At 54.5% G+C, this 44,384-nt stretch carries 40 protein-coding genes; 31 read left to right on the plus strand and 9 right to left on the minus strand.

Annotated elements, in window-relative coordinates:
* Positions 1-208: 208 nt before the first annotated feature.
* The 10 genes from HMPREF2756_RS03800 to HMPREF2756_RS03845 all read left to right on the plus strand — a co-directional run bounded on the left by HMPREF2756_RS03800 (position 209) and on the right by HMPREF2756_RS03845 (position 11,634).
* Complete coding sequence (locus tag HMPREF2756_RS03800; RefSeq protein WP_070522519.1) at positions 209-535, plus strand: heavy-metal-associated domain-containing protein; 327 nt, start codon at positions 209-211, stop codon at positions 533-535.
* Positions 536-586: 51 nt separating this feature from the next.
* The gene (locus HMPREF2756_RS03805; RefSeq protein WP_070618484.1) at positions 587-2,821 is read left to right on the plus strand and encodes a copper-translocating P-type ATPase; all 2,235 of its coding nucleotides are present in this window, start codon (positions 587-589) and stop codon (positions 2,819-2,821) included.
* Positions 2,822-2,869: 48 nt separating this feature from the next.
* Entirely contained in the window at positions 2,870-3,556 is a 687-nt protein-coding gene (locus HMPREF2756_RS03810) for a DUF305 domain-containing protein (protein WP_070618487.1), read from the plus strand.
* A gap of 114 nt (positions 3,557-3,670) precedes the next feature.
* Entirely contained in the window at positions 3,671-4,030 is a 360-nt protein-coding gene (locus HMPREF2756_RS03815; RefSeq protein WP_013397574.1) for a DUF5655 domain-containing protein, read from the plus strand.
* 185 nt (positions 4,031-4,215) lie between these two features.
* On the plus strand, positions 4,216-5,187 hold the full coding sequence (locus HMPREF2756_RS03820) for an SURF1 family protein (RefSeq protein WP_070618491.1): 972 nt from the start codon (positions 4,216-4,218) through the stop codon (positions 5,185-5,187).
* An 89-nt stretch (positions 5,188-5,276) separates the two neighbouring features.
* Positions 5,277-5,861, plus strand: coding sequence for a DUF3817 domain-containing protein (locus HMPREF2756_RS03825; protein ID WP_070618494.1), 585 nt, complete (start codon positions 5,277-5,279; stop codon positions 5,859-5,861).
* A gap of 124 nt (positions 5,862-5,985) precedes the next feature.
* On the plus strand, positions 5,986-7,578 hold the full coding sequence (gene guaA / locus HMPREF2756_RS03830; RefSeq protein ID WP_070618497.1) for a glutamine-hydrolyzing GMP synthase: 1,593 nt from the start codon (positions 5,986-5,988) through the stop codon (positions 7,576-7,578).
* A 103-nt stretch (positions 7,579-7,681) separates the two neighbouring features.
* Positions 7,682-8,179: a hypothetical protein gene (locus tag HMPREF2756_RS03835; RefSeq protein ID WP_070618499.1), complete on the plus strand. Its 498-nt coding sequence runs from the start codon at positions 7,682-7,684 to the stop codon at positions 8,177-8,179.
* A gap of 332 nt (positions 8,180-8,511) precedes the next feature.
* On the plus strand, positions 8,512-10,152 hold the full coding sequence (merA, locus tag HMPREF2756_RS03840; RefSeq protein ID WP_001031935.1) for a mercury(II) reductase: 1,641 nt from the start codon (positions 8,512-8,514) through the stop codon (positions 10,150-10,152).
* A 159-nt stretch (positions 10,153-10,311) separates the two neighbouring features.
* Entirely contained in the window at positions 10,312-11,634 is a 1,323-nt protein-coding gene (locus tag HMPREF2756_RS03845; protein WP_070618501.1) for an ISL3 family transposase, read from the plus strand.
* 325 nt (positions 11,635-11,959) lie between these two features.
* On the opposite strand, the gene HMPREF2756_RS03850 is transcribed toward HMPREF2756_RS03845, so the two are convergent.
* Positions 11,960-12,682: a hypothetical protein gene (locus HMPREF2756_RS03850; protein ID WP_070618503.1), complete on the minus strand. Its 723-nt coding sequence runs from the start codon at positions 12,680-12,682 to the stop codon at positions 11,960-11,962.
* A 342-nt stretch (positions 12,683-13,024) separates the two neighbouring features.
* Between HMPREF2756_RS03850 and HMPREF2756_RS03855 the strand changes: the two genes are divergently transcribed.
* From HMPREF2756_RS03855 to HMPREF2756_RS03865, 3 genes are all read left to right on the plus strand, one after another.
* The gene (locus HMPREF2756_RS03855) at positions 13,025-13,456 is read left to right on the plus strand and encodes a MarR family winged helix-turn-helix transcriptional regulator (protein ID WP_070618507.1); all 432 of its coding nucleotides are present in this window, start codon (positions 13,025-13,027) and stop codon (positions 13,454-13,456) included.
* A gap of 35 nt (positions 13,457-13,491) precedes the next feature.
* Positions 13,492-13,845 carry a hypothetical protein gene (locus tag HMPREF2756_RS03860; protein WP_070618510.1) on the plus strand — a complete coding sequence of 118 codons (354 nt, stop codon included), beginning with the start codon at positions 13,492-13,494 and terminating at the stop codon, positions 13,843-13,845.
* Positions 13,846-14,101: 256 nt separating this feature from the next.
* Positions 14,102-14,842: an SDR family NAD(P)-dependent oxidoreductase gene (locus HMPREF2756_RS03865; RefSeq protein ID WP_070618513.1), complete on the plus strand. Its 741-nt coding sequence runs from the start codon at positions 14,102-14,104 to the stop codon at positions 14,840-14,842.
* A 230-nt stretch (positions 14,843-15,072) separates the two neighbouring features.
* Here HMPREF2756_RS03865 and HMPREF2756_RS03870 read toward each other — a convergent pair whose 3' ends face one another.
* On the minus strand, positions 15,073-15,336 hold the full coding sequence (locus HMPREF2756_RS03870; RefSeq protein WP_070618516.1) for a winged helix-turn-helix transcriptional regulator: 264 nt from the start codon (positions 15,334-15,336) through the stop codon (positions 15,073-15,075).
* A 175-nt stretch (positions 15,337-15,511) separates the two neighbouring features.
* Between HMPREF2756_RS03870 and HMPREF2756_RS03875 the strand changes: the two genes are divergently transcribed.
* The 4 genes from HMPREF2756_RS03875 to HMPREF2756_RS03890 all read left to right on the plus strand — a co-directional run bounded on the left by HMPREF2756_RS03875 (position 15,512) and on the right by HMPREF2756_RS03890 (position 17,766).
* Complete coding sequence (locus tag HMPREF2756_RS03875) at positions 15,512-16,129, plus strand: nitroreductase family protein (protein WP_246825828.1); 618 nt, start codon at positions 15,512-15,514, stop codon at positions 16,127-16,129.
* 168 nt (positions 16,130-16,297) lie between these two features.
* Entirely contained in the window at positions 16,298-17,002 is a 705-nt protein-coding gene (locus HMPREF2756_RS03880) for an aspartate/glutamate racemase family protein (RefSeq protein ID WP_070618519.1), read from the plus strand.
* Positions 17,003-17,039: 37 nt separating this feature from the next.
* Positions 17,040-17,510 (plus strand): methyltransferase family protein, encoded by a 471-nt coding sequence (locus HMPREF2756_RS03885; RefSeq protein WP_048751895.1) that lies wholly within the window; start codon positions 17,040-17,042, stop codon positions 17,508-17,510.
* Positions 17,511-17,604: 94 nt separating this feature from the next.
* Positions 17,605-17,766, plus strand: a complete 162-nt coding sequence (locus tag HMPREF2756_RS03890) for an alpha/beta fold hydrolase (RefSeq protein WP_246825829.1) — start codon at positions 17,605-17,607, stop codon at positions 17,764-17,766.
* Positions 17,767-17,980: 214 nt separating this feature from the next.
* On the opposite strand, the gene HMPREF2756_RS03895 is transcribed toward HMPREF2756_RS03890, so the two are convergent.
* From HMPREF2756_RS03895 to HMPREF2756_RS03905, 3 genes are all read right to left on the minus strand, one after another.
* Positions 17,981-19,813 carry an alpha-glucosidase gene (locus tag HMPREF2756_RS03895; protein ID WP_070618525.1) on the minus strand — a complete coding sequence of 611 codons (1,833 nt, stop codon included), beginning with the start codon at positions 19,811-19,813 and terminating at the stop codon, positions 17,981-17,983.
* 130 nt (positions 19,814-19,943) lie between these two features.
* Positions 19,944-21,749 (minus strand): glycoside hydrolase family 13 protein, encoded by a 1,806-nt coding sequence (locus HMPREF2756_RS03900; protein WP_070618527.1) that lies wholly within the window; start codon positions 21,747-21,749, stop codon positions 19,944-19,946.
* A gap of 84 nt (positions 21,750-21,833) precedes the next feature.
* Positions 21,834-22,724 carry an endonuclease/exonuclease/phosphatase family protein gene (locus HMPREF2756_RS03905; RefSeq protein WP_070618530.1) on the minus strand — a complete coding sequence of 297 codons (891 nt, stop codon included), beginning with the start codon at positions 22,722-22,724 and terminating at the stop codon, positions 21,834-21,836.
* Between the two features lie 356 nt (positions 22,725-23,080).
* Between HMPREF2756_RS03905 and HMPREF2756_RS03910 the strand changes: the two genes are divergently transcribed.
* From HMPREF2756_RS03910 to HMPREF2756_RS03930, 5 genes are all read left to right on the plus strand, one after another.
* A complete protein-coding gene (locus HMPREF2756_RS03910; protein ID WP_004005202.1) occupies positions 23,081-24,724 on the plus strand; it encodes an alpha-glucoside-specific PTS transporter subunit IIBC in 1,644 nt (547 codons plus the stop codon).
* Between the two features lie 95 nt (positions 24,725-24,819).
* Positions 24,820-25,719, plus strand: coding sequence for a MurR/RpiR family transcriptional regulator (locus tag HMPREF2756_RS03915; protein WP_004005201.1), 900 nt, complete (start codon positions 24,820-24,822; stop codon positions 25,717-25,719).
* A 3-nt stretch (positions 25,720-25,722) separates the two neighbouring features.
* Entirely contained in the window at positions 25,723-26,178 is a 456-nt protein-coding gene (locus tag HMPREF2756_RS03920; RefSeq protein WP_004005199.1) for a hypothetical protein, read from the plus strand.
* Positions 26,179-26,321: 143 nt separating this feature from the next.
* Positions 26,322-30,149: a DEAD/DEAH box helicase gene (locus HMPREF2756_RS03925; RefSeq protein WP_070618533.1), complete on the plus strand. Its 3,828-nt coding sequence runs from the start codon at positions 26,322-26,324 to the stop codon at positions 30,147-30,149.
* Positions 30,150-30,195: 46 nt separating this feature from the next.
* Positions 30,196-30,471, plus strand: a complete 276-nt coding sequence (locus tag HMPREF2756_RS03930; protein WP_070618536.1) for an ATP-binding protein — start codon at positions 30,196-30,198, stop codon at positions 30,469-30,471.
* Between the two features lie 36 nt (positions 30,472-30,507).
* On the opposite strand, the gene HMPREF2756_RS03935 is transcribed toward HMPREF2756_RS03930, so the two are convergent.
* Together HMPREF2756_RS03935 and HMPREF2756_RS03940 are read right to left on the minus strand one after the other, a co-directional pair.
* The gene (locus tag HMPREF2756_RS03935) at positions 30,508-30,714 is read right to left on the minus strand and encodes an FmdB family zinc ribbon protein (RefSeq protein ID WP_004005195.1); all 207 of its coding nucleotides are present in this window, start codon (positions 30,712-30,714) and stop codon (positions 30,508-30,510) included.
* A 151-nt stretch (positions 30,715-30,865) separates the two neighbouring features.
* On the minus strand, positions 30,866-31,549 hold the full coding sequence (locus tag HMPREF2756_RS03940) for a 5-formyltetrahydrofolate cyclo-ligase (protein ID WP_070618539.1): 684 nt from the start codon (positions 31,547-31,549) through the stop codon (positions 30,866-30,868).
* 187 nt (positions 31,550-31,736) lie between these two features.
* On the opposite strand from HMPREF2756_RS03940, the gene galU reads away from it, so the two are divergent.
* The 7 genes from galU (at position 31,737) to HMPREF2756_RS03975 (ending at position 40,102) form a co-directional block, all read left to right on the plus strand.
* The gene (galU, locus tag HMPREF2756_RS03945) at positions 31,737-32,642 is read left to right on the plus strand and encodes a UTP--glucose-1-phosphate uridylyltransferase GalU (RefSeq protein ID WP_070618628.1); all 906 of its coding nucleotides are present in this window, start codon (positions 31,737-31,739) and stop codon (positions 32,640-32,642) included.
* A 282-nt stretch (positions 32,643-32,924) separates the two neighbouring features.
* Entirely contained in the window at positions 32,925-35,222 is a 2,298-nt protein-coding gene (locus HMPREF2756_RS03950; protein ID WP_070618542.1) for a hypothetical protein, read from the plus strand.
* A gap of 489 nt (positions 35,223-35,711) precedes the next feature.
* Complete coding sequence (locus tag HMPREF2756_RS03955; protein WP_070618545.1) at positions 35,712-36,182, plus strand: DedA family protein; 471 nt, start codon at positions 35,712-35,714, stop codon at positions 36,180-36,182.
* 65 nt (positions 36,183-36,247) lie between these two features.
* Positions 36,248-37,237 (plus strand): LysR substrate-binding domain-containing protein, encoded by a 990-nt coding sequence (locus HMPREF2756_RS03960; protein ID WP_070618548.1) that lies wholly within the window; start codon positions 36,248-36,250, stop codon positions 37,235-37,237.
* 30 nt (positions 37,238-37,267) lie between these two features.
* Positions 37,268-37,759 (plus strand): NUDIX hydrolase, encoded by a 492-nt coding sequence (locus HMPREF2756_RS03965; protein ID WP_070618551.1) that lies wholly within the window; start codon positions 37,268-37,270, stop codon positions 37,757-37,759.
* Positions 37,759-38,871, plus strand: coding sequence for a glycine betaine ABC transporter substrate-binding protein (locus HMPREF2756_RS03970; protein ID WP_239652910.1), 1,113 nt, complete (start codon positions 37,759-37,761; stop codon positions 38,869-38,871). Before HMPREF2756_RS03965 ends, HMPREF2756_RS03970 begins: the two co-directional genes overlap by 1 nt.
* A 7-nt stretch (positions 38,872-38,878) precedes the next feature.
* Positions 38,879-40,102, plus strand: a complete 1,224-nt coding sequence (locus HMPREF2756_RS03975) for a pyridoxal phosphate-dependent aminotransferase (RefSeq protein WP_070618554.1) — start codon at positions 38,879-38,881, stop codon at positions 40,100-40,102.
* Between the two features lie 112 nt (positions 40,103-40,214).
* Here HMPREF2756_RS03975 and HMPREF2756_RS03980 read toward each other — a convergent pair whose 3' ends face one another.
* Both HMPREF2756_RS03980 and xseA read right to left on the minus strand, forming a co-directional pair.
* Entirely contained in the window at positions 40,215-40,496 is a 282-nt protein-coding gene (locus tag HMPREF2756_RS03980) for an exodeoxyribonuclease VII small subunit (RefSeq protein WP_048751915.1), read from the minus strand.
* 22 nt (positions 40,497-40,518) lie between these two features.
* Positions 40,519-41,829, minus strand: a complete 1,311-nt coding sequence (gene xseA / locus HMPREF2756_RS03985) for an exodeoxyribonuclease VII large subunit (RefSeq protein ID WP_070618631.1) — start codon at positions 41,827-41,829, stop codon at positions 40,519-40,521.
* A 128-nt stretch (positions 41,830-41,957) separates the two neighbouring features.
* On the opposite strand from xseA, the gene HMPREF2756_RS03990 reads away from it, so the two are divergent.
* Together HMPREF2756_RS03990 and HMPREF2756_RS03995 are read left to right on the plus strand one after the other, a co-directional pair.
* On the plus strand, positions 41,958-43,202 hold the full coding sequence (locus tag HMPREF2756_RS03990) for an MFS transporter (RefSeq protein WP_070618557.1): 1,245 nt from the start codon (positions 41,958-41,960) through the stop codon (positions 43,200-43,202).
* A 27-nt stretch (positions 43,203-43,229) separates the two neighbouring features.
* Positions 43,230-44,315: a 4-hydroxy-3-methylbut-2-enyl diphosphate reductase gene (locus HMPREF2756_RS03995; RefSeq protein WP_013397544.1), complete on the plus strand. Its 1,086-nt coding sequence runs from the start codon at positions 43,230-43,232 to the stop codon at positions 44,313-44,315.
* Positions 44,316-44,384 lie beyond the last annotated feature (69 nt).

The raw sequence follows: 44,384 nt of genomic DNA on the forward strand, positions 1-44,384 counted from the left end.
TGCCGTGATGATCTCCCATTCCCATCCTCCCGTTGCGGTGTTTACCCTCCGCCTCCCGCTGTCCCCTCCCGACAGTGAGGAGGCTGCTCGGTGACCACACCCTGCCCCGCGTGAGGGCCGTGCCCTCCACCCCTTGAAAATATACCCCATGGGGGTATATGCTGGAGAGTAGCGTCGCCGCATCCCACCGACCCGTAGGAGCTTTCCCATGATCACCTCCCCGCCCCGCCTCTTGCCGATGGCCTCCCACGGCTGCAGCTGTTGCGGACCTGCCTCACGTGCCGACACCGCCTCCATCCCTGCCGCCAGCGACTCGTCAGCAGGAGGGTCCTCCCCTAGCTACCAGGTCACCGGCCTGACCTGCGGGCACTGCGCGAAAAGCGTGACCCAGGCCCTTCAGGCCCTCCCCCAGGTCGACGACGTCCAGGTTGATCTCGCTGCTGGTGGTGTTTCCACCGTCACGGTCACCGGTGTCGTACCTCCGGAGATGGTTCGCCGGGCTATCGAGGCGACCGGCTACACCGTCTTATCCTGATCGATTTTACCCATCATCTCGACCCCGACCGGGTTGAGCGAAAGGAACGTCATGAGCACTCCCCGCCATTCCGGCGATCACCATGGTGATCACCCCGCTCCGGAAACAGACCACACCCACCACCCGGATCATGCCAGCCACGAACACCACGCAGATGCCGACACCCACGGCCAGGCGATGCCCCACGGTCACCCGCACTCCGTCCTAGACGAAGACCACCACGTTCATGGTCACGGCGAACACGCCGGGCACAGCACCGCAATGTTTCGGGACCGCTTCTGGTGGTCGCTGATTCTGTCCATTCCCGTCGTTATTTTCAGCCCCATGGTCGCCCACCTGCTCGGCTACCACCTCCCGGCATTCCCCGGATCCACCTGGGTTCCCCCGGTACTGGGCACGATCATCTTCGTCTACGGCGGAACGCCTTTCCTCAAGGGCGGATGGACGGAACTGAAATCCCGCCAACCCGGGATGATGCTCCTGATTGCCATGGCCATCACCGTGGCGTTTGTCGCCTCCTGGGTCACCACTCTGGGGCTGGGCGGTTTTGACCTGGACTTCTGGTGGGAGCTGTCCCTGCTGGTGACCATCATGCTGCTGGGCCACTGGCTGGAGATGCGTGCTCTCGGGGCCGCGTCCTCCGCGCTTGACGCGCTGGCTGCCCTGCTGCCGGACGAGGCCGAGAAAGTCATCGACGGGACCACCCGCACCGTGGCCATCTCCGAGCTGGTCGTCGACGACGTCGTGCTGGTGAGGGCCGGTGCCCGGGTGCCGGCCGACGGAACCATCCTCGACGGAGCCGCCGAATTCGATGAGGCGATGATCACCGGCGAATCCCGTCCCGTCTTCCGCGACACCGGTGACAAGGTGGTCGCCGGTACCGTGGCCACCGACAACACCGTCCGCATCCGGGTGGAGGCTACCGGCGGGGACACCGCCCTGGCCGGGATCCAACGCATGGTTGCCGACGCCCAGGAGTCCTCCTCCCGGGCCCAGGCCCTGGCGGATCGGGCGGCGGCGTTGTTGTTCTGGTTCGCGCTGATCTCCGCTCTGATCACCGCGGTGGTGTGGACCATTATCGGCAGCCCGGACGATGCCGTGGTGCGCACGGTCACGGTGCTGGTCATCGCCTGTCCGCACGCCCTGGGCCTGGCGATTCCGCTGGTCATTGCGATCTCCAGCGAGCGGGCCGCGAAATCCGGGGTGCTCATCAAGGACCGGATGGCGCTCGAGCGGATGCGCACCATCGACGTGGTGCTCTTCGACAAAACCGGCACTCTCACCGAGGGGGCGCACGCGGTCACCGGTGTCGCGGCAGCTGTCGGCGTCACCGAGGGCGAGCTGCTGGCCCTGGCCGCCGCCGCGGAGGCCGACAGCGAGCACCCCGTGGCCCGCGCCATCGTGGCGGCCGCGGCCGCCCATCCCGAGGCCTCCCGTCGGCAAATCCGTGCAACTGGTTTCAGCGCCGCCTCCGGCCGGGGGGTCCGGGCCACTGTCGATGGCGCTGAGATCCTCGTGGGCGGGCCGAACATGCTGCGCGAGTTCAACCTCACCACCCCGGCCGAGCTCACCGACACCACCAGCGCCTGGACCGGGCGTGGGGCCGGTGTGCTCCATATTGTCCGCGACGGTCAGATCATCGGTGCGGTGGCCGTCGAGGACAAGATCCGCCCCGAATCCCGCGCCGCCGTGAAAGCCCTGCAGGACCGCGGGGTGAAGGTCGCGATGATCACCGGTGACGCGCAGCAGGTCGCCCAGGCGGTTGGCCAGGACCTGGGGATTAATGAGGTCTTCGCCGAGGTCCTGCCCCAGGACAAGGACACCAAGGTCACCCAGTTACAGGAGCGTGGCCTGAGCGTGGCCATGGTCGGCGACGGTGTCAACGACGCCCCCGCTCTGACCCGCGCGGAGGTCGGTATCGCCATCGGGGCCGGCACGGATGTGGCCATGGAATCCGCCGGAGTGGTCCTGGCCAGTGATGACCCGCGTGCAGTGCTGTCGATGATTGAGCTCTCGCAGGCCAGCTACCGCAAGATGATCCAGAACCTCATCTGGGCCTCTGGCTACAACATCCTCGCCGTGCCGCTGGCCGCCGGCGTGCTCGCCTCGATCGGGTTCGTGCTGTCCCCGGCCGTGGGCGCGATCTTGATGTCTGCCTCGACCATCGTGGTGGCCCTGAACGCCCAGCTGCTGCGCCGGATTGATCTGGACCCGGACCACCTGGCTCCCACCAGTCCGAAGGAGGAACACACCACGCCTACTCCGGCATCCACCGCCGTCCACTGATCCACCACTTCTCTCCACTGCCCCCATATGACCCTGAAAGGCTCCACCATGAAGCGCACCCTTGTTCTTTCCGCTCTCGCCGTGGCCTCCACCCTGGCGCTGGCCGCCTGCGGTAAGGCCACCGAGTCAGGCAACACCGACGCCACCACCTCGGTCACCAGCACTGCGACGACTACCGCTGAGACGACCGAGACCACCACGGCGACGACTGAGGCGGACGGGGAGATCTCCGCCGATTACAACGACGCGGACATCATGTTTGCCCAGATGATGATCCCCCATCACCAGCAGGCCGTGGAGATGAGTGAGATGCTCCTGGCCAAGGAGGGTATCCCCGCCCAGGTCGTGGAGTTTGCCCAGGGGGTTATTGACGCCCAGGGACCGGAGATTGACCGGATGAACGCCATGCTCGAGGCCTGGGGCCAGCAGCCGGTCACCGACTCTGGGGGCATGGGGACCATGGACGAGATGGGTGGAATGGATCACGGCGAGATGGGTGGCATGAGCGGGATGATGAGCCAGGAGGACATGACAGCCCTTGAGGAAGCCCAGGGCACCGAGGCTGCCCGCCTCTACCTGGAGCAGATGACCGCCCACCACGAAGGTGCGGTCGACATGGCCCGTGACGAGGTTGCTGACGGCCAGAATCCCCATGCGATCACCCTGGCCGAACAAATTATCAACGACCAGGAGGCCGAGATCGCCCAGATGCAGCAGATGCTCACTGACCTATGACAGGTCCCCGTCTTTTTCTGATCCCGAGGACAGGAATCTGAAAAAGAGGGATACCTGCGTGTCGTCCAGACGACCCTATAAACTCTCAGATGGTTACCACAGAAAGGAACGACTATGCCGAGCAACAAGATGATCAGTGATTTCTCGGACAAGCCGAAGACTGATTCCTTTTATCAGGCGATCGATGGGTATGTCATGAGCCTGGGTAAAGTCAAGAGGGAGTTTCGCGCGCAGGTCAGCTACTCTGTTAACCGGAAGTTTCTCTGGATGTGGGCATACGAGAAAACCAAGGATGGTACGTTGTACTTCAACGTGACCCTAGATCGCCAAGAGGAGAACAAGAATATCCACAGGGTCACTCAGGTCAGCCCTAATCGATGGAACCATCACGTTGAGGTCAAGTCACTGCAGACGGCGAAGAGCCAATGGCTACGTACCTTGATCGACATGGGTTTCGAATTCTCCACCCAGTGATCATCGGGGAGATACAGACCACGGTCTGCTGGGGACATGTCCACGATGAATGCGATATATCATCTGTTCTTAAACGGCATGTGGTGAAATCTCGTCGAAAGTGTTGTCTGCCTACCAACGAGTTCTTCCTGTTATATTTTTCTTATCGTTAGGGGTGTACAACGCGGACGCGTTACCCTAGATACGTGTGGAAATTGGCGTTTACTCCCCGCTGGCTGGGCGGGCTTTTGCTGGCTCTCGTCTTTGTGACGGGGTTTGTTGCGCTCTCCAGCTGGCAGTTCAATGCCTCCACCTCACAGCAGGTACATTCTGATCCTGCGAAAGATCGAGTGCGACCCTATACCGAGATTCTGCAGGCGCATCAGCCCGTGACGAACTTGACGGTTGATACCGTAGTGCAGGCGAAGGGGGAGTACGTTCCAGGATCCTCCATGCTGGTAGCAGGCCGCCTGAATGAGGGGCAGCACGGATACTGGGTTCTGAGTGAATTCATTCCCGAAGGAACCGATAAAGCCGCCGCTTTGGGAAGCACCAAGCCCCGCGCTATCACAGTGGCACGAGCCTGGATAGCGGGTGAAGATGATCATGCCCCGAGCATACCCGCCGAACCGACAGGGACAGTTGAGGTTGCCGGTCGCGTAGTAAATGCCCAGGGCGCCGCCCCGTACACGCGCACGGCTGAGAAGGTGCTAGAAAGCGCATCCCCGGCACAGCTAACAAACCTGTGGGATGCGCCCCTCTATGACGGCGTGCTCACGCTTTCTGCCGAAGTACCCGAGAACCAAAAAATACCCCTCACCGAACAGCACACAATCGCAGAAAATGCCACTATTATTGGACAGTCCGAGAATCTGCGCCCCATTCGCGCAGCTCAGGCGACCAATGATGCCAACATCAACTGGCTCAACATCTTCTACTCGCTCGAATGGCTGATTTTCGCGGCGTTCGCCCTCTACCTGTGGGGACGCATGCTTAAGGATGCGGCGCATCGTGCCGCCGAACCCGCCGAATACACCCAGTATTTCGAGTACGAGGGCGAATACTTTGTGGACGAAGCCACCGGACGCCCCTACTATTGGGACCCCGCCGACGAGCAGTACTATTTCTTTGATGAAGCTCCCGAAGAAGCATCCGTGCGTATGGAAGATACACCATGAAACGCTCCGGAGAGCGTTAATCCTCAGAAACCTGCAGATACAAAAGACTAACGCAAGCTAAACTCATCAGCACACACGAGAGGCACAGCATGTCAGAGAATTCCGAGAAGAACACAAAAATTACCCCGGTAGAACGTACCGACGGGCGCAAAGTCACCCTATCGCAGAATGCCTCGAAAGCATCAGCAGACGGGGCAGAACACGCGCCCCAGGGCGGATTTACGGTGCGCAAAAAATTTGGCGGTACCGAAACGCAGATTCGTTCCGCACTCACCTTCTATAAATGGTGCGCATGGATATCCGGTACCTTCCTGTTGCTGCTGGTGGTTGAGATGATCACTCATCACGGGATGGGTTATGACCTGGTGGCGGGTGCAAAAGACGCCGCAACCGGTTCCGATGTATCGTTCGGCATCCTTAACCGCGAAACCGGAAACCTTACCGGCGGAGTAAACATTTCCACGTGGGTGCTCATTATTCACGGCTGGTTCTACATTATTTATCTGTTCTCCTGCATTCGTATTTGGCTGCTCATGCGCTGGGGCATCGCCCAGCTCATCGTCATGGCGCTCGGCGGCGTGGTGCCGTTCCTCTCATTCATTGTTGAGAAACGCATCCACGCAGAAACCTTGGCGCAGCTTGAGGCAAACCCGCAGGCAACCAAACGATACTAGCCCCAGCATCGGCGAAAGCACCCCTGAATGGGTGCCACATAAAACTTTTGTCTCTCCCGTAGAATAGAAATACAAGACTTCGCGCGCTCGCGCGGAATTTCGACCTGACACGTGAGGAAAATCCGTGACCGACTCTGTACACCCGGATCAGCTCGAAGAGCGTCCGGTTCTGGTGGTAGATTACGGTGCCCAGTATGCGCAGCTTATTGCTCGTCGCGTGCGTGAGGCGGGTATCTACTCTGAAATCGTTCCCCACTCTATGAGCACCGAAAAGATGCTCGCTAAAAACCCCGCCGCGATTGTGCTTTCGGGTGGACCTTCATCGGTATATGCCGATGGTGCCCCCCGCGGCGATAGGGCATTATTTGAGGCTGGTGTGCCGGTCTTTGGCATCTGCTACGGTTTTCAGGTGATGGCGCAAACCTTGGGCGGTACCGTGGCGCAGACCGGTTCCCGCGAATACGGCGCAACCGATGCGACCCTGTGCGCAGTAGAGTCTTCGTTCCTCACCGGCACCCCGCAGACGCAAAACGTGTGGATGTCGCATGGCGATTCCGTGACCGAAGCCCCCGCCGGGTTTGAGGTTCTGGCGCAGACCCCGGGTGCGTCCGTGGCGGCATTCGTGGATGAGCACCGCAAGCTGGGCGGCGTGCAGTGGCACCCCGAGGTGAAGCACTCCGACTACGGTCAGGTTGCGCTTGAGAACTTCCTGTATAACATTGCTGGGCTTAAACCCACCTGGTCAACCGACAATATTATTGAGGAACAGGTTGCGAAGATTCGTGAGCAGGTTGGCAAAGACCGTGTGATTTGTGCGCTCTCTGGTGGCGTGGATTCTTCTGTTGCTGCGGCTCTCGTGCATAAGGCTGTAGGCGATCAGTTGACTTGCTTCTTTATCGACCACGGGTTGCTGCGTGCGGGTGAGCGTGAACAGGTTGAGCAGGATTACGCCGCGTCAATGGGTATCCGCGTGATTACCATTGATGAGTCAGAGCGTTTCCTCACCGCGCTGGCTGGCGTGAGCGACCCTGAGCAGAAGCGTAAGATTATTGGTCGCGAGTTCATCCGTTCCTTTGAACAGGCCGAGCGCAAGCTCATTGAGGAAGCGGGCGAAGAGGGCGCACAGATCAAGTTCCTGGTGCAGGGTACCCTGTACCCGGATGTGGTTGAATCCGGTGGCGGCGAGGGTGCGGCGAATATTAAATCGCATCACAATGTGGGCGGTCTGCCTGAGGACTTGGCGTTTGAGCTGGTCGAGCCGCTGCGTACCCTGTTTAAGGATGAGGTTCGTGCGATCGGCCGTCAGCTGGGTGTTCCCGAGAAGATCGTGGCGCGTCAGCCGTTCCCCGGCCCGGGTCTGGGTATTCGTATTGTGGGTGAGGTGACCCGCGAGAACCTTGAGACCCTGCGCGCGGCGGATGCGATTGTGCGTGAAGAGCTGACCGCCGCCGGTCAGGACGAGCATATTTGGCAGTGCCCAGTGGTTCTTCTCTCTGGCGTGCGTTCTGTGGGCGTGCAGGGCGATGGCCGCACTTACGGGCATCCAATTGTGCTGCGCCCGGTTTCTTCGGAGGATGCGATGACCGCCGACTGGTCGCGCCTGCCTTATGATCTGCTGGCAAAAATCTCGAACCGGATTACGAACGAAGTCAAAGACGTGAACCGTGTGGTGCTGGATGTAACCTCCAAACCCCCGGGAACCATCGAGTGGGAGTAGACCCCTAAAATTCGGGGTGTTGCTCTATTTATGTAGGGAAGCTATCTGCTAGCATTACAGATAGCTTCCCTACTACTTTAAGGATTCGTATTTAGGAGGGGTAATGTTGTCAAGTTTCTTAAGTTCCACGCCCCAACCCGTGGAGGAACTACATTGGGGAAATTGGATAATAATTGTTATTGCATTTATCCTATATTGTGCTTCTTTAACTTTAGTAACATATTTTTTTGCTGTATATGATAAGTACAAAGATTATGATAGATGGCGCCACATAACCCACGCAAGTATAGCAGTTATATTCTTACTGGTTCCTGCGTGGTATTTGTTTCGAGGGTACCCAGGGCAATGGGGAGGTTTGTATTTATTTATTCCTCTTGTCTGTGGGATGATTTCCAGTTATTGCGTTTTAAATATTTATAGAAATATTAATGTTTCTATTGAAGACATTCCTTGGTCTTCATTGCTGGGTTGTGGTCTCGTTGCAATGGTGTGTGGGGTGTTGGATTATATATCTGAGAAGTTAGCTTCAATTCCTATGAGCTGGGGCGCTTTTGTGGTTATAGTTATTGGCGTTTTTGCCTGGGGCGCTAGTAAGGACTAGCTTAATGTGGAATAAAAGAAATATAATTATCATATTGGTTGTTCTCTGTATTGCGCTTTCGACTATATATTTATGGTCAGGTGTCATCGGGCCAGAAATCCACAAGTTAAAAGAGCATCGTGGTGAAGATGAAGTTTGGAATATTCTTGGAACTGTCATAAGGAACGTTTCTGGAATTCTAACTTTTGTAACTGCTGTGTTTACAGCATGTGTTTTAATATATACAAATAACACACGCGCTAGGGAAGCGGTAAATTCTGAATATCGCGATCAGATGCAGTGGGCCTGCGAAACATTAACATGAGAGATTAATTAACGAAAGGAGCTTTTTTATGAATAAATTTAAGGTAAACATTTCAGGAATGACTTGTACGGGTTGTGAAAAACACGTAGAATCAGCACTTGAAAAGATAGGTGCTAAAAATATTGAGTCTAGTTATCGTCGTGGTGAAGCAGTATTTGAACTGCCCGATGATATTGAGGTTGAAAGTGCAATAAAGGCGATTGATGAAGCAAATTACCAAGCCGGAGAAATTGAAGAAGTATCATCACTAGAAAACGTGGCGTTAATTAATGAAGACAATTATGACCTTCTTATTATTGGTTCTGGTGCTGCTGCCTTTTCTTCGGCAATTAAAGCTATAGAATACGGTGCAAAAGTTGGAATGATTGAGCGTGGAACGGTTGGGGGAACCTGTGTGAATATTGGCTGTGTTCCGTCAAAAACTCTTCTTAGGGCAGGGGAAATCAATCATTTATCAAAAGACAATCCGTTTATAGGTTTACAAACATCCGCTGGAGAAGTGGATTTAGCTAGTTTAATCACGCAAAAGGATAAATTGGTGAGCGAACTTCGGAATCAAAAATATATGGATTTAATTGATGAATATAATTTTGATTTAATTAAAGGTGAAGCAAAATTCGTTGATGCTAGTACGGTTGAGGTCAATGGGGCAAAGTTATCTGCAAAACGCTTTTTAATTGCAACAGGTGCATCGCCTTCGTTGCCCCAAATTTCAGGACTTGAAAAAATGGACTATTTAACTAGTACAACACTTCTTGAGTTAAAGAAAATACCAAAACGATTAACTGTAATTGGTTCAGGATACATTGGAATGGAGCTTGGACAACTATTTCATCATTTAGGTTCAGAAATAACGCTTATGCAAAGAAGTGAGCGACTTTTAAAGGAGTATGATCCTGAGATTTCAGAGTCAGTTGAAAAAGCGTTAATTGAACAGGGTATAAACCTTGTCAAAGGGGCAACTTTTGAGCGTGTTGAACAAAGTGGAGAGATAAAAAGGGTTTACGTAACAGTAAATGGCAGTAGAGAAGTCATTGAATCAGATCAGTTACTTGTTGCCACTGGAAGAAAACCAAATACGGATTCTTTAAATTTAAGTGCAGCAGGTGTTGAAACTGGAAAAAATAATGAAATCCTGATCAATGATTTTGGTCAAACAAGTAATGAAAAGATTTATGCAGCAGGAGATGTGACTTTAGGACCACAATTTGTATATGTAGCAGCCTATGAAGGTGGAATTATTACTGATAATGCTATTGGTGGATTAAACAAAAAAATAGATTTATCGGTAGTTCCTGCTGTTACGTTTACGAATCCGACGGTTGCAACGGTTGGTTTAACAGAAGAACAAGCAAAAGAGAAAGGGTATGATGTGAAGACATCTGTATTACCTTTAGATGCTGTTCCAAGAGCAATTGTAAACCGTGAAACAACCGGTGTATTTAAACTAGTAGCAGATGCAGAAACACTAAAAGTATTAGGGGTTCATATTGTATCTGAAAATGCAGGAGATGTCATCTATGCAGCATCATTAGCTGTTAAATTTGGCTTAACGATAGAAGATTTAACAGAAACCCTAGCACCATATTTAACAATGGCTGAAGGGCTAAAATTAGTTGCACTTACGTTCGATAAAGATATTTCGAAATTATCTTGTTGTGCAGGCTAAGGGAACTTTTTTACAACTCCCTATTCAAGTGAACCAGCTAATGCTTTAAGGGATTTTCTAAGTGAATTTGTGGTCACAAAAATAATTTAACACTGATGATTTCGACATCAAATCTATAATTGATACCTTAACACCGCAGAGTAATAAAGGATGAATAATATGTCAGACTTATTATCCCTACCAGACATTAAAACAATAGAACCGCCACAAGAAAATGAAACCGATATGATGTTTAAAGTTGAAGCAGTCGGACCACCTGAACGTTGTCCTGAATGTGGTTTTGACAAGTTGTACAAACACAGTTCAAGAAATCAACTAATTATGGATTTGCCCATTCGTTTAAAGCGAGTGGGCTTACAATTGAACCGTAGACGATACAAGTGTCGTGAATGCGGATCTACCTTCTGGGAACGCCTAATATCTGTAGATGAAAAGCGTAGTATGACCAAAAGGCTTTTAAAGTCCATTCAAGAGCAATCCATGTCTAAGACCTTTGTAGAAGTCGCAGAAAGCGTTGGTGTTGACGAGAAAACCATTAGGAACGTTTTTAAGGACTATGTGGCACTCAAAGAACGTGAATACCAGTTTGAAACTCCTAAGTGGCTTGGGATAGACGAGATACATATTATCCGTAGACCTCGGCTTGTATTGACTAATATTGAACGCAGGACTATTTATGACATCAAGCCTAACCGTAACAAGGAAACAGTCATCCAACGTCTTTCAGAAATCAGTGACAGGACTTACATTGAGTACGTCACAATGGATATGTGGAAGCCCTACAAAGACGCAGTGAACACTATCCTTCCACACGCTAAAGTTGTCGTAGATAAGTTTCATGTAGTTAGAATGGCTAATCAAGCCTTAGATAACGTCAGAAAGTCTTTGAAAGCCCATATGAGCCAAAAAGAAAGACGTACCCTTATGCGTGAAAGGTTTATCCTTCTAAAGCGTAAACACGATCTAAATGAACGTGAATCATTCCTCTTAGATACTTGGTTAGGTAATCTTCCTGCTTTAAAAGAAGCCTATGAACTCAAAGAAGAGTTTTACTGGATATGGGATACTCCTGATCCAGATGAAGGTCATCTTCGTTATAGTCAATGGAGACACCGTTGTATGTCCAGCAACTCTAAAGACGCATATAAAGACCTCGTGAGAGCCGTAGACAACTGGCATGTTGAAATATTCAACTACTTTGATAAAAGGCTCACTAATGCTTATACGGAGTCAATTAACAGCATTATTAGGCAGGTAGAGCGAATGGGTAGAGGTTACTCGTTTGATGCCTTACGAGCCAAAATCCTTTTCAATGAGAAGCTCCATAAAAAGCGTAAGCCACGATTTAATTCAAGTGCTTTCAATAAAGCTATGTTATACGATACTTTCAATTGGTATGAAGTGAATGATCACGACATTACAGACAACTTAGGTGTCGATTTTTCCACACTTATTAAGAATTTGGAGAAGGGTGATTTATAAGCCCTTTTCCACCATAAAATCCGAATACCCATAATTAGAATATTCTTGATAGCCTGTGCTATGAGAAGACTTTTGTGGGTTTTGGGGTCTATATCGAACTGTTTTGATATGCGTTTATGAGGCTCTTCCTTTCCCTTAGCGCCCTGAAACTCCGGGGACGCCTGGGGATCCAAGGACATCTTACCGTCGGCGCCTTCTAAGCCATACAGCTGGGTATATTTAGGCTCTTGACGTGCATTCTCCGTATTATTGCCCGATATACCAGACTCTTCTGTGAGAGGCCGCGGGTCATTGTTGTCAGCGGTTGAAAAATTCTTATCGGTGCTCATTGCTGTTCACCCTGATCTTTCTTCTGCGACCTAACGTTAACGTGCTGCCAAGGAATTTCTACAATCGGATCTTCATGGTGCTTCTTCAGGGTTTTTAAATCATCCGTTTCGTATATTGCATTCTTGAAACCAGATAAAGTATTATCTGGCATTGGGTGTTTATCAGTATCCATATTTTTATTATGAGAGGATAGTTTTTTCTTTTTCCAGTTATATATACTCACTACAATAATCGTGAAGATACTCATGATCGCTTCAAGAACGCAGGCACCTAGCATCCACTGTAATGGTCGGATATCGACATTTGAAGCCGTCACCTCTATAACGAACGATGTATAAAAAGCAGCAAGGGGCGCAATGATGAGCAGACTATAGATGTTTGTCCCCAAAACCCATGCGGTTTTGGTTCCCCGAATCATCTTTATACATGCCACAGTTTGCAGCAGAATATATACGATAAAGGGCGAAAAAAGGATGAGCGTAAGAAGAAGTACTCGAAAATCAACATAACCAGAACCATTGGGAAGGGCGGAAATCATCACGCCCTGGAGAAGCGTGGTTTCGAGCATTAGCCTAATAATCTGCACAGTTATAAAGATAGAAAGAAACAAGTTCCGATTCCCAGCTGAATCTGCCTCAGATTCTTTCTTTATCTCATGAGCATCTTGAGCTTGGATCGTTCCATGCTCAGGTTTTAGAAGGTCTTTATTAGTAGTCATGGCTTCACCCTAAGCTTATAGCCTGGGTATTCAGTGGAAGCTCCCTGAATATTCTCAAAAAACATTTTTGAATTTATTTAATGCTAAAAAGGAATTTTATTTAAATAGAAAAATATTTCTAAGGATTTTTGAAGGTTATTCATTAGTGGCATCTAAGTATTAGTAAATCGGGAGTAAAGATCTTCTTCGGGAACGGGGTAGTCGCCTCCGCCCCAAACTTCTACCCCCATTATGCATATTCGTCCTCTATGGTGTTCTGTCTCAATGAGTCCTCGCATCAGTAATTGACAACCAGTTGTCATTATTCGTAAACTGGTTGTCAAAATTGCTGCTGGAGGAAAAATGGATGCTTCATTACTGAGTGAACTCGTGGTGCAGATCTTCCGTGTGAACGGAACACTCACCGCATGGGGAGACCGGTTCGCCGCCGAAAGTGGTCTCACGACTGCGCGCTGGCAAGTATTAGGTGCAATCTCGATGGTGAAAGAACCGAGTACTTCTCCTCAAATCGCCGAACGTATGGGAATAACCCGGCAGGGTGTGCAAAAGCAGCTCAACCTCCTGCGGGACGAAGGGTTGGTTATGTCCGTCGAAAATCCCGCGCATAAACGTTCCCCGTGGTATTCCTTGACCGAACACGGCGAGCAGAAATTAGCGGAAATCCGAAAACGTTGGCGCCAACAGGTCGAACAATGGAGTGGGTCATATCAGCATGAATCTGTTATTGCCGCTCTTGAAGTTCTCGATGTTTTATCTGAACAATTTAATGAATAAAACAAATACAAAAAGCTACCGACGGAGGTTTAGATATGAATCCCATTTTGCTAACTATAAATACTATTTCTGCGCTCATAACGATCGCCAGTGCGGTATTGGCAATGTATCGCCCAGGGCTTATGGTTCACGCTTCTTCCGTTGACGCTAATACTCGTTTCTACGTATACATGTATGCTGTGCGCGCCATACCGGTCGGATTAGCCGTTCTTATTGCACCCTTCTATTTTCGAGGCGGTGCCGTCGCCCTGCTTCTTGCGACTTTTGCGGTCATACAGGCGGGCGATGCCTTCATCGGTTGGACACGCAAAGAATGGGGCATGGTGTTCTTTCCCTCGCTCAGTGCGGCAGTACACACGGTCGTCGCGCTTTCGGTTCCGGGCGTATAGAGGTAGCTCTCAATAAAGGGAAGGATTGCCCGCAGGATATGTGCCTCCGTGTGCACCGGCTCAGCCAGCGGTACTGGGACGCGGAGCTGTGTATCACAGAGAAAACCTGCTTCGGATGTACGCTGACCACTCGGTTCTTCTAAGCAAAACTCTAGGTAATTCTGCGCTGGAACTGTAGTGTTAAAAAGAGCGTTGTATTCCCAAGTACTTCGTGGATTTAGTCATCGAGTAAACATAAAGAACGAGGAGGAAACCCATGAAACGCTTTGAAAACAAGACCATTCTGGTTACTGGCGCGAGCAGCGGTATTGGTTTGGCGGGCGCAAAACGCCTGATCGAAGAGGGCGCGCACGTTATCTTTACGGGTCGTACCGAAAGTCATGTGCAGGCTGCAGCAGCCGAGCTGGGCGATCATGCTACCGCCGTTCTGGATGATGTTTCGGATGGCAACACTCTGGAGCGCATCATGCCTGTGGTGGAGCGTGCCGGTGCGTTGGATGGTGTGTGGCTCAACGCCGCATACGCAGCCGGAGGTCCTTTGGAAGAGATGGACCAGGCGACTCTCGATCAGATATTTAAGGTGAATGTGGTGGCACCGATGATCCAAATGGGCGCGCTTTCTCCGTATGTGAAAGACGGCGGGTCGGTGTTGGTGACGTCTTCGACGGCGGCTTATGAGGGAGCGCCTATAGTCTCTGCCTATGCCGCAACAAAAGCTGCTATTCTGGCGGCGGCGCGCGGGTGGGCCTCCGAGCTTGCACCGCGCAATATTCGGGTGAATAGCCTGGTTCCCGGGCCGATTACGAGCAACCTGAGGTCGGTTCTTCCCGATGAGATGCGCGCCCAATTCGAGGAACGGCTTGCCGAAGCCGTGCTCCTCAAACGTGTGGGCGATGCGCGTGAAGCCGCCGCGGTCGCGCTATTCCTGCTCTCTGATGAGGCTAGCTATGTGACGGGTAGCTCGTATACGGTAGACGGCGGTCTGATCATGCAGTAGCGCTCTGTTGCTAGGCGGTGCGTGAATACGTGCATAGCTATTTAGCCCTCGGTAAGCGCTAAAAAGTGCCTTTATGTGAATAAAACATTTTCTAACGCATTATTCACATAAAGGCATTTTTTGATCGAAAAGTGTGACGAAGATTTTTAGCTATATGAATATCTATATTTTTACTCAATTATGCGTGATGTACAAGGTTTCACAATACCTTGATGCCTAGAGTCGTATTCTCATCCCCAATCACACATGAGTTGTAGCACCGGTAGAAATGTTTGCCCTTCCGTGCTTAGCGTGTATTCCACTCTTGGCGGTACTTCCGCATATACGGTGCGTTCGATGAGTTTATCCTCTTCAAGCTGACGGAGCTGCTCAGTTAGTACTTTGGAACTGATCCCTTCAAGTAGCAGAAGCAGATCGCGGGTGCGTTTTGCCCCACCGCTCAAGTGGTAGAGAATGAGGCACTTATATTTGCCTCCCACCAGATTCATTGCCATCTCTATTGCAGAAATTTTTTTTCATTAAAAACCTACCGTAAATACTTAAAACTTACCTAAAAGTATGTATAGAACCTATAAGTAAGTTATGTTTTAATGCATTTTTGTACATTATACTGAATTTTGGAATCACCCGAAGAGAAAATGTTACCCATGACTTTGCAAGACCTTATACGTGACCGTCGCTCTACTCGATATTTTGACCCGGGGCTGCCTAATAAGCCAAGAGGAAATGTACCGTCTTATTAATCGTGCTAACCAGGCTCCCAGCAGTAATAATTCGCAGCCGTGGCAGGTTGTGATCGTAACCAAGCAGCATTTACGCGAAAAGCTGTTGCCTATTGCGTATAACCAGCAGCAGATTATGACTGCATCGGCCGTGTTGATTCTGCTGGGTGATCGGCAAGCATACTATGCGGATAATTTGAGTCGAATACATCATGAAGAATATATTGCTGGATGCTTCTCCCAAGAAATCTGTGAGGCTCTGACCCAAGCCGCTATTGAATTTTATGAGCCGCGTAGCGAGCAGGAAATACAGAAATTTTTAGGTTTAGACTGCGGGCTCTGGGCGATGACTTTTATGTTGGCGGCGCAGGAAGCCGGGTGGAATACGGTACCTATGACGGGATATCAGCGTGCAGAATTGCGTGAGATGCTGCGCCTGCCAAGCCGATATCTTGACATTATGATGATCGCTGTAGGCTCCGGAACACGAGAAGGACATCGCACTTTACGGCATGAGGCGGAGCGCGTAACGGTGTGGAATGCTCCTCCCTCAGAGCAACCTTAAGATCTCCGATTTGCCGCCCCGTATATGGTGGGATGCCGCTTTTCTATTCAGAAGTATCTTGCACATTCTATATGCATTTTGAATGTAAAACCTTCTCTATAGACGGGGTTACAGGGCTCACCCTACAATGAGGAATACCCGCCAGAAGACACAAAAGGAGCGTGCACCGTGAAAACCCTAGGCATTATCGGCGGCATGAGCCCTGAGAGCACCACCCTGTACTATCGGATCATTAACCGTGAAGTCAACCGCCGCCTCGGAGGCAACCACAGTGCCGATATCGTGATGCACAGTGTAGATTTTGAGGAAGTCGTGCGCCTGCAAAAAAGCGGTGACTGGGAAGCCGCCGGGGCTCTACTGACGGCAAGCGCCACAAAACTTGAGGGTGCGGGTGCGCAGCTGCTGCTGGTGGCCACGAACACCATGCACAAGGTTGCCCCCGCGATAGAGCGCGCCACCACCGTACCGCTACTGCACGTAGTTGACGCCACCGCCACCGCCATCCAAAGGCAGGGGCTGCAGAGGGTGGGGCTGCTGGGCACAACCTTCACCATGAGCGACGGGTTCTACACCGAGCGCATGGCGGCGCAAGGAATCCAGACGATCGTGCCGGCCGAACCGGAACAGGCAGAGATTGACCGCATCATCTTTGAGCAGCTGTGTTTGGGGTGCGTCGAGCCTGAAGCCGTGCAGTATCTTCAGCAGGTCATTACAGGGCTGAAGGAGCAGGGCGCCCAAGGCGTGATCCTGGGGTGCACCGAACTCTGCCTGGCAGTAGAAGCGGACAAGACCCCGCTGCCGGTCTTTGACAGCACCACCATTCACGCGCTCGCGGCAGTAGAGGCAGTGTTAACGCCGCCGCCTCCCGCATAAACCCCGCTTCTTGACCGAAATAAATAACTTGCTCCTCATGAAAAGACTAGCTGCAGCCCTTGAATATAAAGTTCCACCGCCACTTATTGGGGCACTGTGCGCCTCACTGATGTGGCTCATCTGCGGGATGCCGCCGCTGACAGGCAGACCACCGCTGCTGCTGGTCCCTGCCCTTGCACTGGTTGTACTCGGCCTAACGGTGGACGCGGTGGGGGTGCTGTCATTTAGACGTGCCCGCACCACAGTGAACCCGTTCGCCCCCGAACGCACCGTAAACATTGTCTCCTCCGGAATATACCGTTTAAGCCGCAACCCCATGTACTTGGGTATGGCCTGCATACTTACCGGGTGGGCGGTGTGGCTGTGGCAGGTGCAGGCTGTGCTCGGGGTGGTGCTTTTCGTCGCCTGGATAACGCGTTTCCAGATTATTCCCGAAGAGCGGGTTCTCACCCAGAAGTTCGGTACAGAATACCGGCAGTACCGCCAGCGGGTGCGGCGCTGGGTATAGCCCAGCACCTGCCAAAACTTGTGTATGGCTAGCTTACGTACATACATCCTGCCAACCGAAACCCTGAATGGTTCGGGGACTCACTATCGTATGTGTGTCTTTTCAGGACCCCGGCGTCAAAGTCGGGGATGCGAAGCAGGCAGCCGCTTCTATGCCGAATACACGGGTCGAAATTTTTGAGCATCATAAACATTGGGTCCAGAAAGAGAGCCCCGAACGGTTTGTGGATATAGTGCGCAACTTTGTCGAAACGTAACTCTTGTCATACTGAACGAACAGCATAAACATGAACCCCGAAAAGCGCTTTGAGAACAATACTTTCCGGTAATCGGCGGGAACAGCAGTATCGGCTGCACATGCGCAAAACGTCTTTGAACTCTGAATAATGCAGCTTTGGGCGTATTACAAAACCCTAGAGGGTAGGTAATACGCCCAAAGCTGCATTATTCGGATTGGGAACAGAGAAGAACCTATTTCACGATGCGGTAGACCTTCGCTTCGTAGGGGCGCAGGGTGGTGCCCGCATCGGTCAGTGCGCCGGTGTTATCCCGGTAGTTGGAGTGCACCAGTTCGACGGACGCTCCGGCTGCACGCGCATCATCCAGCAGAGAGAAGGTGCGCTCTACCGAATCAGACGTGAAGTTAGAAACCACGAGCAGAGACTGGTTCGCGTCGGTGCCGTCCGGGCCGCCGGTACGGGTGTAGGCGTACACTGCCTCATCCTCGGCATGAGGAACCTCAACCGAATCTACGGGTGCGAATGACCCGTATACCATCAAATCTTTGAGCTCACCGCGGCGCAGCTTCGCTAATTCCTGGTAGTGGTAGAACACCGAATCCTGATCGTCCAGGGCAGCCTGCGCATTAATTTGCGGGTAGTTCGGGTTCACCTTCAGCCACGGCTCGACTCCCGCGTTCGTGAACCCACCGTTCGCTGAGTCATCCCACTGCATGGGGGTGCGGGCGTTATCACGACCTTTGATGTAGATGGCGCGCATAGCATCCTCATGGCTGAGCCGTTGATGATCCACATGCATATCCTCGTAGAAACGAATCGAATCGCCGTCGCGGTAGTCCTCGATGGACTCGAACCGCACATTGGTCATCCCTAGTTCCTCACCCTGATAAATATAGGGTGTACCCTGCATAAAATGTAAGGTGGTTCCCAACTGCTTCGCTGAAAGTACCCGAAATTCGGGGGAATCGTTGCCGAATCGCGAGACCACGCGTGGCTGATCGTGGTTATTCCAGTACAGCGAACCCCACGCCTTGCCCTCAAGTTTCGTCTGCCACTCGTTCAGAATGCGCTTAAGCTCGGTCAGCTTGTACGGCGCATACGACCACTTGCCGCCCAGCGAACCTTCGGGGTCGTTATCGACGCCCATGTGGTCGAAGTGGAAGAGCATCTGCAGTTCGCCCGCATCGTAGCCCGCCCACAGCTTCGCTTCCTCGGGGCTGGTCGCGCTCGTTTCGCCCACGGTCATCACATCGTACTTCGAGAACGCCTCACGGTTGAGCTCTTTCATCCACGGATGCACCATCGTGCCGTTCGCAATCACAAACGGGATCGACGACGTATGCTTCTCAAAATCGGTGGAAGGGTCATCCGGGAAGCCTTCGGGCTTAGAAATAATGTTGATGGCGTCCAGCCGGAAACCATCCACGCCCTTATCGAGCCACCAGCGCACCATCGCATACAGGTCTTCGCGCACCTTCGGGTTCGCCCAGTTCAGATCGGGCTGTTCCTTGAAGAAAATGTGCAGGTAGAACTGTTGCGTGGCTTCATCCCACTCCCAAGCGGAGCCACCGAATTCGGAAGCCCAGTTATTCGGAGGAATCGGGGCGCCATTCTCGTCAAACCCGTTGGGGTCTTTCCAAATGTAGTAGTCGCGGTACGGGTTATCTTTTGAGGAACGAGACTGCACAAACCACGGATGCTGATCCGAAGTATGGTTCGCCACCAAATCCATCAGAATTTTAATGCCGTGCTCATGTGCGGTCGCCAGCAGCTCATCGAAATCTTCCATTGTTCCGAAATCGCTCATAATGTCGAAGTAGTCGGAAATATCGTAGCCGTTATCCACATTCGGCGAATCAAACACGGGGGAGAGCCAGATAACGTTAATGCCCAGTTTCGCCAGGTACGGGATTTTTTCGGTAATACCGGGCAGATCGCCGATACCGTCGCCATTGGAGTCGTTGAAGGAGCGCGGGTACACCTGGTAGACCACCGCTTCCTTCCACCACTGCCGCCCGGCGTAGGAAGGAACCGCACGCTCTTCAGTCGTGGTTTCACTACTCATCAGAAGCCTTTCGTTAAGGGTTGCGTCGTGTGGCTTAGTGGGGAACTCCGTAAGCCGCATTGCCGCAGGTATGTCTGTAAAATTTTTAGTCAGGGTGTGCCAGCGCGCCACTCGCCGCGCACTCTACGCCCTACCGGTACAGATACACTTTTGCCTCATAGGGTCGCAGAGTGGTGCCTTCGTCCGTGAACTCGCCGTGCTCATTCCGGTAGTTTGAGCTGATCAGCTCGGGCGCTTCTCCCATGGCCGCAAGCTCCTCAATTTTCAGCACACCCGGGTTCTTGAGCGCCAAAGAAGCGAGCTGACCGTCTGCATAGGGCAAAGACAGTGTTTCTTGGGTGAAATTAGCAACCACCAGCAGGGCGCGCTCGCCGGATGCGGCGGCATCCTCCGCTGAATTCACACGCAGGTAGGCGTACACCTGCTCATCCTCGAGGTTGAGCACACGGTATTCGCCGGTGAGCACGATGGGGTGCTCTTTGCGCAGGTGAATGAGGTCGCTGTAGTGATAGAAAATAGAATCATCGTTCGCCAATTCTTCGGCGGCGTTAATGTCGGTGTACCGTGGGTTCACCTTCAGCCACGGGGTACCGGTCGTGAAGCCCGCGTTTTCGCTCGCATCCCACTGCATGGGGGTTCGCGCATTATCCCGACCCGAAGCACTGATGTACCGCAGCATATCCTCGGGGCTAACCCGCTGGGACTCCACCACGTATTTACGCCAAGAATCATGGATTTCAAGGTCGTTGTAGTCATCTACCGAGTCGAAGAAAACATTGGTCATACCCAGCTCTTCACCCTGATAGATGTACGGCGTTCCCTGCATCATATGCAGAACCGTGCCGAGCATCTTACCGCTGACCTCACGGAACTCGGGGGAGTCATTGCCGAAACGTGAAACCGTGCGCGGCTGGTCATGGTTATTCCAGTACAGCGAATTCCATCCGCGACCATGCAGCCCCGCCTGCCAGTGGGTAAGAACCTTCTTCAAATCCACCAGGTTAAAACGAGTATCCGACCATTTGCCGGTGGCGCCGCCTGCGCTGGCATCCACATCCATATGCTCAAACTGGAACACCATCTGCAGTTCGTGGCGGTCAAAACCTGTGTACAGGGCGGCATCTTCCACGCTCACGCAGGGAGTCTCACCCACTGTCATCACCGGGTACTTGCTGAGCACCTCGCGGTTCATTTCGCGCAGGAACTCGTGCACGCGCGGACCGTTCGCGGCCACCGCCAGAGAATTATCTAGCCCTCCAGCGGTGACGGCGGGGTCATCCGGGAAGGAAAGATCCTTAGAGATCAGGTTGATAACATCCATGCGGAAACCGTCGACACCCTTATCAAGCCAGAACCGCATAATGTCGTAGACCTCTTCACGTACTTTCGGGTTTTCCCAGTTGAGGTCGGGCTGCTTCACCGAAAAATAGTGCAGATAGAACTGCTGCGTACCCTCGTCCCATTCCCAGACCGATGGTGAGAAACAGGAAATCCAGTTATTCGGCGGAATCGGGGTGCCGTCTTCGGAGAACCCGGCAGGGTCACGCCACACATAGTAGTCGCGGTACGGGTTATCCTTCGCAGAACGTGCCTGACGGAACCATTCGTGCTCATCCGAAGTGTGGTTCACCACCAAATCCATCATGAGTTTGATGCCGTGCTCATGTGCGGTCGCTAGCAGCTCGTCGAAGTCAGCCATTGTGCCGAACTCGGTCATAATCGCCCGATAATCCGAAATATCGTAGCCATTATCGTCATTCGGCGAAGCATAGATCGGGGAAAGCCAGATAACATCTATACCCAGCTTCGCCAGATACGGAATTTTTTCGGTGATACCGGGCAGATCGCCGATGCCGTCGCCATTGGAGTCATTGAAGGAACGCGGGTAAATCTGGTACACAACGGGCTGTTGCCACCACTGAATTTCAGTTTTCATGAGCTGTCCTTCCACGGAATACATATCAATTTAAAATCTGAAGGCAGAAACGCGCTAAGCTGCGAAACCCCTAAGGTCGCCGCACTATCCGGGCTGTACCTGCGGCGGCGGCACGGGGTGCATCCTGGCAGTGGGCTCGAAACTCGACTCGTCAAGCTCTACCAGCACGCCGCTGTGATCGGAAATCGCCTCAGGAGAATTATCGCGGAATACCACTGTATGCGAAAGTACCTTCACCGCGCGGTCGGCAAACACGAAGTCAATGCGTTTGGCTTCCTCTTGCCCTTCCCACCCGGCAATACCACGATGTACGGTGAACTCACCATCGGTACGGTCGGCAATCTCACGGGTATCCACCAGGCCGGAAGAAAGCACAAGATCGTACCCTTCGCCACGCGCCTGCGCCGCCGTGTTGAAATCGCCGCCCAGCAGAACGGGCGCATCCTGGCCGCGCTCGGTGAGAGCCTGCGAAAGCCGCGCAAACTCCTGTGCGAAAAGTGGTTCGCCCTGAAAATCCCACCACGACATATGGGTGCTTGCACACCACACGGAACCCGCATCAGTACCAACCCGAACCGCTAGAGAAGACCTGCGCTCAACCCAATCGTAGTCATACTGCGGGCTCATCACAATAGGCTCGACGCGCTCGATAGGCATACGAGAGAGTACAGCTACGCATTCGTCATACCGTTCCCATCCAATATGGGTTTCGGTTAGCGCCCATTCGTACTGAACCCCTAAATCAGCCAGGAACCGCACGAGCAGAAGTGCGTAATTATCCTCGCGGATAGGAATACTGGTCCCGCCTTGGTACCCCAGTGGCGTATCCACAATAGGGGAGTGCAGGTACTGATTCACCTCCTGCAACGCAATAACATCAACCCGATGGTGGGCAATGAAACGGGCAAGCTCGTGAATTTTAACGATCTGGTGAGGCTCGCACCAGCTGTGAGTGTTAAGAGTAAGAAAACGCATCGTCTCTAGAAATATAAAGGTGAGGGGACAACACGCGGTTCTCGCCCTCTGCACTTCGTGAAAATGTCGGTGGAAAACTACTTTTATATGCTAACCATTTGCATGGTCAATAACGCAGCAAAATACTCACCGGAAACACCAATACTTTTACCCGGTACTGGGACATGTTTCGGGTTCTGAAAAACTATGCCAAAAAACCCGATCAAGGAGGTTTTAGTCCGTAAAAGATGACATGATATTGCTATTAAATAAAACATTGCACCACACGCGCGGGCGCATCGCGCGGTAATTCCTGGCCAACACACGGCAGACACCTAGGCGCCCGCTCACTCTCAACCAGAAAGGGCGTCAGCCTTATGATGGAAAAAATTCAGAGGTTCGGGTCCGCCATGTTGGCGCCCGTGCTTCTTTTCGCCTTCGCTGGCCTAGCGGTCGGTATCGGCACCGTTGCCACCCTCCCAAATATTGTTGGCGATCTCGCGAACGAAGATACCTTCTGGTACCAAGCGTGGACTGTTTGGCTTGACGGCGCATGGACCGTTTTCCGGCAAATAGAGCTCCTTTTCGTGCTGGGTCTGCCGATTGCGCTCGCAAAGACCGCAAACGCTCGTGCCGTCCTCGAAGCCGGAATGGTCTATCTGACCTTCAACTATTTGGTGGCCGGTATGCTGAATTTCTGGGGCCAAGGCGGTTCGGGATTCTTCCAGCTGGATTACAACACCTCTATTTCGCTAGATAACTCGGATTCTTACGGTACCGGCCTGAAAATTATCGCCGGTATTAAGACGATCGATACCGGTATTTTCGGCGCTATCATCATTTCCGCGATCGTGGTGTGGGTCCATAACCGATACTTCGATAAGAAGCTGCCCGACTTCCTCGGTATTTTCCAGGGCACCCAGTTCGTCTACGCGATCTGCTTCTTCCTGATGATGCCCATCGCCTTTATCTTCGCGTGGCTGTGGCCTTACGCTCAGCATGGTATCGCAAGCATGCAGGGCTTCTTCATCGCCTCAGGTGCGTTAGGCGTGTGGATCTACACTTTCTTGGAGCGCATCCTGATTCCAACCGGCCTGCACCACTTCATCTACTCGCCGTTCATGTTCGGTAACGCTGTGACCCCGAACGGTATCGTGAAGGATTGGCCGACCCACATCAGCGAATTTGCCAAGAGCGACAAGCCTCTGCGCGAGCTCTTCCCCGGCGGCGGTTTCGCACTGCACGGTAACTCGAAGATCTTCGCGCCCCTCGGTATCTCTGCCGCCTTCTACACCACGGCACGCCGTGAGAAGCGTAAAGAAGTTCTCGCCCTGCTGATCCCGGTGACCCTCACCGCAATGCTGATCGGTATTACCGAGCCGCTGGAGTTTACCTTCCTGTTCGTGGCACCCCCGCTGTTCGCTGTTCACGCGGTGCTGGCGGCTTCGATGGCGTCGATCATGTACATGCTTGGCCTCTCAGGCAACATGGGCGGTGGCTTGCTTGATAACTTCCTCTTCCTCAACTGGGTTCCGCTGTGGCAGAACCACTGGCCCACCTACCTTATGCAGATCGGCGTGGGTCTGTCCTTCACCGTCATCTACTTCCTGCTCTTCCGATTCCTCATTCTGAAGTTCGATTTCAAGACCCCGGGTCGCGAGGCTGAGGGTGGCGAAACGAAGCTGTACTCGAAAGCCGAATACAAGGCCGCGAAGGCAGCCGAGAAGAAGGGTGCCGCATCCGCAGATGACGCTGGCGATGCAGATCTGTATGCCCCGCGAGCGGCAGGATTCCTCGAACTGCTTGGCGGTGCCGATAACATCACCACGGTGAACAACTGTGCTACTCGCCTGCGTGTCTCGGTGGCGGATGAATCCCTGGTTGATACTTCGGATGCTGCCTTCAAGGATGCCGGAGCCCTCGGTATTGTGCGCAAGGGCAAGGCATTCCAGGTGATTGTGGGTATGGACGTTCCGCAGGTTCGCGAGCGTTTTGAAACCATGGTGAACACCAAAGAGTAAGGTTATATTCACCTTCTAGGGAAACCTACCGAGCTCCTGAATCGAAGACGTTGTAATATTTATGTATTGCGCGTTTTCGATTCAGGAGCTTTTGAGTGGATTTACAAGATGTGGTGAACGCGAACCAACACAGGTTCAGCGATACCGAACGCGATATTTTGGCGTTCATGCTTGAAAACGAAGAATTTGTTGCGGAGGCGACTATCAACTCCCTCGCGCACAAGACCTATACTTCAACCAGCTCCATTATTAGGCTCACCAAGAAGCTCAATTTTTCGGGTTTTGCCGAGCTGAAATACTTCATTAAATCTTCCTTGACGAAATCGGAACCCTATAACCCGCGTTTTATCGAAAGCGGCCGCGAAGATATTTTGCGCACCTACGATTACCTGGAACATATGGAGCTTTCCGGGCTTTTGAGGAAACTTCATACGGCGCGCACAATCTACTGTTTCGGAACCGGGTACGCGCAACGAAACGCGGTACAAGAATTTGCTAAGTCTATGCAGGTCTGCGGCAAATTCTGCCATGTAATTCCTGCACGCAATGAATTTGAAAGCACCATGAGCGCTATGAATCAGGACGATGTCGTGATTCTTGTCTCCTTCTCAGGACAGACTGAAAATATGCGCGAACACGTCAAAATGCTGGCACTGCGGAAAATCCCCATGATCGCAATTACCGCTATTGGCGTGAACTTTATGTCCTCCTACGCCGAGTACTCACTGCACTACCAAACCACCCCCACCCAGTTGAGTACTCAGCGCAAGCCTTACCACTCGTTCGTGGCGCTCTCAGTGCTTTTGGACTATATTGTGCGCCGGTATATAGACCATGTTGAAACCCAACAGCGCGGCAACTCCACCAAAACAGCGCAGGTTCTTGAAAGTTCTGAATTTAGCGCCGAAACCGGGGCACTCGACGTCGCCGATATACGTGCCCAAGCTGGTGCAGTAGCTATTGATCGGCAGCACACAGACCCATCGGAGACCTAGCCCGTGATCGCAATCCTCGAACTTATCAATAATCCGCAGAAAATGCGTCGATACCTTTTCTGGTATCTCATTATCATGCCTCTGGCGCTCTTTGCGTGGATTCTGTTGGGCGCCGCCAACTCCGGCTTGGATTTCAAAGCTGCGATCAATATTCCGTTTTATGCTGTAGCATTTTTGAACGGGTGCCTGTCGATTCTATTCGCGGGACTACTCAAATTTGCTGCGAGCGAGAATGAACACACCGAACGCATGATTGCCTTCTACACCCTGGTGATGCTGGTGTTTGCAGGGAACCTGCCCGGTGCCCTGCTTGCGTTCTTCCTTTGGTGGGCACTGCGCGAGGCTCCTGAGGAACCCTTCGCCCCCAATTATCGATGGGTTTTTATCGCCTCGATGATTTTCCTCGGGCTGGTAACCCTTCTCGTACTTTTCGCAAATATACGCCTCTGGTCGGCATGATAACGGTACGTGAGGAACGCCCGTTCCCCGACCTGATCCGTGGAAAAGCATATCGGATACACGGGAATTAGCTAGAGCCTCCGTATGATGTTATGTAAGATTATCCCCACACTCACCACGAATCATCCAAGGACGAGCACACTGTGAACGAAACCCCGGATACACTGGAGAACACCGCTGCTAAGGAACCCCGCAGCGCCGAATTCCAGTCGGAATACCTGGTTCCCAGCTCTCCCGCCTTCGACCCCTCGGCGGGTCTTGAACGCTGGGCGCAGCAGATGGACGTGTATACCGGGCCGGATGCGATGCTCGACTTCAACCAGGTCGATTACGTACACATCAATCTCAGTGACGCTAACCCTTCCGGGCTTGCGCAGCTGTTGGCCGGACGCAAAACACGTCTTTCCACCCTGATTCGCGATAAGTCTCTGCTGGGACATGAGATGCGTGCCGCGCGTACCCTGCGCACCAAAATTTATGAGCTCTCGACCGGGCACGGGCTCGATGCCGGGTATTTTGTGGCGGGCACCGCATCATGGTTATCGCATGCGATGCGCGATGATGCCAAAGCCTCTGAAAAACGGTTTATCGCGCCAATTCTGATGGCGCCGCTGAACCTGACACCGCATCCGACAAGCGATGATTTTGAGCTGCAGCTAGCTGGTTCTGCACGCCTGAACCCCGCTATGGTGCGCCAAATCAAACAGGAATATGAGATCGACCTGGGCACTATGGATGTTGCGCAGCTCGCCAACTCAATGTCACGCCTGGACCCTGAACCCGTGATCGAGCGGATGCGTGCCTCCGCCGGGCGTATTCCAGGGATGACCATAGAATCAAAGTATTTTATCTCAACCTTTGCAGATCTGAAGGAAAGCATGGGGGAGCTGCCGCACACTGCGCATACCCCGCTCGTGCGCGATCTTGCGGCGCTCAAAGTTCCCGGTGCGCAGCCGCGCGAGATGAACGCGCACAACCTGCAGCAGCCCCTCAATCAGCGCGATCCCGCCCAAGAAACGCTGCTGTTCGACGCAGACCCCGTGGCGCAGAATATTATTGATACCGCCGCCAGCGGATTTTCGATGACTGTGACAGCCGCACCCGGAACAGAACCGTTACGCACCGCCGTAAATATCGCCTCAACCCTGATGGGGCGCGGAAAGTCGGTTCTGGTCGTGGGAGAAAAACGTTCGACCCTCGCATCCTTCAGCGAGCTTCTGGGACGCACCGGGCTCAACGATCTGCACTACGATCTGCTGGCAGAACACACTGCCGAAGATCAGCGAACCGAGTTTATTCGCGCTATCGTGCGTAACGAGAATACCGCAGAGCCTAATTCCACAAACCTTAATCGTGAGCTGATCGAAACCCGCACAGCGCTCACAGATCACACGCACGCACTGACGGCGCGCGACCCGCTGTGGCATATTTCTATCAGTGAAGCCTTGCAGCGAGTGGCCCAACTCGCCGCTGAGGAGAGCTCGCCGCAGACCCAGGTGCGTTTTAGCCGTCAGCTGCTTGACACCCTGCAAGACCGCGAAGCCATTACCGCCGATATTGTGCGTTTTGCGGAACTGAACGGGTTCACACGCGCAACCCGCACTTCGCCCTGGCATCGTGCCCGTCTGCTTAACGAAGACGAGGCGGCGGATGCCTACGCCCTCGTCATTACCCTGCGTTCCTCACTTCTTTCCCTGCGCGAGGCGATGAATGCCATGAACGCGGACCTGCATCTGCGCCGGGCACGTACTATAGCCGATTGGGATGCGCAGCTTGCTATTCTGATTCGCATTCGGGAAACTCTCAAGCGCTTCCGGGCAGAGGTGTACGACCGCCCGGTGACCGACCTGATTGCGGCCACCGCATCCGGCTCATGGCGACGGGAAAACCGTATCGACATGAGCAGTATGCAGCGTTCGCGCCTGCGTCGAGCGGCAAAAGAGTATATTTTGCCGGGAGTGCATATTGGCGATCTGCATGAACATCTCAAAGTTGTGCAGACCGAGCGCGCCGAGTGGATTCGGCTTCTTGATTCGCCCAGCACCCCGAAGATTCCCGAGAACCTGGATGCTTTGGCGAATGCCCTGCACTCGCTGGGCTCGGAGCTTTCGGGGCTTGAGATCATACTCCCTGATACCGCCGAAGGCGTCGACTTTGTGCATACGGATCTTGACCAGCTCGAAGCCCGCCTGGATGCTCTGCTTAACGACCGCGAAGTGCTCATGAGTCTGCCCGAACGTGACGTACTCTTAGGGCGGCTCACGAATGCGGGTCTGAGCGATTTTCTGGACGAGCTGGGTGAGCGTGAGGCAAACGCATCCGAGGTGACATCGGAACTCGAACTTGCGTGGTGGCAATCCGCACTTGAAGAGCTTCTGGAACAGCACGCCGAAAAAATTCTTGACGGCGACGAGCTGCGCGATATTGAGGCTCGTTTCCGCCGCGTGGACTACGCCCATATGTCGAGTGCCCAGGCGCGTTTGTTGGCGCATACGGCACGGTTGTGGACGGAACGTATCGAAGAATTCCCCGAGCAGGCTTCGTATCTGAAGAGTCAGCTGCGCGGCCGTGAGTTTGATCTCGAGTCGCTTCTGGTGAATGCCCCGGTCATGGCACGTACCTTGCTGCCGCTGTGGACTGCCAGTCCGTTTTCGCTGGCGCGCCGGGTTCCCATGTCGATGCGTTTTGATGCGGTTATCCTGCTGGATGCTGAGTCCACCCCGCTGGCGGCTAACCTTCCAGCGATTACGCGCGCGGATCAGGTAATCGCCGTGGGCGACCCTCATGCCGGGTTCCCTGCGCCGTTTATTGTTTCGGCGCCAACTTCGGGTGCACCAGCATCGGATTCTCACCGGTTGGAGAGCACTTTTGGGGCGCTTTCACGTCTGCTTCCGAACCGCACGCTCTCGCTCGTGCATCGTCCCTTTGACCGCGTGCTTTTCGACTACCTGAATCGGGAATTCTATGGGTCTCACCTGCGCGAAATTCCGGTGAGCCCGGCATCCCGCAAGCCCGTGAGCACGCTGAGTATTGAGTATATTGATACGCGCGGGAAAGTGAGCGATAACGCGAACCTGGAATCCCCGAGCGTTGAAGTGGACCGTGTAACCCGTTTGGTGCTTGAGCACGCCTACCGCCGCCCCGAACGTTCTTTGGCGGTGGTGACGGCGAGCCCGAAGCATGCCCAGCGGATTGCCGGGGCGGTGCGCCAAGCCTTGAATACGTACCCGCAGCTTGCCGAGTTTTTCAAGCCCGGTACCGAGTCTTTCCGGGTGGTGGATGTGAACCGCGCGGGGTCGCTGGAACGCGATACCGTTATTTTCTCGCTGGGTGTGGGGCGTGCCCGGCTGGGACAGAGCTCCCATAATCTGGGGCTGCTATCGGGCCCGCACGGTCGTGAAGGCTTCGTAGTGGGGCTCACTCGCGCACGGCGGGCCACGCATATTGTTAGCTGCGTGAGTCCAACCGATATGAATGCGCAGAAACTCCACGAGGGTGCGCTGGATCTATACCGGTTGATGCTCGCCTATGAGGAGAACCAGCAGCAGATTGCGGCGCAGACTCCACGCGAGGACGTTCTTGCGTCTAACGCCTGGCTAGAGACTGAGGACGAGCCAACCGACCCGGTAACGCAGGACTGGCTGCTTAACGATGCAGTAGCACGCCTGCGCGAACGCGGCGTTCGGGTGCGGCCCGGCGAAGACGAGATAGCCTTTATCGCGCTGGCACCGCAACAGCTCATTCATACCGAATCTGAACAGGAGAGCGCACAGCGGATGCCGCTCATGGTGGGGTCGGATGTGCTGTTTGATTACACGACCGAGAGCGTGCGTGAGCATACTCGCCTGGTTCCTGAAAGGTTGAGCCGCACGGGCTGGAACTACGTAACCCTTAACACCTTGGAGGTTTTCGCCGATCCCGAGGCAGTGGTGGCGCGTATCCTACGGTATTTGGGTATATATGCAGACTAGGCGCTTCTGCACCCTCCCGGCAGCGCAGAGCTGAAAGGACGAACCTATGGGTGAGTATTCTCCAACACCGAAACCGCGCAGAGGCCATCGTCGTGCCAGCGGGGGAGGCACATTAGCAGGGGACGAGCCGCGCATCGCGGGCGTGAACGCACCGCTTCATGCGAATACGCCAACGCCTGCACGCAAAGAGACCTCCGGGAAGTCAGCCGCGAATCGAGGAAACCTACGGCATGCCCGCGGCTCGGCGCAGGAACATTTAACCCCTGAAGAACGTGCCCGTCTAGAGTGGATGCGCGAACAAAAACCCCCGCACTGGGGCTAGTGCCGCAGTACAGGGAGGGAACGATTCTTCGTGTGACTACTCTGCTTGAGATGAGCTTGAGCTGGAACCTTTATCGGTGCTGTAGAACCCGGATCCTTTGAAGACGACGCCCACGGTGTTGAAGCGTTTGCGAAGTGTGTCTTCACCGCATTGCGGGCAGGTGCGCAGGGCGTCCTCGCTGAACGACTGGCGTTTCTCGAAAGCGTGCCCACAGTTTTTGCACTGGTAAACGTAGACCGGCATGGTTCTCCTGAATGACAGATCCTAGGGCAGCCGCGAGCGCGGCGGCTGCCGTGTGTTGCGTATAGAGTGTACCGCGAACCTCACCCGGTTTCGACTTGGGTGGCGTGCCGCGCGGGGCTTAGCGCAGGCAGAATGTTCTTAAGTTCTCGGTCTAGAGCGCGGAATCGCCGAGGGGCTCTATACCGTTCTCGGTCAGCACGCGGGGGAGCACGGCATCCCATTCATCGTAGGGAATGCTTTCGAGCACTTCGTGGGAAAACACCACGCCTACGGTGCTCTCACGCAGTTTATCTGCCGAAAGGGCAGGGATGATGCGGTCATAGTAGCCTCCGCCCTGCCCTAGACGGCGGCCGTTGCGTGCATAGGCGAGCGCCGGAACTAGCCGCAGGTCGGCGGCAACAAAAGCCTGGGTGTCATACTCTTCGCCTTCGGGCTCGGCAATGCCCAAGCTATTGAGCGGATGCTCCACGTGTGGGTCCCAGACAACCCAGGCGAGGGTGCGTGCCGGGCGTACTACGGGCACCAGGATGCGGTGCCCGCGCGCGTGCAGGTCGTGAAGCGCTGCGGTGATAGGCGGTTCGGAGGCGGTGGGCAGGTACGCCGCGATAGTTTGCGCCTGCGCGTCCTTGGGGATCAGCGAAAGAATATGGTCGCGGTATTGCTGTTTCATCTGCTCGTGTTCCGCCGCTGTGCGGGCGTTTTTGGTGATCAGGCGTTGCGGGCGAATTTGGGAGCGCAGTATCTGCTTGTCGAGGGCGGTATCTTCGGGAGTTTTGCCGTGGGGTGCATCGTTGCTCTCGTGCGGGGTGGATACGGTGCTGGGCTCGGGTTTCATGGTTCTCCTAGGTGAGTGCTTTCACCATTGCGATAATGTTGTGCGGCGAGTGCGATGCTCGGCGATATCTTATAGCGCCTAACCTGCAAAGGTACAGCGGGGTATTTTTAAATTCTTGCACGAAGGTACGTGTCAAATTGTAGTATTACAGGCTGTGAAAGAGGGTGCATGAGTTATGCTTATTGGTATGACTAAAGTATCTAAGTCTGTCACTAAGGCTGTTATTCCGGCGGCTGGTCTGGGGACCAGGTTCTTGCCCGCAACGAAGGCGACTCCTAAGGAAATGCTTCCGGTCGTTGATCGCCCCGCAATTCAGTACGTGGTAGAAGAGGCAATCCGCGCCGGCCTGAACGATGTTCTTATGATTACCGGCCGTAACAAGCGTGCGCTTGAAGACCATTTTGACCGTGTTCCGGTCCTAGAAAGTCAGCTGGCCGAGCAGGGTAAAGACGCCCTTCTGAAGGCTGTTGAAGCAACGAATAAGTTGGGCGAACTGCACTATGTGCGCCAGGGCGACCCTAAAGGTCTGGGCCATGCAGTTTTGCGCGGCAAGGTACATGTGGGGGATGAGCCCTTCGCGGTTCTGCTGGGCGATGACCTGATCGACGAAAAAGAGGATTTGCTCTCGCAGATGGTCGAGGTTCAGCAGGCTACCGGCGGCTCCGTGATCGCGCTTATGGAGGTTCCCCGCGAGTCTATCTCCGCCTACGGTGCCGCTGCTATTGAGGCGGTTGAAGGTCAGGACGGCTACGTGAAGGTCACCGGTCTTGTTGAGAAGCCCGCCCCCGAGGAAGCACCCTCCAACTTTGCGGTGATTGGTCGCTACGTGCTCAGCTCGAAGGTATTCGAGGTGCTGGAAAACACGGCTCCGGGCCGCGGCAACGAAATTCAGCTGACCGATGCACTGCAGACTTTGGCAGTCGGCACCGGCGAAGGTGAGGGCGTATACGGTGTGGTCTTCAAGGGGCGCCGCTTCGATACGGGGGATAAGCTCTCGTATCTGAAGGCAAACGTTATTCTTGCTTCCGAACGCGAAGATCTCGGCCCTGAACTTCGTGAATGGCTGAAAGAATTTTCCGATAAGAACTGCTAATCACTCTTTGCATAATCTCTAGTCCTATCAGGGGCGATAGTTCGGTTTTATGACCTGCTGTCGCCCCTGATTCATTTACGTAATGTTCGACTGTGTTCGATAGTATTTATACATGCACGGGAAATGTGCTGAGCGCATATTTTCTAGAAGAGCCCTGAATAATCCAGGTTTCTTTGGTATATTTTCGCACGGTATACGTAGATGAATGCGAACACTGTCCTGTACTAGGTAAGATGAAAAGTCCTAGGTTTTATAAATGTTAGCTTGAAGGGATAGATACACATGACGATTTTGAGCACGTCGGGTGTTCTCGTAGTTTTAGCGGTCGTCATGCTGTTGTGGTTTATACCGCGGAATATGCGTCGTGCATCCGCCGCAGACACCCCCGAACAGACGGTTGTAAACCCACATTCCATGACTGATGATGTTCTGACCTCGCATTCCATTCTTTTTTCTGAGGAGTCCGCAGTGCCCGGTTCTGACCCCAAGAAATCCAACGCCGCGAGCGGAAACGTGCCCCCGCTCAGTGAAGAAGAGACGAGCGCCGCGCTCTCCGATCTGCGCGAAGCCTCGCCGGTCGAACCTTTTACCAGCCCTGTGCCCGTTTTAGAACAGAAACCTTGGTTGCCGGAACGCCTGCATCGCTTAGGAACCCTGCGCCTGACCCTGCTCGGTATCGGCGCGCTGGTGGCACTTATTCTGATTTTCTCGCTGATTCTCTCACTCATGGGGTGGCTGCCGTGGAGCGCCCCCACGGTTTCCTTCGTGGCGCTCGCGGGGATCGGCGGTGCCCTCTACTACTTGGGGCAGCCTAAGGATGGACACGAAGAATTTGATGCGGTGTATCCCGAAACCTCCGGGCATAATGCGCTGCCCATCGAGGATGAGGTTGCCGAAGAGGAATTCGCGCAGGATGAGGCACACGAGTTAGACGCCGAGGAACCAGAAGAAACCTCACCGAGTCGTTCTTCCAAGGCCAGCAGGTGGGGTTCGCTGCGCTGGAACTCGGGGCGCGCATCCCGCAAATCTACGCTAGAGGAAGAGTCTTCAGAACAGGGTGTTCCCTCAGACCACGCGCCACAGATCGGTGCCGATGAATTCGCAGCCGAACCTCATGAACTGAGCGAAGAGCCGGTGCACGAGGAATACGTCGAATACGCTGAATCGTACTCAGCTGAGGACGCGCAGCAGCACTTTTCCGGTACTTCGCACGCCCGCAGGCTTCCGGCGCAGTTGCACCCTAAGTACCCTCCGCAGCATGCTCCCGAACCCGTTCTGTACGACGAGGAGCAGGGCGCAGATCATGAAGCTTCATACGAGCAAGCTCCTTCCGTGCACGCGTTTTCAGTATCGGCAGAGGAGGCTCCCGCACAGGATGTTTTTGCGCAGCCGAAGAACCTGCACCGCGCGCCCGCACGCCAGCTCGAGGCGCAGCGGCACGAAACCCGTTTTGTCGGGTCTGCATCTGCTCAGGGGCAGACCCCGCGCCGTCCGGCACGCATTCCGGGAACGCATCTGCGCCCGCTGGAACGCGCGAGTGAACTTTTCGATCAGGAAGTTCAGACCACTCCAACCGGGCAAATCCCGGTGACTCCCGCACCCGGAAATACTGCGGATACTCCGCAACGCGAAGGTGCTGTGCCGAGGAACGGATTCTTAGAATCAGCACCCGCGAATACAAATCAGACTCAGGGTCATTCCGCGCCCTCCGGTATGAGCAATACTTCTGCTCAGGATGCGGCATTCGACCCCGACATGCAGGATCACGCGGATGACTCTGCACGTTCCGCACCGTATCGTGGTGCAGCGCATAATCCATACTTCACACAGCCGCAGAATACCGCGCAAAATCCGTATGCTGCGCCAGCTCAGGGCTACGGTACACACCAAGGGCAGCGTGTGGGGCAACATCAGGGTATGCAGCAAAACCAAAACATAGGCCAGAACCGGCAGGCGGCTCAGACAGGCTTAGGACAGCAGAGTCTCGGCGAGCAGCAGGGATATGGTCAGCGCAGCTTTGCACCGCAAAACCAGAAGCATCAGACCTCCACGGCTCAGCATGCGAGCGCTAAGAATGTCGGGCCTGGATTTGCGCCTTCGCGCTCTGTAGCAGAGGAGAAGAATCTTCCTCCTGCAGGGTTCACCCCGCAGGGAGCTATCCGCCCCATGAACCAGGAACCTCCGCGGTCGCAGCGTCCGATGGGAACCACCACAGGCTCAGGTGCGCAGAATTCACGCTTCCAGCAGGGACCGGCGACCGGTTCTGTTCCGGTAGGAGGCGGGTCTGGGTTTATGAATACGAGCCAATTCGATGTTCCGGTTCCGCTTGATCTCGACGATTCTGAGTTCGAGCCTCTCGATATTATTCCGGTCGTGGATGAACCCGGCGAGCGTTCGGGCTCCGCCTCGAACGCATCCGCGTCCTATAAGCGGGGGAATATGCCGGGGACGGGGGCATCTTTCACCGGGGTATCGCAGAAAACATGGACCCCCACGCAACTTCCGAAGCCGCTGAGCTCTTTGCATCAGAAGAAGCCCAATGGAAGTGACGGCGGCCCAAAGAACGGCGAGCAGAAGTAACGGTTCGTTGGATCTCTAGGTTATTTCTGCACCAGAGTAAAAAGGCTCCCCAGATATATGGGGAGCCTTTTTACGTACCCTGGGAAAAGAATGAAGCGAGTAATTCAGTAAGGATGCTTGCATAGGGAAAGGAGGAGGTTCCATCTGGAACCTCCTCCTTCGCATCACACACAGGAAGAAAAGTCTTCAAAACCGTATCTAGGAGGCCTTCCCACAAGGCGTATCCTATTTGGTAATAAAAATATAACCTAATTTTGAGGTGTCTGCCAACTGCAAATCCCGGAAAAATAGCGACACTCCGTCAGTATATTTAGGATTGCCTAACCGAACACCCCGTGTTTACGGGGATAGACCCCAATAATAAGGTGCGGAAAAAAATTTAAAATTTTTTTTGATCGCGGGATCATGTGCACTACGCAGAACCTCAGAGCAACATATGTACACCCTTAGCTGATGAGTATCATACCCAAAACATGAGAGAATGAGGGGGTGAAAGAATGGTTTGCGGCTCTGCCTCTCGAACTTGCCGTCGTCATCATGTGGGGCATCGGTATTTTGCGCACCAGCATCGTCTACGCCCTGGGCTACCTTGCCGCCACAGGAAGCGCGCGCCTAGAGCGCATCCGTAACGCCATGCAGACCCCGCTCTACACACGAGCCACCGCCATGATCAACCGGTGGGGAGCCTACGCCGTGCCGCTGTGTTTTCTGACAGTCGGGCTACAGACCGCCGTCATCATGACCACGGGGTTCACAAAAATGCCGATGCGCCGCTGGCTGCCCGGCATGCTTCTGGGCACCCTGATATGGGCGATTATCTACGTCACTATCGGGTTTACCCTCCTTGCCGCCTTCGGATTTGAGCCGTGGATGGTGCCACTCATCTTTGTCACGCTTATTCTGATCAGCGTGACAGCCTCAAAGATCCGCACCTATATTGCTGATAAGCGGCAGTCTTAGCCCGTTTTTACTGTATATTCCACGGATACACCCCGCGTACCCGCCCGCTGTGCTAGCGTGGTGGCATGAGTGAAAACAGCACCAACGCACGGGCAGAAGAAAAAGCAAGAGCCGACGAGCTTCCCCACCATATCGCAAATCTTCTCTACACTCCGCAGGCACTACCCGCCCAGGTGCTTGAACGCTCTGAGCTGCGCATTGCCTATGTGCCGGGAATTATGCCCGGAAAATGGTTCACCCGCTGGCATGAGCGCTACGGCGACCGCGCGCCCCTGGCTGAAATTCCGGTGGGGGAGGGTCTGGGAATTCAGGCCCTTACCACAGAGCTTTCCACCTCCCAAAGTGCAGAACCGCTTGCACACATGGCGATTTTGCGCCCCAACCACGAACCGCGCAGCAGAGACACAGACGAATACCACAGCATCAGACTGTACGAAGAAGTACCCGTGCTGATCATGCCCAGCGACCACGTGCTCACGGTGTTTGACGAGGTGAGCTTTGAAGACCTCGCCGAAGAATTTCTGCTTCACGGCCCCGACGATTACCCCGCCTGGGCTGAAGCCTCCAGTACATGGCGCGTCGAAAATCCAAGGTTCCTGCCCAAATTTACCGGCGATCGTGAGGCTCTTGAGCTCGTTGCCGCAGGAATTGGTCTGTACATTGCACCCATGTCCGTGGCGCGATTCTACCATCGCAAAGACCTCACCTATCGCCCGATGCGCGGCCTTGAACCCTACCCGGTGACCCTCACTTGGAGGCGCGCGCCGGCGGAGCATCCGCGCCCCGAAAGAGAAGAAACCCTGATCCAGGACTTTATCGGTATTGTTCGCGGGCGAACCGCATCCAGCGAGCGAGGAAGTGAGACGAAGCAGAGCCGCGCTAAGCGCATTGCTGATGAGAAAGCAAAGACGAAAGCGAAAAACCGTGCCGCCAATGCCCGCCGTGAGGCTCGTGATCGGAAGAAATCGAACGCCAAAAAGAGCGGAAATCTCCGAGAATATGCCCGTCACAACGCTCAAGCCGCCCGTGCGCGGCGTGCCGGAAAGAAACGCTAAAGCGGTAAACTTAACATCATGGCATTGGTAATGGAAACCCGTCCCGCAGCCTACGCGGTCATTATCGAGCAGGGCAAACTGCTCATGACCCGCTGGGTGCCCGAGGACCGCGCCCAAAGCCCGCTCTGGTCGCTGCCCGGCGGAGGCATGGAACCGGGCGAGCAGGCCGATGAAACCGCCCTGCGAGAAACCCTCGAAGAAACCGGGTACAGCGTTGCCATCGAAGATATTTTGGGAGTGCACGCCGGGCATTTTCCCGCACGTAACGGGCTCTCCGACAGCACGCTGCCGTTCTGCGCCCTGCGCATCGTCTACCGCGCCCACGTGGTCACCGGCGAGCTGCGCGCCGAAGAGAACGGTTCTTCCGACAGCGCCCGCTGGGTGCCTATCGCTGAACTCGATACCCTGCGCTACGGCACTCTCATCGACGAGGTCGCATCCATGATGGGCTTTCAAAATGCCGCCGCTTGGTCGCGCGAATACCAAGAATTTCTTGCCGACGAGAACGCGAGGAAAATCTAGTGCATTACCCAAACCGCCCCGCACCTACCCGCCGCACCATGATAAGCGCCTTAGCCCTAGCTCCGCTTCTTGCCGCCTGCTCGTCAGAGGACGATAAACCAAAAGTGGATCCTTCAGCATCAAGCTATGGAACCCTGCGCGTGGGAATCGGTGCCCTGCGCGAGATGCGGGCGGTCGCATACCTGTACGCTCAGGCGCTTCGCAACGTGGGATATAACGTTGAAGTCGTCACCAACGAAGACAGCCGCAGCAAATTTCTGGATGCGCTCAAACAGACCGAAGCGAACACCCCCGAACCAGACACGCTGGACCTTGTCATCGATTACAGCGGCGATTTGCTTCTGCATCTTACGAACGACGGCAAACTTAGCCCCGCACAAATTCAGGCGGAACGCCAGGCCGCCAGTGCCAGCGCATCCGCGGCGAGTGCCGGGGTCACACTACCGCCAACCCCCACCAACACGCCTTCGCATGATGCGTCCGCCTCCGAAGGCGCAACCGCAAGCCCCAGCGGAGCCATTAACGCGCGCGCACTGAATATTACCGATACTGTTGCCGCTATTAACCGTGTGCTCCCCGAACACCTGGAACTTCTAGACGTTGCTAATGCCCAAAACCGCGATGTTCTCGTGACCACTCGCCAAAATGAAGTGCAGCATAAACTTCGCAGCCTCGCCAATCTTGCGGATGTAAAAGCTACCCTAAGTTTTGCTCTCACCAGCGGATACACCAGCAGCAACTACGGCGTTGCAAGCCTCAAAACCGTCTACAAATACACGGTCGAAAACCCTATTCTCAACGAAAATTCGGCAGAACGGGTGAGTATGCTCAGCAAAGACACCGCGCAGGTGGTTCTTTTGCACAGCGCAGACCCGGCGATTGAGGATAACCGCTTCACAACTCTCGAAGACCCACAGACTACGCAGCTGAACCAACAACTTCTTCCGATTGCGCGTCGTAACCTGCCAGATAGTGCACGCGAAGCTATAAACCGCGTATCATCTACATTAGATACGGGAAACCTATCGTTCTTGCTTCGTCTTACGAGCGGTACCAACCCCATCGCTGACGACGAGGCCGCGAAATTCTTATTAGAGCATCCAAGGAAGTAATGTAACTATGACGAAGTACCGTCAGTCCTCAAAGCTGAACAACGTCCTCTACGATATTCGCGGACCTATTCTCGAAGAAGCCAACCGCATGGAAGCGCTTGGCCACCGCATCCTCAAACTCAATATTGGTAACCCTGCCCCCTTCGGATTTGAAGCGCCGGATGCGATCATGATGGATATCATCCGCCACCTGCCCGTCACACAGGGGTACTCTGATTCCCACGGCCTGTACTCGGCGCGTACCGCTATTGTGCAGTACTACCAGAATCGCGGGATTCTTGACCTTGACACCAACGACATATATCTGGGCAACGGCGTTTCGGAACTGATTCCTATGACCCTGCAGGCACTATGCGAACCGGGCGATGAAATTCTGGTTCCGATGCCCGACTACCCGCTGTGGACCGCCTCCACCACGCTCGCAGGCGGCAACCCCGTGCATTACCTGTGCGACGAAGAGAACAACTGGTACCCGGATATTGAAGACATCAAGTCGAAGATTACCGAGCGCACCAGGGGCATTGTGATTATTAACCCCAACAACCCCACCGGTGCCGTGTACTCCCGCGAGATTCTGCAGCAGATTGCTGATGTGGCGCGCGAACATGAGCTCGTGGTCTTTGCCGACGAAATCTACGAGAAGATCACCTACGAAGGCGCCGAGGCTATCAACATGGCCACCATCACCGGTGATGATGTGCTCTGCATGACCTTCTCGGGGCTTTCCAAAGCATACCGCGTCTGCGGTTACCGCGCCGGATGGCTCGCCATTACCGGGCCAAAAGAGGACGCTAAAAACTATATCGAGGGCATTACCCTACTTGCGTCGATGCGCTTGTGCTCTAACGTGCCCGCCCAGCATGCAATTCAGACCGCACTCGGCGGCTACCAGTCCATTGACGAACTTGTTGCCCCCGGCGGGCGTCTCTACGAGCAGCGCACCCTGGCGTATCGTATGCTCAACGAAATCGACGGCATTACCTGTGAACAGGCCGATGGCGCGCTCTACCTGTTCCCCAAAATTGATACCGAAAAGTTCAACATCAAGAGCGACGAACAGTTCATACTTGACCTGCTCAAAGATCAGAAGATTCTCTTCAGCCACGGCAGCGCCTTCAACTGGCATAAGCCCGACCACTTCCGCCTGGTTTTCCTGCCGGATGTGCAGACCCTCAAGAGCGCGCTTGAGCGGCTGGGTAACTTCATGGCGGATTACAAACAAAAGAATTAGCGGGGTTTGCTAGGCGGTTTCCCGCGCTAGTTCACACCCACTCCTACTGCTCTTGATGTGTTATCAAACGGATTTTTTCACGCCTGGTAACACATCAAGAGCTTTTTACGCCCTAGTCTTCGGACTCGGAACCCTCAGATTCAGCTTCTTCATCCGTTGTATCTTGAGTGTTACGCACCGCGTGCAGGCGTTCCCGGGCACCCTCAAGCCAGGCTTCACACCGAGAAGCTAACGCCTCACCGCGTTCCCACAGGGCTATCGAAGACTCCAAATTTGAGGTGCCAGATTCCAGCTGCCGCACCACGTTCTCAAGCTCGGAGCGCGCCTGTTCATAGCTCAGGGTCTCGACGGGAGCGCCCAGCTCTTCCGTATGAAAACTAATATTCTCAGACAATGTTGTACCTTCCACCAGAGAGTTATAAATCAAGATTTGAGTCGTATGTTTTGACCACGCTGACCTCGGCGCCGCCCACCGCCGCGCGCATTGTCAGCTTGTCATGGACCGATAGAGTCGTGGCATCGCGTACCAGTTCACCATCGGCGCGCTGTACAATCGTGTACCCGCGCTTGAGCGTTTCCACGGGCGAGAGTGCCCGCACCCGGGCAATCGTATGCGAAATCGCGTCCCGTTCGCGCGCCACACGGTACTCCACCGAACGGGCGGCTCGCTCCCGCAGCCGAAAAATATCCTCACTGCGCCACCCTAAATCCGTTTCCGGCTGGGTCAGCACCGGGCGCTCATGCAGCTGCCGAATATACTGCTCCTGATAGTTCAGGTAACCCAAAACCGCGCGGTCGGCACGCGCTCGCGCCTCACGAATAACCGCCAATTCCTCGGCGACATCAGGCACAATACGCTTACCCGCATCGGTGGGGGTAGAGGCGCGAACATCCGCGACGGCATCCAGAATCGGGCTGTCTGCCTCATGCCCAATTGCTGAAACGACCGGAGTTTGCGCCGCCGCCACGGCACGTACCAGAGCCTCATCCGAGAACGATAGCAAATCCTCAAACGAACCGCCGCCGCGGGCGATCACAATCACATCAACCTCAGGAAGCGCATCCAACTCACTCAGCGCCGCCATCACCTCGCTCGCCGAGCCTTCGCCCTGGACCTTCACGTTCCGTACCTCAAACTGCACTCCGGGCCAGCGTAGCGAAGCATTGCGGATCACGTCTTTTTCGGCATCGGAATCGCGCCCGGTAATCAGTCCCACACGATGCGGCAGCAACGGGAGCGGCTTCTTGCGAGCATCCGCAAACAGCCCCTCAGCGGCCAGCTTTTCACGCAGTATTTGCAGCTGTTCGTGCAGGTTACCCGTGCCCACCGCATAGATGCGTCGTCCAATCAGCGAGAGCCGACCGTTCTTCCACAGGCTGGGCTTCGCTAAGGTCACCACCCGCGCGCCAACCTTCACATCCGAACCCAGGCCGCGCCCCGCCTGACCGAACAGGGCGAGCGTAAACGAAAAATCTTCCTGCAGATCCTTCAGCTCGATAAAGACGTTCCCGCCGCGCCCGTTGAGGGAAGCAACCTGCGCCTCAACCCACAGCTGCGGAACCTTATCGATATAGTTCTTCATATTCTGAGCCAGAAGCGCCAGAGGCCAAGGATTCTGCGGTGTAGTCTCCTGCGACTTTGCAGGAAGCTGCCGCTCAGCCGCAGGCGGCACAATCGGGGGAGCCGAGTGCGGGTATTCATGGTGCGCTGCCGAAAAATCAGTCATAACCCCATTCTCTCCCACAGCCTGCGATTTTGCCCATCTTTCGGTCATGCGCGTACTCTTCACGTCACAGTTTCCGCTGAGGGCACACTCATTCAACCTTTTCTGCCGAACCCGGTAATCTGTAACCTATGGGTGCACATGACGACCCCCAACCCCACGAACCCAAGCGCACGATCAAACTTGAGGTTCCAGAGGACTCACCAGACACCACCCGCGTATTGCCCGAACCTCCGCGCGATGACTACCGGGTTATCTCCAGCGAACCGCATGATCTTGAGGGCGCAGATGAAACCACCACGCTCTTATCTGCCCCCGAGATAAACCAGCAGACGCGAGTGCTCAACGAGTCCTCGGACGTGCCGCGCCCGCACAGCGAAACCCCGGAACCGACGGGTGCTCCCGTAGCCAACCTGGCGAATCAGAAACCGCAGCGGCACGTACTGGAGCCCACCAGCGTCTCAAAGCTGCGGTACGCTCTGGCGATTCTTGCCGCATCCTTGAGTATTCTGTGCGCGCTAACGGGTTCGGTTGCCAGCTGGGTCAATCAAAACCTCATCAGCCAATCCGGGTTCAACCAGCTCAGCACCCAGCTGGTGGAAGACCAAGACTTTCAAAAACGAATTGCCGATGCCGCCGTCACCGATGTTATGAACTCTGATGCGGTCAAACGAGTCTTCCCCGAATCCGGCAACAACTTTCTCACACAAATTCTGAGCACAAGCCGCGGCGAGGTGAAAAAACGCCTCAGCGAGAATGCACAGAGGCTCACTGGAACCTCCGAATACCGCACCATGTGGCGGCAGGTTGCGGCAGATACACACACCTACAACCTGGCGCATCCTGATGATCCAGCCGCGCTCGACATCAGCGCCTTCTACCGTGAGCTTGATGCGCGTGTGGGCAGCATCGGCATATACGACCCCGATATTTCATCCTGGGGAAAACACCTGATATCTATTGACCGTGACGGAAACCCCGTGCAGCATGCGGTGCAGCGGGCGCAGTGGGTTGGAAGTATGTTCGGGGCACTGATCGCAGCAAGTATTATCGGTCTAGCGATCGCCCTGATTCTGCTTCCGCGCGGACGCTTTGTGCTTCTGACCTGTGCGTTCTTGATTCTTGCGGCGGGTCTGTGGATTCTGAGTGCGGTCATGGCGCAGCAAACCCCGCAGATGCTTGGGCTCAGTACCGACAGCACGGTGGGAACTGTTTTCTTGGACGGCCTAGTCAATACGGCGCGCCCCATGCTGACGGGGCATCTGAACTCGCTCGCAAGTTACAGTGCATGGGCGGCCGTGGTCTCGCTTCTGGGTGGTATTCTTGCCAAACTCATTGCGCTCACTGCGAGCGGCACCACAGTACGCACACACTAGAGGAACAAACAACGTAGGATAGTAGTCATGTCCACTGAAACCATTTCCCTCGGTCTGCCGCCGCTGCCGCGCACCCGCCGAAGCCGCGCCGATATTGAGGCTGCAAACCCCGTCACGAGTGCCAAAAAGGTGCTGCTGGCCACCCCACGCGGGTACTGCGCCGGCGTTGATCGTGCCGTGATCGCCGTTGAAAAGGCTCTCGAACACTACGGTGCCCCGGTGTACGTGCGCAAACAGATTGTGCACAACCGTCATGTGGTGGAAACCCTCGAACAGCAGGGTGCTATTTTTGTGGATGAAGTGGACGAAGTGCCCGAAGGGTCCGTGACCGTATTTTCGGCGCATGGAGTTTCTCCAGCGGTTGTATCTGCCGCAGGGGACAGGCAGCTGAACACGATTGATGCGACCTGCCCGCTGGTGAATAAAGTGCACCGTGAGGCTGTTCGCTTCGCAAAACAGGACTACGATATTCTGCTCATCGGGCATACCGGGCACGAAGAAGTAGAAGGTACCGCCGGTGAAGCACCCGAACATATTCAGATTGTGAATTCGCCTGACGAAGTGGATTCGGTTACCGTGCGCGACCCAGAGAAGGTCGTGTGGATTTCACAGACTACCCTCTCCGTGGACGAAACCCTAGAAACCGTGGCGCGGCTGCGCGAACGGTTCCCCTCCCTTCAAGACCCGCCCTCAGACGATATTTGCTACGCAACCTCAAACCGCCAGGGCGCTATCAAGGAGATCGCCCCGCAGTCAGATTTGGTGATCGTGGTCGGGTCTGCGAACTCTTCAAACTCTGTGCGGCTCAAAGAAGTCGCGCTTGAGTACGGTGCCAAGCGTGCCGAACGTGTGGACTTCGCGCATCAGGTGGACGAATCCTGGTTTGAAGGTGTGGCGACCGTAGGGCTGACTTCTGGCGCATCGGTACCCGAGGTGCTGGTGCAGGAGGTACTGGCGCTACTGGCTGAATACGGGTACGAGAACATCGAAGAGGTAGAAACCGCTAAGGAAGACATTCTCTTCTCCCTGCCCAAAGAGCTGCGTGCCGCCCTGAAAAATGACGAAAATACAGGTCGTCAGCTGGGAGGCCGCGGGGCAAAACCCACGCGATAGTTCGCACCTTACACGAACTTACAAATCCGGGAGCGTTTTCTTCATTCGGGAGCAGTTAAAGTGCTCCCG

Origin of the sequence: Rothia sp. HMSC067H10, assembly GCF_001810635.1 — a bacterium.
GTDB lineage: Bacteria > Actinomycetota > Actinomycetes > Actinomycetales > Micrococcaceae > Rothia > Rothia dentocariosa.

Coding starts and splice junctions, on each gene's coding strand:
- HMPREF2756_RS03800 (WP_070522519.1), top strand. CDS start 209: ATGATCACCTCCCCGCCCCGCCTCTTGCCGATGGCCTCCCACGGCTGC.
- HMPREF2756_RS03805 (WP_070618484.1), top strand. CDS start 587: ATGAGCACTCCCCGCCATTCCGGCGATCACCATGGTGATCACCCCGCT.
- HMPREF2756_RS03810 (WP_070618487.1), top strand. CDS start 2,870: ATGAAGCGCACCCTTGTTCTTTCCGCTCTCGCCGTGGCCTCCACCCTG.
- HMPREF2756_RS03815 (WP_013397574.1), top strand. CDS start 3,671: ATGCCGAGCAACAAGATGATCAGTGATTTCTCGGACAAGCCGAAGACT.
- HMPREF2756_RS03825 (WP_070618494.1), top strand. CDS start 5,277: ATGTCAGAGAATTCCGAGAAGAACACAAAAATTACCCCGGTAGAACGT.
- HMPREF2756_RS03835 (WP_070618499.1), top strand. CDS start 7,682: ATGTTGTCAAGTTTCTTAAGTTCCACGCCCCAACCCGTGGAGGAACTA.
- merA (WP_001031935.1), top strand. CDS start 8,512: ATGAATAAATTTAAGGTAAACATTTCAGGAATGACTTGTACGGGTTGT.
- HMPREF2756_RS03845 (WP_070618501.1), top strand. CDS start 10,312: ATGTCAGACTTATTATCCCTACCAGACATTAAAACAATAGAACCGCCA.
- HMPREF2756_RS03850 (WP_070618503.1), bottom strand. CDS start 12,682: ATGACTACTAATAAAGACCTTCTAAAACCTGAGCATGGAACGATCCAA.
- HMPREF2756_RS03855 (WP_070618507.1), top strand. CDS start 13,025: ATGGATGCTTCATTACTGAGTGAACTCGTGGTGCAGATCTTCCGTGTG.
- HMPREF2756_RS03860 (WP_070618510.1), top strand. CDS start 13,492: ATGAATCCCATTTTGCTAACTATAAATACTATTTCTGCGCTCATAACG.
- HMPREF2756_RS03865 (WP_070618513.1), top strand. CDS start 14,102: ATGAAACGCTTTGAAAACAAGACCATTCTGGTTACTGGCGCGAGCAGC.
- HMPREF2756_RS03870 (WP_070618516.1), bottom strand. CDS start 15,336: ATGGCAATGAATCTGGTGGGAGGCAAATATAAGTGCCTCATTCTCTAC.
- HMPREF2756_RS03885 (WP_048751895.1), top strand. CDS start 17,040: ATGAAAAGACTAGCTGCAGCCCTTGAATATAAAGTTCCACCGCCACTT.
- HMPREF2756_RS03895 (WP_070618525.1), bottom strand. CDS start 19,813: ATGAGTAGTGAAACCACGACTGAAGAGCGTGCGGTTCCTTCCTACGCC.
- HMPREF2756_RS03900 (WP_070618527.1), bottom strand. CDS start 21,749: ATGAAAACTGAAATTCAGTGGTGGCAACAGCCCGTTGTGTACCAGATT.
- HMPREF2756_RS03905 (WP_070618530.1), bottom strand. CDS start 22,724: ATGCGTTTTCTTACTCTTAACACTCACAGCTGGTGCGAGCCTCACCAG.
- HMPREF2756_RS03910 (WP_004005202.1), top strand. CDS start 23,081: ATGATGGAAAAAATTCAGAGGTTCGGGTCCGCCATGTTGGCGCCCGTG.
- HMPREF2756_RS03930 (WP_070618536.1), top strand. CDS start 30,196: ATGGGTGAGTATTCTCCAACACCGAAACCGCGCAGAGGCCATCGTCGT.
- HMPREF2756_RS03935 (WP_004005195.1), bottom strand. CDS start 30,714: ATGCCGGTCTACGTTTACCAGTGCAAAAACTGTGGGCACGCTTTCGAG.
- HMPREF2756_RS03940 (WP_070618539.1), bottom strand. CDS start 31,549: ATGAAACCCGAGCCCAGCACCGTATCCACCCCGCACGAGAGCAACGAT.
- galU (WP_070618628.1), top strand. CDS start 31,737: ATGACTAAAGTATCTAAGTCTGTCACTAAGGCTGTTATTCCGGCGGCT.
- HMPREF2756_RS03950 (WP_070618542.1), top strand. CDS start 32,925: ATGACGATTTTGAGCACGTCGGGTGTTCTCGTAGTTTTAGCGGTCGTC.
- HMPREF2756_RS03960 (WP_070618548.1), top strand. CDS start 36,248: ATGAGTGAAAACAGCACCAACGCACGGGCAGAAGAAAAAGCAAGAGCC.
- HMPREF2756_RS03965 (WP_070618551.1), top strand. CDS start 37,268: ATGGAAACCCGTCCCGCAGCCTACGCGGTCATTATCGAGCAGGGCAAA.
- HMPREF2756_RS03975 (WP_070618554.1), top strand. CDS start 38,879: ATGACGAAGTACCGTCAGTCCTCAAAGCTGAACAACGTCCTCTACGAT.
- xseA (WP_070618631.1), bottom strand. CDS start 41,829: ATGACTGATTTTTCGGCAGCGCACCATGAATACCCGCACTCGGCTCCC.
- HMPREF2756_RS03990 (WP_070618557.1), top strand. CDS start 41,958: ATGGGTGCACATGACGACCCCCAACCCCACGAACCCAAGCGCACGATC.
- HMPREF2756_RS03995 (WP_013397544.1), top strand. CDS start 43,230: ATGTCCACTGAAACCATTTCCCTCGGTCTGCCGCCGCTGCCGCGCACC.